We start from the raw sequence: 56,259 nt of genomic DNA on the forward strand, positions 1-56,259 counted from the left end.
CGCCTTCCGGATCAGCTACCCCACGCTAGACCCGGACTGGGACTTCGACTTCGACGACAGCGCCGAACTCGCCACCCGCCTGCCCCGGTTGGCCGCGCTCTACGACCTCTGAACGCGCGGAAGACTTCTGGCAGCTGATCTCCGCCGTGCGTGCCGGCGCCGAGATCTGCTGCAAGGTGGCTGTCCGCACCAACCCGACGAACCGCTGTCGGGTAGCCGCCCTCGTCCTACCCCGACGACCTGCAGCCGTCGTGCCAGAGCGACGAGCACGGGGGCGAAGTGCCGCTACGACAACACTTCCCGCTCCCGACGGCCCTCAGCCGCCACGAGCACACCGAACACCACATGATCCAGCCACTGCGGAACCCTGGGCAGAGACCGGATCTGAGCGTTGTGGCGCCCGAAGACCTCCAGGTCGAGGGCGGCGATCAGCAACCCGGCCACCGCCCCTCCGACCACACCCCGCACCCGCAGCCGTGTGAGCACGAACGCCCAAAACCCCGACACGGCAAGGTGCACGACAACGCCGGCACGAGCACCGCCGCCGACCAACGACCCGGCAGCCCGTGTAGCGCGCAGCAGGTCGTCACGCTTCATCAGAGCGTGCATGGTCGACGGCACGCCGCTCAACACCACCGCGAGGAGGTACCTACGCCCCAACGACGCACGCATCACCGACACCCGCCCAACGACGCACGCATCACCGACACCCGCCCAACGACGCACGCATCAGCGACACCCGCCCAACGACGCACGCATCAGCGGCGCATCCGTCGACGAAGCCTGCATCAACGACGCCCGCACAGCGACGCCTGCACCACCGACGCCTGCATCACTGACGCCGGCACAACGACACCCGCATCACCGACGCCGACGCCGCGACTTCAGGTAGTCGCTCACCACAGCAGCCCCGAGCCCTTCCTCGTCCGCCGACACCACACGCCCGCCACCTCGCCGGGCCACGATGTCGACGAACGCGGCCAGGCGCGGATCGTCGCCCAGCTTGAACACCGAGATCGTCGCCCCGAGCCTGGCGAGCGCGTCGACCTCGTTCAGGGTCTTGGCCAGCGTTCGAGGCAGCGGCGGGTAGTTGAACTCCGCGTCGCCCTCGGGTTCGAGGTGCGCGGTGGGTTCGCCGTCGGTCACGACCAGCACCACGGGCTGGGCGTCGGGATGACGCCGGACGTGGCGGCCCGCCAGCAGCAACGCGTGGTGCAGGTTCGTGCCCTGTTCCCACACGCCTTCCAGCGCCGTCAGCTGACCGATGTCCACGGCCTCGGCATAACGCCCGAACGTCACCAGTTGCAGAGCATCCGTCCGGAATCGGGTGCGCACGAGGTGATGCAGGGCGAGTGCCGTGCGTTTCATCGGCACCCAGCGGCCGTCCTGCACCATCGACCAGGAGGTGTCGACGCACAACGCGACTGCCGCACGTGTGCGGTGTTCGGTCTCGGACACCTCGAGATCGACGACGTCCAGGGACATCGAGCCGGAGCGCAGCACTGAGTTGCGCAGGGTTCGTGGCACGTCCCAGGGTTCGGTGTCGCCGAACTGCCACGGACGGGTCGAGCCGATCAGCTCACCCGCGGCGCCGGCCGAGGTCGTCTCGCGGGCGCCCTGCGACGACCGCAGCTGGTCGACGACGCCGCGCAGCGCTGTTTCTCCCAGGCGCCGCAACGCTTTCGGCGTCAGCTTCACGGAGCCGTCGGGGGCGCGTTCGACGATGTTCTGCGAACGCAGTGCCTTCTCCAGCTCCGCGAGGCGGCGGGCGTCGACCGAGGCCGACTCGCCCAGTTGGCGTTCCAGAGCCTCCAGGTCGATGTCCTCCAGGCGGGCGCCGGGGTACGACTGGGAGAGCTGCTCGGCCAGGGCGTCGAGCTCGGCGAGGTCCGCCATGGCCTGGGCGCCCTCGCCCAGGCCCAGCGGGTCCTGGCCGCGGAAGCGGGCGGACGACGTCCAGTCCTCGCCCGGCCGCAGGCGTTGCAACAGGGAGTCCAGAGTGGACAGAGAGGAGCCGATGCCACCGAAGGCCTGCTGTGACAGCGCGGACAGCTCGGCGCGCTGCTCGTCGGTCATCGAGTTCATCATGCGTTGCGCGGCGGCCGAGCGGGCGGCCAGGGCGTCGATGAGCTCGTCGACGTTGCGGGGCTTCTCCGGGAAGAACTCGCCGTGCTTGCGCATGAAGTCGTCGAACAGGCGCGGTGTGTCCGGGGAGCCGGAGGCGTGTGCCTCCAGCAGCGAGTTGAGGTCGCGAAGCATGCGCTGGATGCGCTCGACGTCGCGTGAGTCCACGTTGGACAGCGCGTCCTTCATGCCCTGGAAGCGCTGGTCCAGCAGTTCGCGGCCGAGCAGGTCACGGATCTGCTGGAACGCCTCGCGCGCCTCCTGCGACCGCCAGTCGTAGTGCGACAGCTCCTGGACCGCGGCGGCGGTGCCCAGTGGCAGGGCGTCGAGCTGGGCCTCGCGGAAGCGCGCGTCGTCGGACGGGTCCGGGAACAGAGCCCGGCGTTCGGCCTCGACGGCGCGGTCGAGCAGCTGCTGGACCTCCTGCAACGTGCCGTCGAGGCGGTGCCGGCGCTGGATCGACGCACGGCGCTGCCACAGGCGTGAGGTCAGGTCGTCGAGGCCGCGGGTGCCGTCGACGCCTCGGCGCAGCAGTTCGCGCAGGGCGGACTGCGGCGAGGCGCCCTCCATGATCTCGCGGCCGAGCTCGTCCACGGCCGCGCGGAGGTCCACCGGGGGCGCCAGCGGATCGGCGCCGCCGCCCCAGCGTCCGTAGCGGTATCTCATCCGTACACCGATCGGTCGTCGTCGGAGGAGTTGTCCTTCGACAGGTGGCGGGTCAGGTAGAGCGACTCCAGAGCCAGTTCGACGGCCGAGGCGATGCGGCCGACGGGGTCCTTCGGGCCCGCTCCCAGGCGCGCCGCGACCTCGTGCAGGATCGGCAACTCCGGCAGCGCGGCCAGCAGGTCGCCGGCGTGCACGCGGTCGCCGGTCGCGACCGGGTGGCCGTCCGAGACGACCTCGGCGAGCGCGCGGAGGTTCAGGCCGGCCAGGCGGGCGCGGGCGGTGTCGGCGATCGAGCGGCGCAGCAGGTGGACGAGGACCTCGTCCTCACGACCGTCCTCCCCCGCCTCGAACTCGAGCTTGCCGCGCAGCACGTCCGGCACCGACTCGAGGTCGATCGGGCGGGCGATGGCCGGGGTCTCGCCGATCAGCGCGGACCGGCGCAGCGCCGACGCCGCCACGGTCTCCGCCGCCGCGACGGCGAACCGGGCCGAGACGCCGGAGCGCTGGTCGATCGACGACGACTCGCGCAGGTGCCGGACGAAGCGGGCGATGATCTCCAGCAGGTGGTCGCCCACCTCGGCCACCAGGTCGGCCTCCTGGCGGACCAGGTCGACCTCGGCGTCGATCTCCAGCGGGTAGTGCGTGCGCACCTCGGCGCCGAAGCGGTCCTTGAGCGGCGTGATGATGCGGCCGCGGTTCGTGTAGTCCTCGGGGTTCGCGGTGGCCACGAGCAGCACGTCCAGCGGCAGCCGCAGCGTGTAGCCGCGGACCTGGATGTCACGCTCCTCCATGACGTTGAGCAGCGACACCTGGATGCGTTCGGCCAGGTCAGGAAGCTCGTTGATGGCGATGATGCCGCGGTGGGCGCGCGGGAGCATGCCGTAGTGGATGGTCTCCGGGTCGCCCAGCGATCGGCCTTCGGCGACCTTCACCGGGTCGACGTCGCCGACCAGGTCACCGACGGACGTGTCGGGTGTCGCGAGCTTCTCGGCGTAGCGCTCGGTGCGGTGCCGCCACACCACCGGCAGGTCGTCGCCGAGTTCGGCGGCCCGGCGCTTCGACTCGGGCGTGATCGGGTCGAGCGGGTGTTCGCCCAGCTCGGAGCCCTCGATGACGGGCGTCCACTCGTCGAGCAGGGAGATCAGGCTGCGCAGCAGGCGCGTCTTGCCCTGCCCGCGCTCGCCGAGCAGGACCACGTCGTGGCCTGCCAGCAACGCGCGTTCGAGCTGAGGGAGCACCGTGCGGTCGAAACCGACGATGCCGGGCCACGGGTTGCGTCCTTCGCGCAGGGCAGCGAGCAGGTTCTCCCTGATCTCGGTCTTGACGCCGCGCGGCAGGTGCCCGGCGGCGCGCAGTTCGCCCGCCGTGCGGGCCAGGTTCTGGGTCACGCGAACGACGCTACGCAACCGAACCTGACCCGTCGACGTGGAGCGACTCCAGCTGCTAGAGCCGGGCGGCGTTCACCGCGTTCAGCAGGATCCGCGACATCTTCGGGTCATGGGCGAGAGCACCGTTGAAACAAAGGGAACTCGCGCTGAACACCCATCCACCGTTCGGCTTGGACATCACGCACATCTGCGCGCCGTGCGGTTGTTCTCCATGAGCGAACTGGACGACGCCGGGCGCTTCCGGGCCCGCGCCGGTCCTGGTGTCGACCTCCCAGCCGCTGGCCGCGAAGTTGTACCCGGTCCTGCCGAACTTGTCGCCGACCTGGAGCCCGGTGCCCTCCAGGAACGGGTGGTCGGCGTCCACGACGTACGGGTACATCTCCATGTAGGAGGTGCTGTCGTACGCGACGCCGAGCACCTCCGACTCCGGCAGCCCCTGATCGCGCCACGTCCAGCGCTCGCCGTTGTCGGGGCGGCGGTGCAACACGAACCCACCCGAGGCGTTGTAGTCGACGCGCTCGTACATGCCGTTGCCACCCGTGTAGATGAGGCGGCCGCCGTTGGCGAGGTACGTCTCCAGCGCCGTTCGCATCTCCGGCGTCCAGTACTCGGGGTGTGTGGCGAGCACGAGCGTCTTGTACTGCGCGAGCCACGACGGGTCGTGCAGGTCGAGGTCCTGGTAGCAGTCGTAGGCGACGTTGTTGTCCGTGAACCACTTCATCAGCAGCAGGTCGCCGTAGAACCGGACGTCGATGAACCCGGGAGCCTCGATGTAGGCGTTCGCGAACGGTCGGCGGATGGAGAACTGACGCCGCCCGTAGGCCGCTTCCCAGGAGTACTGGAAGTGTCCGCCCCAGTGGTTGTAGGCGTTGTGCGTCAGATACGGCAGGAGCAGCGCCACCTTCTCTCGCGGCTGCTTCGGCTTCACCACGAACGGGATGTACTGCCTCATCCCGTACGGGCCTTCGAGCTTCACGACGTGGAACCCGGACTGCCAGTCGTCGGGCACGGTGAACGAGAAAGACGTGGGCCAGCCCGGCCCGTTCGCCCGGTAGCCGGACCTGAGCAGGTGCCGCTGCCCTCGATACGTCTGCGGGGCCCTGACCTGCGTGGCACCGCCCTGCTCGAGCGGGCCGGTCAGCCGCAGCACGCCGGCGGTGAACTGGTCGAAGGTCGTCGAGACCGCGACGTCGAGGGTCTGCCCCGGCGCGACCGACCAGCTGGTGTACCCCTGGAGGTTCGCGGTCCTCGCCACGCTGAAGCCGGTGCCGACCAGCGCGCCCGTGCCGTTGGGCCAGAACACACCGGACGTGTCGATCGTGAGGTGGTTCGCGAGCTTGTACCAGCGGAGCTCGTGGTCGGTCCGGGTGTGGTCCCGGTTGACCCACACGACGTAGACGACGCCGTTTTCGGCGAAGCGTTCGACGCCCGAGCCGAAGTCGAAACCGCTGCCGACGTAGAGGCCGTCGCCGTTGTTCGCCCACGCACCCGGACCGTTGGAGCCGTCGCCCGCGAGGTAGCGGAACCAGTGCAGCACAGCACCATGCCGCACGCCGTAGATGACGCCGTTCAGGTCGGCGAAGAACATGTCGTAGTCGCGCTTCTCGCTCGCGATCTTCTGGCCGACGCCGTCGTTCTCCCACGCGCCGGGGCCGTTCGAACCGTCACCGGCCAGGTAGCGGAACCAGTACATGTCGCCGTGGGCGTCCACCGCGTAGAAGACGCCGTCCCAGCCGCCGAAGACGTACGAGTACTGACCGAAGCCGCGGTGGATGATGTTGTTGGTGCCAGGCGCCCAGTAGCCGTCACCGTTGGCGGGGTTCGTGAGCACCCACTTGTGCCACCACATCGTGCCGTCACCGCACAGGCCGAAGAGCTGACCGTGCTGGTCCGCGAGCACGTTCGTGTGAATCTGCCAGCCGTAGCCGATCTCCCTGCCGTCGCCGCTGGCCCAGTTGTACGTGCCGTTGTCGCGGCCCAGGTGCTTGAACCACTTGATGCGGCCGTCGGCGTAGAGCGTGTAGATGATCCCGTTGCCACCGGGCACGATCTGCAGCAGCCGCTGTTCCGGATCCTCCGCGGCGGCGTGTGCGACCGGCTGCTGACCCGCTGCCAGCGCGACCCCGGCGAGCGCGGCCGCCGTGCCCTTGAGGACGGTCCGGCGCGCGACAGTTCCCTTTTCGTCATCCCCCAGATGCATGGGGCCATCGTGCAGCACAATGCGAGGCGTTATGAGCAACTGTGTTGACTTCAGATGGGCCCCGTCACCCGCGGACTGGCGGGCCAGCCTGCGCGCGATGGTGCCGATGTTCAAGTGGGCGCCGTGGTTCGCGCTCGTGTTCGGGGTGTTCTCGCTCGTGCTGCTCCTCGGCTTCGAGGACACCCTTGTCGTGGCGCTCTTCGGCCTGGCGTGCGCGCTGGTCATCGGCCTCATGGAGCCGATCGCGGTGTGGTGGCGCTTCTCGTCCGACGAGATGATCAGCCGGACCGTGATGGGCAGCGCCGACGCCCGGTCGTTCCGGCTGGCCGTGGGCAACGCGGTCCGCGAGGAGATCGTCTGGGAGGACCTGCCGGGCTGGACCGAGACGCGGCAGGGCTTCGTCCTGGAGACGCTGGACGAGGGCGCGGCGTCGTTTTCCGTACCGCACCGGGCCTTCGCCTCCGATGAGGACGTGACGTCGTTCCGGTCGTTGCTCGAGCAGCACATCGGTCCGGCGAAGTAGCTGTCTCGGATCGGGCACACCGGGTGGGGCTCCCGGGGCCCGGCAACGTAATCTCTTCGGGTGTCCTGTGCGAGTGCCACGCTGGTCGTGTGGACGTCGGGCTGGCTGCACGGTCTAGCCGCCGCCGACGACGTCCTCGACGCCCTGCACCTGTGGGCCGAGCAGCACGAGGTGGTGGCCGACGACGACGGCACCGCCACGGCGCTCGACCTCCCCGGTCCCGACGAAGCCCCGGTGGGCCCCGCCCTGCTGCTGGCCGCCCTGCGGCGCGCGGGCGCGACCTCCGCCCGGCTGGTGCTACCAGTACCGGGCGACGTACGGGGCCTGGGAGGCAAAGGCACCCTCGCGACGTGCGCGCTGCGCTCCGGCGAGGCGCTCGTCGTCCCGTCCGTGCACATCGGGCTGGTGCCGAAGATCGTGGCCGACGGCGTGATGCGCTGGACGGTGTTCGACCTGCCGTCGTCCAACGGCCTGGAGCACATCCCGATCGGCGAGGCGGAACACGGCCTGGGCGCGGCCCTGCGCGAGGCGACGGCGGCCCTGGCCACCCTCGACGTGGCCAAACACCGCCCGAACGTCCGCAAGGAAATCGCCGACCTAGCGGCCGAGAACTCCACCCTCCCGTGGCCCGACGCGATGCCGCCCCGCTCGCTGCGCGTGCTGCAGCGGGCAGCCGAGGTGGCCGCGATCGTCACGGTGGCCAGCTCCGACGCTCCCGGCGGCGCCCTCTCGGCCTCCGCGATGACCGCCCGCACCGAAGCGCTGCGACCGGTCTCCGAAGCCGTGCGCCGCGCACGCTGCGCAGCAGTGGACGAGGCCGTGCGCGTCCTCGCGGACAGCGGCGCCGGCCGCCACTGACACGTCACACGGTCGGGTCATCCGTGGCCAAACATCCCCGGACGACCCGGCCGCGCTGAAAAGCTGCCCGCGTGGCACTCCGCAAGTGGGTGATCACGGCAGGCTTGGCCGTAACGGTCGTCGTCGTGCTCGTCCTTTCTCTCAGCGAACTGCAAGACAGTGATGCCTACGGCAGCATCGCCGCCGCGCTGGTGGCGATCGGCACAGCCTTCACCGGCATCGTCCTGTACCTCTCCCGCGAGCAACGCCCCAGACCGGCCGGCGAGGAAGCCGACGCCCTGGCCGTGGAACTCCTCGAGCAGTGGGAACCGGAGGTCCGGCACCGCCGCGAACGCTTCGGCTCACCACGCCTGATCCCGCTCACCTGGACCGGCACCGCCATCGGCCGCGTGCGCCTGCGCCCTCACGGCCGGCTCGACGGCAACCCGGACACCGCGTCCGCCGAGCTGGCCGACGCCTTCGACCGGCTCCCGTGCCGACGCCTGGTCGTGATCGGCGAACCGGGCTCCGGCAAGACGTTCCTCGGCGTCCTGCTCACCGTGGGCCTGCTGCGCCGCCGCCGGTCCGGCGCCCCGGTCCCCGTCTTCATGTCACTGTCCTCCTGGGACCCGGTGGCCGACGGCCTCGACGACTGGCTCGTCCGCACCCTCGCCGCCACCCACTACAACGGCCGCGAACAGGTCGTGCGCACACTCCTGGCCCACCGCCTGCTCCTGCCCGTGCTCGACGGCCTCGACGAACTCCCCGACCACGCCCGCCGCCGGGCGGTGAACCGTCTCAACCACGTCCTGGAGGGCGATCGCCCCATCGTGCTCACCTGCCGCGTCACCGAGTACGAGGACCTGATCGCAGGCGGCGCCCCGACGCTGCTGCGCGCCCCGGTCGTCCGCATCAGCCCGGTCACCGCGGCCCACGCCTCCGCACACCTGTCGACCTGGCCCGCCATCGCCGAGCACGTCCGCGACCAGCCCGACGGCCCCGTCGCCGCCGCGCTGAGCACGCCGCTGATGCTGTCGGTGTTCACGGCCGCCTACGAGTCGCGCTCTCCGCTCGAACTGCTCGACACCACCAGGTTCGCGAGCAGGCATGCCGTCGAGGACCACCTCGTCGACCTCATGGTCGACACGCTCTACCCCGACGAGAAGCAGCTCCACTGGCTCTCGCACCTCGCCGGTCTCCTGCACCGCCACGGCGACCGCGACTTCCGCTGGTGGCAGCTCGCCCAGCGCACGCTGTCACCGTGGATCGCGCCCGTGCTCGGCCTGCTGGCGGGCGCGATCGCGTCCGTCGTCGCGGCACTGGTCCTCCCGGCCGGCTCGATGATCGACGCCGCGCCGATCGCGGCCGTGTTCGGCGTGGTGATCACGACGGCGTGGCTGGCCGTCGGCGGCCGCACACCCGCGGCGGTGGACGCGGTCCCCGGCGTGCGGGGGTTCGGCAGAGGCGCCCTCACCGGAGCCGCGCTGGTCCTGGTGCCCGGTCTGCCGATGCTGTTGCTCAGCACGCCGTTGACGGACACCACGCAGATGGCGGCGCACCTCGGCGCGTTGCTCGCGCTGTCGCTCATCACCGCGCTCGGGGTCGGCCTGCACGAGGTGCTCGCGGCGCGGACCAGTCGCGTCACCAGGACAGGCCCCGACGAACTCCTGCGGCAGGACCGGCGGTCGGCCTTCTCCTCGGCCGCGGTGACGGGCGTCCTCGTCGGTGCGCTGACGGTCGTCACCTGCACGTTCGCCGCCGCGGTCGGCGGTTATCTCGGCGAGCGGTTCCAGGGGTCCGATTTCCCCGTGATCCTGCACCTGGACCTTCCGCCGTGGGGGACGCACGTGCCGTGGCCCGTGGCTGAGGAACACATCCCCACGATGGTCATCTGCAGCGTGCTGATCCTCGTGTTGTTCGCGGCCGCAGTGCTCGTCACCCGAGCCTGGACGCGTTTCCTGGTGGCACGGACGGCACTCGCGATCACCGGACGACTGCCGTGGCGCCTGATGCGGTTCCTTTCCGAGGCACGGGAACGCGGTCTGTTGCGCGTCGCCGGCAACGGCTACCAGTTCTGGCACGTCCGGCTGCAGGAACGCCTGGTGATGACGACGGCCCGGACCGCCCCCGCACGGCGGGTGCCCAGGGGCGCGGTGGCGGCGGTCGTCGTGGTGCTGCTCACGGCGGTGACGGCGGTGACCTGGGCCGCCGCACCGTCGGGTTGCCCGGCGACGGGGTGGCCCGATGTGGACGAGCGCACGGTCCGCTCGCGCGGGTCCGGCACCGACGTGTGCTTCACGCACGTCCCGCCGGACAGGTGGCACCTGCTGGCCGGCCGCCCTCTGCTCGCCCAGATCGCCCTCAACCAGCCGAAGGCCGTCTCACCGGGAACCGACAGGATCGTCGTCTTCGGCGACCTGAACGACGTCCAGGACCCTCAGTGGGACGAGGTCCTGCGCGGGCTCGTCGCCGCACAGGAGATCCACGGGGACCCGTTGGTCGTCGACCTCGTCCACACCGATTCCGCGTACACGTCGACAACGGACCACAACGATGTCGTGGCGAACTACGCCGCGCGCACCGCCGACTGGCACCACCACAGCTCGGCCATCGTCCTCGACGGCACCAAGTCGACCCTCGACGGCATGGGCCGGGCGGTGATCGGCCTGCAGGACGCTCAGCTGCGCTTGATCCCGCTGATGTACCTGAAACAGATGTTCGGCAGCAACGACGTGAAGGAATCGGTGCTGTCCAAGGAAAAGGTGGCGGACGGCATCTCCGCGCAGGAGTGCGAGTTCCTGCGGGGGCAGCCCGGTGACGTGGACCTGGACCTCACCGGTGTCCCGCCGAGCTACGGCCTGTTCCACTTCATCTCCTCCTGCGCCCGGGCCAGGGTGCTCATCAGCGAGGAGGACGTCGGCGCCCTGCGGCAGTTCTCGTCGAGGCTGCTTCCCATCTCGGTCTACTACCTCGAGCACCGGTCCGAGCTGGCGTGGCACGACTGCCGGGAACGCCTGCACGGTATGGAGACCGCGGTGAAGGCCTGTGCGGCAGCGCTCCTGGCCGCGGACGAGGGCAGGACACGGCTCCTGCCCGCGACCGCGGGGTCCTGACCGTCAGGAGGTGCGGGCCGGCCTCTTGGCCGGCTCGCAGCACAACGGCGCGCAAGGCGCCCCGTTCACGGTGCACCCGGCCACCACGAACGACGACAACTTCCGCACGGGCGCACCGGAAGTGTGCTCAGCCACCAACTCGGTCACGAGCTCGGCGAAGCGAGGATCCCCGTTGGGCGTCGCGGCACGAGCGAACTCCATCCCGAGCTCCAGAGCACGGTCACGAGCCTCGGTGTCGAGGTCCCACACCACTTCGAGGTGGTCGGACACGAACCCGATCGGGCACACGACGACACCGGTGACACCCTTGGCGTGCAAGGCATCGATGTGGTCGACGACGTCCGGCTCGAGCCACGGGATCTGCGGCGGCCCGGACCGTGACTGCCACACGACGTCGTACTCGGTCACGCCCACCTCAGCGGCGACCAGGCGCGAGGCCTCGACGACCTGGCGCGAGTAGCGGTAACCACCCTCTGAGGGCGGCCCTGCGGCCTTGTCCGCGGACACCGGCACCGAGTGCGCGGTGAACACGAGCCGGTACGCACCACTGAGAGAAGCGGCCGCAGCACGCACACCGTCAGCGAAAGCGGACACGAACAGCGGGTGGTCGAAGAACTGGCGCAGCTTCACCAACTCAGGACCATCGGGCACGGCCTGCAGGGCACGCACGATGTCCTCGTCGTACTGGCGGCAAGCGGAGTAGCCGCCGTACGCGCTCGTCGGGAACACCAAAGCCCTCGAAACGCCGTCGGCCTTCATCTGCGCGACGACGTCCTCGGCCATCGGGTGCCAGTTGCGGTTGCCGAAGTAGATCGGCAGCTCGAAGCCACGGGCCTTCACGGCCTCGATGGCTTCCAGGTTCAGGCGGTTGATCGGTGACACGCCGCCGAAGTGCTGGTAGTGAGCTTCGACCTCGTCCAGCCGTTCAGGCGGCACGCCGCGTCCGCGTACCACGTTCTCCAGGAAGGGTCGGACGTCCTCAGGACCTTCTGGGCCGCCGAAAGACAGCCAGAGCAGCGCGTCGAAACTCACCGCTCCATCCAATCAGACGTCCGATCTCCTCACATGACGAACGGATGTGACGTCAGAGACCCAGGAAGTGCACGCCGCCGTCGACGAACACCATCGAGCCCGTGGTGGCCGGGAACCAGTCGGACAGCAGGCCGCAGACGGACTTCGCGACGGGCGTGGGGTCGTCGACGTCCCAGCTCAGCGGAGCCTTCTCGCCCCACATCTTCTCCAGCTCGCCGAAGCCCGGGATGGACTTCGCGGCCATGGTGCGGACCGGGCCGGCGGAGATCAGGTTCACGCGGATGCCGTCCGGGCCGAGGTCGCGCGCCATGTAGCGGTTGATCGACTCGAACGCCGCCTTCGCCGCGCCCATCCAGTTGTAGGCGGGCCACGCCTGGCGGGCGTCGAAGTCGAGGCCTACGACCGACGAGCCGTGCGTCAGCAACGGGCGGGTGGCCTGCACGAGCGCCTTGTACGAGTACGCGGAGACGTGCATCGCCACGGAGACGTCCTCCCACGGCGCGTCCATGAACGGGGCGCCGAGGCAGCTCTGCGGGGCGAAGCCGATGGCGTGCACGACGCCGTCGAGGCCGTCGACGTGCTCACGCACGCGGTCGGCGAGGGTGTCGAGGTGTTCCTGGTTCTGCACGTCGAGCTCGACGACGGGCGCGGGCTTGGGCAGGCGCTGGGCGATGCGCGTCACGAGGCTCATCCGGCCGAACCCGGTCAGCACGACCTCGGCGCCCTGTTCCTGGGCGACGCGTGCGACGTGGAAGGCGATCGACGCGTCGGTGATCACACCGGTGATCAGCAGTCGCTTGCCCTCGAGCAGTCCGGTCACTTGATCCAACCCTTTCGCAGTACGGGAAACCAGTGGTGGAGAGAGCTCAGTGGCCCATGCCGAGGCCGCCGTCGACCGGCAGCACGGCACCGTTGACGTAGCCGGACTCGTTGGCCGCGAGGAACGTGACGGCGCGCGCGATCTCGTCGGCCGCGCCGTACCGGCCGGCCGGGATCTGCTTCAGAGCGGCTTCGCGAACGGCCTCGGGCAGCTCGTTCGTCATGTCCGTGGTGATGAAGCCGGGCGAGACGACGTTCGCGGTGATGTTGCGCGAGCCGAGCTCCAGCGCGATCGACCGCGCCATGCCGACCATGCCCGCCTTGGACGCGGCGTAGTTCACCTGGCCGGCGCCACCGGTCAGGCCCACGACCGACGAGATGAAGACGATGCGGCCGAACTTCTTGCGCAGCATGCCGCGGGACGCGCGCTGGGCGAAGCGGAACGCGCCGGTGAGGTTCGCGTCGACGACCGACGTGAACTGCTCCTCGCTCATGCGCAGCAGCAGCGTGTCCTGCGTGATGCCCGCGTTGCAGACGAGCACCTCGACGGGACCGTGTGCCGCCTCGACCTCGGTGAACGCGGCGTCGATCTCTTCCGAGTTCGTCACGTCGCACTTCACGCCGAGCAGACCTTCGGGAGCGCCGGACCCGCGGTGCGTCACCGCGACCTTGTCGCCCTGCGCCGCGAACGCCTGCGCGATCGCGAGGCCGATGCCGCGGTTGCCTCCGGTGACCAGAACGGACCGACTCACTAGCTCTCCTGAGAATCGCTGCTGGTTGACCGGGTGAGGCTATCGGCTACCGGCAGGTAGTCCGGCATCGGCGGAGCCATGTCACATCCATCCAGGCATGATCGGGTGATGCGGGCCTTTCTCGATCAGCTCCGACGTGACGTGGACGGCGACGTCCTGGACGACCCGGCGAGCCGGGCCCTGTACTCCGCGGACGCGTCGAACTACCGGCACGTGCCACGGGTGGTCGTCCGTCCACGTACGACGGACGCGGTGGTGGCGGCCGTCGGGATCGCAGCCGAGCACCGCGTGCCGATCACCAGCCGTGGCGCGGGAACGTCCATCGCGGGCAACGCGTGCGGCACCGGCCTGGTGATCGACTTCAGCCGCTACCTGACCGCGTTCGAGATCTCCGGCGACCGGGCGTTCGCCCAGCCCGGCGCGGTGCTCGACAGGATCAACGCAAGCGCCGGCGACTACCTGTTCGGCCCCGATCCGTCCACGCACTCGCGCTGCACCATCGGCGGGATGATCGGCAACAACGCGTGCGGCGCGCACTCGGTGAGGTGGGGCAAGACCAGTGAGAACGTCACGAACCTGAGCGTCCTCACCGCCGATGGCCGCACGTTCGACACGACGAACCCGCCCGAGCTCGCGCTGCCGTCGTACGACGCGGCGTGGTTCCCCCAGCTCAGCCGCCGGGTCAGCGGGTACGCGCTGGACGCACCGACACTGACGCAGCAACTCGTCGGCACCGAGGGCACGTGCGTGGTCCTGCTGGGCGCCGAGCTGAAGCTGGTGCGCAGGCCGGAACGCCGCGTTCTGGTCGTGCTCGGCTTCGCGGACACCTACGACGCCGCCGACAGCGTCATGGGCATCGAGGACGCGCTCGCGATCGAGGGTCTGAACGAGGCGCTGGTGCACAGCGTCCGGACCCGCCCCGACCTGCCAGAAGGCCGCAGCTGGCTGTTCGTCGAGGTCGAGGACCACCCCGAACGCGTCGCGCGGATCAGCAAGAACTCGATGATCATCCACGACCCCGCGCAGCAGCGGGCGCTGTGGCGGATCCGCGAGGACGGCGCCGGTCTCGCCACCCGCATGGCCGACGGGAGCGAGGCCTGGTCGGGCTGGGAGGACGCGGCCGTCCCGCCGGAGCGTCTCGGCACCTACCTGCGCGAGTTCGACCAGCTGCTGACCCGGTACGGACGGCGCGGCATCACCTACGGCCACTACGGCGAGGGTTGCCTGCACGTCCGCATCGACTTCGACCTGGCCCACGGCTACCGCGAGTTCCTGCAGGACGCCGCGGACCTGGTCGTCAGCCACGGCGGCAGCCTGTCGGGCGAGCACGGTGACGGCCAGGCGCGGTCCGAGCTGCTCAGCCGGATGTACCCGCCCGCGGCGATCAGGGCGTTCGGTGAGTTCAAGCGCGCCTTCGATCCGGGGAACCTGCTCAACCCGGGCCGGATCGTGGAGCCGCTGAAGCTCGACGACGACCTGCGGATCCTCGTGGCGCCACCGAAGATCCCGACCAGGGCGGAGTTCGCGAGCGACACGCGCCGATGCGTCGGCGTCGGCAAGTGCCTGAACACCCAGGGCGGCGTGATGTGCCCGAGTTACCGCGTCACCAAAGAGGAAAAGCACTCCACGCGAGGCCGTGCGCACCTGCTGTTCGAGATGCTCAACGGTGATGTCGTCAAGGGCGGCTGGAAGTCTCCGGAGGTGGCGGAAGCCCTCGACCTCTGCCTGGGGTGCAAGGGCTGCAAACGCGACTGCCCGGTCGACGTCGACATGGCGAGCTACAAGGCCGAGTTCCTGCACGAGCACTACAAAGGCCGGATCAGGCCACGTGCGCACTACGCCATGGGCTGGCTGCCGACGTGGCTGAAGTACGGGCTGGTCAACAGATTCACCGCGAAACTAGGCCGGTTCGCGGGCATCACGCCGGAGCGCGAACTGCCGCGCCAGACCACCACCCTGGTCCGCCAGCTCCACCCGCTCGGCAAGGGCGATCCGGTGCTGCTGTTCCCCGACACGTTCACGAACTTCTTCGAACCCGGCGTCGGCCTCGACGCCGCGACCGTGCTGGCGCACCTGGGCAACCGGGTCGAGGTGCCGTCCGCGAACGTCTGCTGTGGACTGACGTGGCACTCGACCGGCCAGCTCGCCAAAGCCCGCCGGGTGGTCGAACGCACCGCGCGGGCGTTGCTGCCGTGGACGAGCCAGGGCGTCCCGGTGATCGGCCTGGAGCCGAGCTGCACGGCGTTCCTGCGCGTGGAGGCTCCGAAACTGTCGGACGACCCGGCGGTGCGAGCGCTGGCCAAGGCCACCCGGACGTTCGCCGAGCACGTCGCCCCGAAGCTGCCCGAGGTGGAGGGCAGCCGCGAGGCCGTCGTGCAAACCCACTGCCACCAGTACGCCGAACTGGGTTTCGAGCCGGACCGCGAGGCGATGGAGAAGGCCGGGCTGCGGCCGAAGGTCGTCGAGGGGTGCTGTGGCCTCGCCGGCAACTTCGGCTTCGAACGAGGCCACTACGACGTCTCGATCGCGTGCGCCGAACAGGACCTGCTGCCGGCGTTGCGGGACGCCGAGGACGCGCTGGTGATCGCGGACGGCTTCAGCTGCCGCACGCAGATCCGCCACACCACCGAACGCGAGCCGGTGCACCTGGCCAGCGCGCTCGCGGCACGGCTGGGTGTGATTTACCGCTGACTAACCGGTACCGGCCACGGTGGTGCACATGCTGAAGAGGATTGCCGCCACCGTGCTCGCGGCCGCCGCCATCGCCGTCACGCTCACGGGGACGGCTCAGGCCGAGTACAACCCGAAGTGCACGACCGGCGTGACGCCGATCGGGTCTACGGGCTACATCAAGCTGGGCAAGACGACCATCGCGTCGGTCAAGCAGTTCAAGGGCTGCAACAAGAACTGGGCCTACACCTACGTGTGGGACTCGTGGCTCTCGTCGCACAAGCGCGACTTCTACGTCTACACGGGCGTGTGGACCAAGGAGGGCCAGGCGGCCCGCGACCAGGTCAGCGGCTCGAAGGGCCAGCGCGAGGTGTGGTCGTCCGGCGCGAGCACGCTGAGCGTGTGCACGTTCGCCAAGGGCTCGATCCAGTCGGTCGAGAGCGGTTACTGGGAGAACGCCACCACCGACCTGCGCTGCTAGGGAAGGGCGGAGACTTCTTTACAGTCACTTAAGCGCGTCGACATGCGCGGGCAACGGGCGTTATGACCGATACTGCTCCCATGCGGGTGCTGTTGGTCGAAGACGACGACGGTGTCGCGAACGCCCTGGTGGAGGCACTGCGGGCGAACGGGCACCGGCCTACCCGCGTGCGCAGGGGTGCTGACGCGCTGATCGCCCACCGGGACGCGGACGTGGTGCTGCTCGACCTCGGGCTGCCCGACCAGGACGGCCTGGAGGTGCTGCGCAAGCTCCGCAAGATCGACCCGGTGCCGGTGCTCGTGCTGACGGCACGGGGTGATGAGCGCACGGTTGTCCGAGGGCTCCGGCTCGGCGCGGACGACTACCTGGTCAAGCCGGTGCGGCTGGCCGAACTCCTCGCCCGGATCGACGCGGTGGCGCGCCGGAGCGCGGCGCGGTCGCAGGAACCGGACGAGCTCGTGCGGGTGTCCGACGTGGAGATCGACCTGCAGAGCCGTCAGGTCGTGGTCGGCGGGCGCGAGATCTCGTTGACCACCAAGGAGTTCGACGTGCTCGCGGTGCTGGCGCGCCGGCCGGGCACGGCGGTGAGCAGGCAGCAGTTGATGGACGAGGTGTGGGGCAACGCGTTCGTGGCCGTGTCGCGGACGCTCGACGTGCACCTCACGCAGTTGCGCGCCAAGCTCGACCGGCCGGGGCTGCTGCACACGATCCGCGGTTTCGGCTACCGGCTCGGTGAATAGATGCGGCAACGGCTTCTGTTGGTGCTGCTGCTGTTCTCGCTCTCGGCCGTCACGGCGTTCGCGTTCCCGTTGCTGATGAGCGTGGCCTCCGAACGCACCCAGCAGTTCGTGATCAGCCGCACCGCGGACCTCGACCGCTTCGCCACGCTGCCCGTCGACGTCGTGGTGTCCGAGGCCGAGCGGTACGCCGAGGTCTACGACGAGGAGATCGTGGTCGTCGACGCGTCCGGCACGCCGGTCGTCGAGTCGGGCATGACGGCCGGGGACGTGTCGGCGCAGATCGACGCCGCGTTGCGCAACCAGCCGGCGAAACCCGTGCCGACCGTGATGCCGTGGAGCGGCGGCGACGTGCTGTTCGCCCGGCCCGTCGGCATCGGCACGAAGGTCGCGGGCGCCGTGGTGCTGCGGGCTTCGACGCGGGTGGCCGCGCTGGACGTGGCACGGCGGTGGGCGGTGGTGCTGGCGGGGGCGTTGCTGGCGGCGTGCGCGTGCGTCCTGCTGGCCCTGGTCGTGTCCCGCTGGCTGATCAGGCCGCTCAAGGAACTCGACCGGGGTGTCCGGGCGGTCGCGGAGGGGCAGCGGCGCACACACGTCGCCGACACCGCCGGACCGGCCGAGCTCAGGGCGTTGTCGGAGTCGTTCAACCGCATGTCCGACGCCGTCGCCGAGGCCGCCGACCAGCAACGGCGCCTGATCGCCGACGCCTCGCACCAGCTGCGCAACCCGATGGCGGCGCTCCGGCTCCGGGTCGACATGCTGCCGTCCAACGGCTCGCTGCTCACCGAGGTCGAACGCCTGGAGTCGCTGCTGGACGGTCTCCTGGCGCTGGCCTCCGCCGAGAGCACCGCCACCGAACGTGCCGCGGGCGGCGTCGAACCCGAGCTCGCCGACCTGCAGGTGGTGGCGCACGACCGCGTCGACGCGTGGCGGGCGGCGGCACAGGCCGAGGGCGTCACGATCACCGTCGACGACCGCGCGCCCGGACTCGTGCGGTGCGCGGTGTCGGACCTCGCGCAGGTGCTGGACGTGCTGCTGGACAACGCCATCAAGTACGGCGCCACCGAGGTCGTCGTCGTCTGCGACCGCGCCACGCTGACCGTGCGGGACAACGGACCGGGCTTGTCCAAAAAGGACATCAAGCACGCCACCGAACGGTTCTGGCGCGGCGACGACTCCCGGCGCGGCACGGGCCTGGGCCTGGCGATCGCGGAACGCATCGTCACCGCGCACGACGGAAAGCTGAAGCTGCACACGGACAACGGCCTGGTGGCCACGGTCGAACTGCCGAAGGAGCCGCTGCTGTGAGGCGCCGGACGTTCCTCCTCGGAGCACTCGCCCTCACCGCGTGCGGGACGAGCGAGCCCGACGGCACGATCAGGATCGCCGGTGGTGAGCCCGGCGGTTTCTACAACGACTTCGCCGCCCTGATCTCGCGCCTCGCGCCCGGCCCGTTCGCCATCACCCCGATCCAGACCGGCGGCAGCGCCGACAACCTCCGGCATCTCCGCGAGGGCAAAGCCGACATAGGCCTGTCCCTGAGCGACAGCGCCCACCTGGAACCCGGCCTCGTCGCGCTCGGCCGCGTCTACGAGAACTACCTGCAGCTCGTGGTGCTGAAGGATTCGCCGTACAGAACCGCCGCCGACCTCATCGGCAAACCCGTGTCCCTGGGCGCGGACGGCTCCGGCGCCGCCCTGCAGGGATCCAGGCTCGCGCTGGGCGTGCAGGAGCGGCACTACCCGTTGCGCAACGCCGTCGACGCCCTGAAGTCCGGGGAGATCGCCGCCCTGCTGTGGTCCGGCGGCGTCCCCACCCCGGAACTCGACAAGGCCAGCGGCATCAGGCTTCTCGCGCTCGACGGGTTCCTCCCGCGACTGCGCCAGGACTACGGCAAGGTCTACGAACGCGTGGACGTGCGCATGGGCGTCTACGGCTCCCCCGCCGACGTGCCCACGATCGGCACGCCGAACCTGCTGGTGTGCCGCCCCGACCTGAGCGCCGCGTTCGCCGGAGCCGTCGTGCGGCTGCTCGTGGGCAGGGCCGCCGAGCTCGTGCCGGAGCAGGCGCTCGGCACCCAGTACCTCGACGTGCGCAGTCTCATCGACACGGGCAAAGTGCCGTTGCACCCTGGTGCGGCAGCGGAATACCGGAGGCTTCACGGATGATCAGCACGATGGCGTCGGTCTCGCTGGACGGGTTCTTCGAAGGCCCCGATCACGACATCGACTGGCACCACATGAACGACGAGTTGCACTCCCACATCAACGCCGAACTGGCGAAGTTCGACACGTTCGTCGACGGCCGCCGCAACCACGAGCTGATGCTCGCCGCGTGGCCGCACGCCGAGGACCACCCCGAGTGGCCGCAGGCGATGCGCGACTTCGCCCCGATCTGGCGCGACACGCGCAAGATCGTCTACTCGCGCACGAAGCGGTTCACCGACTGGAACACCGAGACCCGCACCGAGGTCGATCCGGACGAGATCCGCGCGCTCGCGGGCGACACCATGGTCGGCGGGAACGAGCTGCTGCAGACGTTCCTCGAACACGACCTGGTCGACGAGATCCGGCTCTACGTCAACCCGATCGCGATCGGCGCGGGCACGCCGTTCTTCCGCAAGCCGAACGCCCTGGCGCTCAAGGGCACCAGGGCGTTCGGCAACGGAGTCGTGCTGCTCACCTACGGCAGGCGCTGACCCAGCAGCAGAGCGGCGGCGGCCGCGAACATCGCCGTCATCGTGCCGAGCAACAGCCACGGCTTCGACGCGTCCGCCTGCTTCTTCTCGTACCCGATCTGCTCGCCGAGCGTGTCGTAGACGCGCTTCAGCTCCTCGGCCGAGGCGGCCTTGAAGAACTCGCCGCCGGAGATCTTCGCGATCTCCTTCATCGAGTCGTCGTCGACGGGCACGGACTGCTGCCTGCCCTCGATGTCGACCACGCCGTCCTCGGTGCCGAACGAGATCGTGGAGATCGGGATCCCGGCCTTCTTCGCGTCCTCGGCCGCGTCGAACGCCTTGCGGGTGCCCACGGTCTCCTTGCCGTCCGTCATCAGCACGATGCGGGCGGGCGGAGGGCCCTCGGCGCCGCCGACGACCTTGCCGAACGAGTCGATCGACGCCATCGCGGCCACCAGCGCGTCACCGGTCGCGGTCGACTGGGCGAGCTTGAGCCCGTCGATCGACTGCGTCACGGCGGGACGGTCGGTGGTCGGCGCGACCAGCACGGTCGCGGAGCCGGCGAACGAGATCAGGCCGAGGTTGATGCCCGGCGTGAGACCTTCGGCGAACGACTTGGCGGCCACCTGCGCGGCCTCCAGCCTGGACGGCTTCACGTCCGTGGCCTTCATCGACAGCGACACGTCGACCACCAGCATCACGGTCGCCCGGTTGCGCGGGACCCGCTGCTCGGACGTCGGACCGGCCAGCGCGACCGTCAGCAACGCGAGCGCGGCCAGCAGGAACGCCGCCGGGACGTGCCGCGACCAGCGTTCCCGCTTGGGCGCGACCTTCTCCAGCAGCTCCAGGTTCGTGAACCGCAGCACCCTCTTGCGGCGGATCCGTTGCGCCACCACGTATCCGGCGGCGAGCAGCCCGACGGCGAGCAGCAGCAGGAACCACCACGGGGCGACGAAGTTCGAGAAGCTCATGCGACACCCCCAGACCAGCGGCGCTTGCGCGCCACCACGAAACGAACCGTGTCCGCGATCCAGTCCGAGTCGGTCCGCAGCACCAGGTGCCCGGCGCCCGCGCGGCGCAGCCCGGCCGCCACCTCGCCCCGGTGTTCCGCCGCTGCGGCGTTGAACTCCTTGCGCAGCAACGCGGACGCGGTCACCTCGCGCTGCCGCCCGCTCTCCGGGTCGGACAGCACGACGGTGCCGACGTCGGGCAGGTCGACGTCACGCGGGTCGACGATCTCGATGGCCACGATGTCGTGGCGCGCGGACAGGGCCCGCAGCGGCCGTTGCCACTCCATGCCGCCGAGGAAGTCGGAGACCACAACGATCAGGCCACGACGGCGCGGTGGCCGGCGCAGTTGTTCGAGCAGCTCGGCCAGGTCGCCGCGGGTGCCCTCGGGCGCCCGGTCGATCTCGGCGATCTTGCGGATCATGCCGCGCGCGTGCGCCAGGCCTCCGCGCGCCGGGACGCGGACGCTTTCCGCGCCCGTCGACACCGCGGCGCCGATCCGGTTGCCACCGCCGCGCGTCAGGTGCGCGACCGCGGCCGTCGCGGCGATGGCCAGGTCGCGCTTCTCGCAGGCGGCGGTGCCGAAGTCGAGCGACGGCGACAGGTCGATCGCCATCCACGTCTCCAGCTCGCGGTCGGCGACCGTTTCGCGGATGTGCGGGATCGTCGTGCGGGCCGTGACCGCCCAGTCCATCCGGCGCACGTCGTCGCCGGGCTGGTAGGTGCGCGCCTCGCCCGGTTCGGTGCCCGGCCCCGGCACGAGGCCGAGGTGGTTGCCCTGCAGCAGACCGTCGAGACGGCGCCGGACGTCGAGCTCCAGCATGCGCAGCGCGGCTTCCATCCGGACACCGCGCAGCACCGGCGGCGCCCAGGACGGACGCTCTTCTTCCTTGTCCTTGCTCACGGCCTACCAGCCGGAACCGGCTGCTGCGGACGGGCCGACACCTGCGGCAGCGGCACGATCTGGAGCACGCGGGTGATGATGTGGTCGATCGGCACGCCGTCGGCCAGCGCGTCGTAGGAGAGCACCAAGCGGTGGCGCAGCACGTCCGGGACGACGTCCACGACGTCCTGCGGCAGCACGTAGTCACGGCCACGGACCAGAGCGAGCCCACGCGCGGCGGCGATGATGCCGAGTGACGCACGCGGCGAGGCACCGTAGGCGACCCAGCCGGCGACGTCGGTGAGGCCGTGCTCGCCGGGCGCGCGGGTCGCGATCACCAGGCGCACCACGTAGTCGACGAGCGCGTGGTGGACGAAGACGCGGGACGCGACGCCCTGCAGGCGCACCAGTTCCTCGGGCGAGAGGACCTGGCTCGGCGTGGGCGCCTCGACGCCCATCCGGTAGACGATCTCGCGCTCTTCCTCGGCGGTCGGGTACTCGACCTGGATCTTGAACAGGAAGCGGTCGCGCTGCGCCTCGGGCAGCGGGTACACGCCCTCGTTCTCGATCGGGTTCTGCGTCGCCAGCACGAGGAACGGGTTCGGCATCGGGAACGTGCGGCCACCGATGGACACGTGCCGCTCGGCCATGACCTCGAGCATCGCGGACTGCACCTTGGCGGGCGCGCGGTTGATCTCGTCGGCGAGCACGAAGTTCGCGACGACGGGACCGAGCTCGACGTCGAACGTCTCGGTGGACTGGCGGTAGATGCGGGTGCCGAGGATGTCGGCGGGCACCAGGTCGGGCGTGAACTGCACGCGGGAGAACGAACCTCCCACGACGCGGGCGAACGTCTCGACGGCGAGCGTCTTCGCGACGCCCGGCACACCTTCGAGCAGCAGATGGCCCTTGGCCAGCAGACCCACGAGCATCCGCTCGACGAGCCGGTCCTGGCCGACGATGACCCGCTTCACCTCGAACACGGTGCGTTCGAGCAGCTGGGCGTCACGAGCCGGGGTGACGGGCGCCGATGCGTTCGGCGTTGCCTCGGCGGCGGGCTCGGTCACGTGCGGGCCTCCATGCGGAACAGGGTTTACCGATCGTTGACAGTCTTACTCCCCGCCTGTTCAACCGCTGTGAAGGGTGTCCAGGTCGGCGGGTGTGTCGACGTCTCTCGCCTCACCGGGCAAAGCGGACACTTCGACGGGATCGAGCTTCAGGAGGGTCCTGCGCAGCGGCAGGTTCCGGGGATCCCCCGGCAGTGCTTCACGCAGCTCAGCCGCGTTCCAGCAGCCGATCAGCCACTGCACGCGGTCGTCCTTGAGCACGGCGTTGCGACCGGCTTGCCTGAGGCGGGCGATGGTGTCCTTCGTGAGACCGGGCTGGTCGACGGCGAGCACGACAACCCACTCCTCGGCGACCTTCGCCAGCCCTGCGGCCAGACCGGCGAGCGGACCTCCGCCGGGCGGCTCCTCCCGCGCCCAGACGACACCGGGCAGGTCTTTCTCCGGCCCCACAACGACTTTCTGGCTCGCGTCGTCCACTACGGACAGCACGTGGTCGAGCAGCGTCGCGTCCCGATAGGACAGCGCGGCCTTGTCGACGCCACCGAGCCGCTCGCCCTTGCCGCCGGTGAGGATGATCACCGCGTACGTCACTGCCTGCCTCCGATGTGCGCCGAGACGCCTTCCAGGAACAGGTGCAGGCCGAAGTCGAACTCGGCAGCCATGTCGTCGGCGTCGAGCAGGTCGTCCACGTCGAAGACACCGGACGCGACGATCTTCGCGAGCGCGGGCATCCTGCGCGGGTCGACGACCTCGCGCAGTCGCTGCCCGTACTCGCGGCTGAACTGGGCCGGGTCCTTCTCGAAGCCCTGCGTCAGCGCGACGCTCAACCACGCCTCGCCGTGCACGAACGTCATCAGGCTCATCACCACGCCGACCTTCTCCCCCGGCTCCAGCGGGGTGCCGTCGAGCGCCCCCAGCGCGCTGTCGAACCAGAGCAGGCTCTTGGGACCGCTCGGCGGGCCGTTCAGGGGGATCTGCAAGAACCACGGGCGCTTGCGAATGCCCGCGAGCAGCGCCTTCGCCCAGACCTCGAACTGAGCGCGCCACTCGCCGTCCGGCAGCGAGGGCGGGTCTTCGAACGCGGCGTCGGCCATCAACTGGAGCAGCTCGTCCTTGCTCTTCACGTGGCGGTAGAGCGCCATCGTGGCGTTGCCCATCTCCTGCGCCACTCGTGCCATCGACACGGCGGCGAGGCCCTCGGCGTCCGCGATCGCGATGGCGGCTCGCGTGATGTCGGCGGCGTCGATGGTCGGCTTGCGCCCCCTTTTCATACCCCCTAGTCAAACAGATGCGTATGCCATACGCTAATCCAGGTTTTGCGTATGAGGTACGCATAAAAGGGGGTTCGATGATCGTCGAGACAGAGGGTCTGACGAAGAGATACGGCTCCACGACCGTGCTCAGCGGCCTGGACCTGAAGGCCGCGGAGGGGTCGGTGCTCGCGCTGCTCGGCCCGAACGGCGCCGGGAAGACCACCACGATCCGCATCCTGAGCACGCTGACCAGGCCCGATGGCGGCGCGGCGCGGGTGTGCGGGTTCGACGTGGCGCGGTCGGGCGCCGACGTGCGCGGCGTGATCAGCCTGACCGGGCAGTACGCGGCGGTGGACGAGGAGCAGACCGGGCGCGAGAACCTGTTCATGATCGCCCGGTTGCACCGTTTCGCCAGGCCGGCGGCCCGCGCGCGAGCCGTCGAACTGCTGGAGCGGTTCGGCCTGACCGACGCGGCGGACCGGCGGGTGCGCACCTACTCGGGCGGCATGCGCCGACGCCTGGACCTCGCGATGAGCCTGGTGGCCCGGCCGCGACTGCTGTTCCTGGACGAGCCGACCACCGGCCTCGACCCGGTCAGCCGCACGACGATGTGGGACGCGATCGGCGACCTGGTGCGCGACGGCGTGACGATCTTCCTCACCACCCAGTACCTGGAGGAGGCCGACCGCCTGGCCGACCGGATCGTGGTGCTGCACAACGGCGGCGTCGTCGCGGACGGCACCCCGGACGCGTTGAAGAACTCGGTCGGAGGCACCCGGCTCGACCTCGTGTTCTCCTGCGCCGAGGATGCTTTCAGAGCACGGGACGTGGCCGGCGGGGTGGTGGACGGGCCGACGTTGAGCGTGCCGTCCGACGGCAGCGCGGTCCACCTGCACCGCGTGCTGGACGATCTGCTGGCGGCACGTGTGGGCGTGCTGCGGGTGTCCGCGCACCGCCCGACCCTGGACGACGTCTTCACCTCGTTGACGGCGGTGGCCGCATGACCGCCTCGGTGACGATGATCGGTCGCAGCATCCGGCTGAGCCGCCGCAACTTCGACCTCGTGATCATGGCGATCGTGTTGCCGGTGCTGATGATGGCGTTGTTCGTGTACGTGTTCGGCGGCGCGATCAGCACCTCAGTGCAGTCCTATGTGGACTACGTGGTGCCGGGCATCCTCGTGCTGTGCACGGGGTACGGCGCCACGTCCACCGCGATGTCCGTGACCGACGACGTGCAGAAGGGCGTGCTCGACCGGTTCCGCTCCCTGCCGATCCGCGGGTTCTCCGTGCTGACCGGCCACGTCGTCGCCTCGGTCGCGCGCAACGCCCTGGCGACGTTCGCGGTGGTGCTCGTGGCTCTGCTGATGGGCTTCCGGCCGTCGGGCACGGTCGTCGAGTGGGTGCTCGCGATGGGCCTGCTCCTGCTCTACGTGCTGGCCCTGTCGTGGCTCGCGGCGGGGTTCGGCGTGATCGCGCGGACCGTCGAGTCCGCCAGCCTGCTCGGGTTCTTCATGCTGTTCATCCCGTACCTGAGCAGCGCGTTCGTGCCGGTGGCGACGATGCCGTCCTGGCTGCGCGCGATCAGCGAGCACCAGCCGATCACACCGGTGATCGAGTCCGTGCGGGCCCTGCTGAACGGTCAGCCGGTCACCTCGGGCTGGCTCGCGCTGGCCTGGTCGGGCGGTCTGCTGGTGGTGGCGTTCGGCTGGGCGACCTGGTTGTTCGGGCGGATCAGCCGTCGCTGAGGTGCGCGGCGTCGAGGCGGGTGAGCTCGTCCCCGGTCAGGACCAGCTCGCCCGCCTCGACGTTCTGCCGCAGGTGTGCCGGATCGCCAGTGCCGGGGATGACGAGCACGTGCGGTCCGCGCGCGAGCGTCCACGCCAGCCGGACCTGCGCGGGCGAGGCGTCGTGGACGTGCGCGATCTCGGTGACGACGTCGTCCTCGGCCGAAGTCCCGGCCTCCTGGTTCGCGCCGGCGAGCGCGAAGAACGGCACGAACGCGATCCCCCGCTCCCCGCAGACGCCGAGGAAGTCGTCTTGCTCGGGGTGGTGGCCCAGGCCGTAGGAGTTCTGCACGCACACGACCTCGGCGACCCGTTGCGCCTGGTCGAGGTGGTGCGGCTTGACGTTGGACAGCCCGAGGTGCCGGACCAGCCCGGCCTGCTGGAGCCGCGCCAGTTCCTCGAAGTGCGCCGTGACGTCGTCGAGTCCGCTGATGCGCAGGTTCACCACGTCGAGGTGGTCGCGCCCGAGCTGGCGCAGGTTCTCCTCGACCTGGCCCCGGAGCTGCCGCGGCGTCGCGAGCGGCAGCCACTCCCCCTGCGGCGTGCGGCCGGGCCCGATCTTCGTGACGATCACCAGGTCGTCCGGGTACGGCGCGAGCGCGCTGTTGATCAGCTCGTTGGCCGACCGCGTGGCGGAGAAGTAGAAGGCGGCCGTGTCCACGTGGTTGACGCCGAGCTCGACGGCCCGGCGCAGCACCTCGATCGCCTGCCCGCGATCCCGCGGCTCCGCGCGGGGGTCGAACGCCGTCCCCCGCTGCGGCAGGCGCATCGCGCCGAAGCCGATCCGGTTCACGGTGAGGTCACCCAGTCGCCACGTCATTGCGCCCACTGTGCCAGCCTTGCCTCCGTGGGAGTGTTCACGCTGGACGAAGCACGGACCGAGCTGGCGACGCTGCTGCCGGTGCTCGACGAGATCGTGCGCCTGCGCGCCGACGCCGCCGAACTGGCCGTGGGCGGGTCGTCGCTGGGCGGGCTGCCGGAGTTCAAGGCGGCGCAGGCCCGGCTGGACGAGCTGATGGAGGCCGTGCAGAAGACGGGGGCGGAGCTGAAGGGCTTCGCGCCGTTGCTCGTGGACTTCCCTAGCGAGAGGGAGGGGGTTCCAGTCCTGTTGTGCTGGTTGGAGGGTGACCGGTCGTTGAACTGGTACCACCGGGCTGACCTGGGGTTCGCGGGCCGACGCCCGCTGTGATCTTCCCACGGTGACCGGATCCGTCCGCTCCTCGGCCGGGTCGTGCCTGTCCCGCCGCCGCGAACCCCGCGAGGCTTGCGGTCATGAAGCGAGCATTGATCGTCGTCGACGTGCAGGAGTCGTTCCGCCAGCGCGCCAACTGGGCCGAGGTGTCCAACCCCGACGTGGTCGGCAAGGTCAACCAGTTGGTCGACATGACCCGCGACGCCGGTGACCTCGTGGTGTGGGTGCTGCACTCCGAGCCCGGTTCCGGCGACGTGTTCGACCCCGCGCTGGGGCACGTGCGGCTGATCGACGGGCTGAAGCCGCTCGACGACGAACCCGTGCTGACCAAGACCGCGCACAACGCGTTCACCACGACGAACCTGCAGCAGACGCTGACCACGCGGGGTGTGCGGGAGCTGCTGATCAGCGGTATCCGGACCGAGCAGTGCTGCGAGACGACCACGCGGGTGGGGTCGGACCTCGGGTTCGACATGACGTTCGTGACGGACGCGACCGCGACCATGCCGCTGCCGCACTGGCGGACCGGGAAGGTGCTCGGGGTCGAGGAGATCGTCGAACGCACGGAGTACGTGCTGGCGGGCCGGTTCGCGCGGATCTCGGATGTCGCTACGCTGACCGGATCGTGACCAGAGTCGTCTTCCTGCTCGTTCCTGGAGTGCACCTGCTCGACCTCGCGGGGCCGGCGCAGGTGTTCTCCAGCGCCGCCGATCTCGTGGACGGGTACGCGTTGTCCTACGTGGGCGACGCGGAGACCGTGCTCAGTCATCAGGGCGTGCCGCTCGGTGCGTCGCGTGAGTTGCCCTCTCTCGATGCCGACGATCTCGTGTTCGTGCCGGGGTGGCGGTCGCCGAAGATCGTGGGGACCGGGCACTTGAGCGAACGGGCGTTGGCCTGGTTGCGCGCGCACCACGGCAGCGGTGGCACGGTGGCGAGTGTGTGTGCCGGCGCGGATGCGTTGGGGCGCGCGGGTTTGCTCGACGGACGGCGGTGCACCACGCATCACGAACTGCAGGAAGAGCTCGCACGGCGCTACCCGGCCGCACACGTCGTGCGCGACGTGTTGTTCGTGGAGGACAACAGGGTCGTGACGTCTGCGGGCATCGCGAGCGGTATCGACCTTGCGTTGCATCTCGTCGCCGTACGTCATGGGCCCGTTGTCGCCGCCGCGATCGCACGCACGATGGTCATCTACGCGCGCAGGAACGGCGACGACCAGCAAGCCAGCGTGCTGATGCGGCATCGGTCGCACATCAACGAGACCGTGCACCGCATTCAGGACGTGATCGAGTCACGGCTCGCCGACCGCCTCTCGCTCTCGGAACTGGCCATTCATGCCGGTTGCAGCGAACGGACGGTGACGCGGTTGTTCGGCCGTGCGACGGGCATGACGCCGTTGAGGTACCAGCAGGCGTTGCGAGTCGAACGGGCCGAACACCTCATCGGCCAGGGCGCCACGGTGGAGGCGGCGGCGCGCAACGTCGGGTTCGAGGACGCCCGGATGTTGCGTCGTCTGCGTTCGCGCTGAGCCGCACGCGTGCGGCCGTCCACTGCCGACGGAACACCCTTGCACCCCATCGGAAGCGGCCTAAGCTGAGCCGGGTGACGACTCTGGCGAACCGCCCCAGCACCGCGTTGCTCGTGATCGACGTGCAGAACGGCGTGGTCGACCACGCCCACAACCGCGACGAGGTCGTCGCCAACGTGGCCGCCCTCGTCGACAAGGCGCGCGCGGCCGGCGTCGACGTCGTGTGGGTGCAGCACAGCAACGCGGAGTTCATGCCCAAGGAGTCCGACGGCTGGCAGTTCGTGCCCGAGCTGAAGGTCGCCGAGGGCGAATCCGTGGTGCACAAGACCTACGCCGACTCGTTCGAGGCGACGGACCTCGAGGAGGTGCTGGCGGGCAAGGGGATCGGCAGCCTCGTGGTGTCCGGCGCGCAGACCGACGAGTGCATCCGCTCGACCCTGCACGGCGCCGTCGTGCGCGGCTACGACGCCCTTCTGGTCAGCGACGCGCACACGACCGAGGACCAGTCGGAGTGGGGCGCTCCCACCCCGGACAAGGTCATCGCGCACACGAACCTCTACTGGGAGAACCACACCGCGCCGGGCCGCAGCGCGGGCGTCGTGAAGACGGAGGACGCGTTCAAGCCCGCGTGACGAGGTGCCTGCTGGGCGTGTAGTCGATCTTCCAGTCCTCGTACACGCCGCACAGCCCGCATCCCAGGCACCGCAGGCCGACGGTCAGCCAGCGCACCTCGCCGTCCGGCAGGCACGACGATCCGAGCGCGGCGGCGAACTCCTCGCCGCCGCACGTGCACGCGCACTCCTCCGCGTCGTCGGCGTCCCAGTGCTCGTCGGAGTCACCGATGAACTCCGCGAGACCGCACCCGAGGCAGGTGCGGCGCATCGCCTGGTCCTCGGTCAGCTGCACCGTGAACGCCCTGCCGCCACACCCGCCGCACACGGACTCGACGACGTGCGTGACCTCGTACCCGTCCTCCTGGTACGCCCGGATCGCCTCGTCGAGCGTCATCCGGCGAGCCGGTTGATCTCGTCGCTGCGCAGGATCCGCGCCGCCGGCGCCCCCTTGGCCAGCGCCACCATCGCGCGCCCGAGCAGGTCGGTGGTCGTGACGTACTTCGGCGCCACCTTCCGCAGCACCGGGAACAGCCACGAGGACCACGAGTAGACGTACCGGTAGATCCGGGTGCGCGACGTGATCCCGTGCCGTGGCTGGATGAATCCGGGCCGCACCACGAACACCGGCCGGTCCAGCGCCAGCAGCTCGTTCTCCGTGCGTCCCTTCACCCGCGCCCACATCGTCTTGCTGTCAGCGCCCGCGCCCTCGCCGGACACGTACACATAGGTGCCGCCCACGACCCGTGCGGCCTCCAGGGCGTAGTCGTGCGTCACCGGCGTGTACTCGGCCTCGGTCAGACCCGCGGACGTGACACCCATGCAGTAGAGGCACGCGTCGGCGTCGGCCAGTTCCGAGGCGACCGGCGCCAGATCGCCGAAGTCGGGGTGCACGACGTGTCGCAGCTTGGGATCGCTCGCGCTCGACGGCGAACGTCCCACGGTCACGACGGAGTCCACCGCGGGATCGAGCAGGCATTCGCGCAACGCGCCCTGACCGACCATTCCGGACGCACCGAAAATCACTACCTTCACGCCGTCAAGCTAGTCGCCAGCGCCGCGGCGACGCGCTCGCCGTCCCCCGTCGCCAGCAGGTCCAGCAACGCGCCCCGCAGCAACGCCAGCTCACGCGTGCGTGCCGCCAGTCCCGCAGCGGTGTCACGCACGTCCTCGGGCTGAGCCGCGCGCAACACCTCCAGCCAGTCCTCCACTGTCGCACGCGCGAAGCCCGCCCACGGCCCGTCAGGCTCCACGAGAGAGCGCGCGTACGCCTCCAGCCACAAGGTCAGCAACGGCCGGTGAGCGGGCGCGGACAACCACTCCCACAGCCGCGCGACCACCCCTGGCCCGGCGCCGATGTCGGCGAGCAACGCCAGCTCGTCAACACGTGCCCGCGCCAGCAACGCCTTGACCAGGCCTTCCTTGCTGCCGAACAGGTAGAGCAGCACACGCGTGCTCGACCCGATGGCCGCCGCCAGCGGCCGCAGCGAGACAGCGACCAGGCCGTGGGTGAGCACGTACCGGTAGGCGGCTTCGAGCAGTTCGGTCTCCCGGGCGGACGGCATGGCGCTAGTGTCGCACTACTGAAACACTCGTGTCAGTGGAGGAGACCCATGCTGATCCGCCCACTCGGCCACCCCGGCGACCTGGGCTGGGTGGTCCAGGCGCACGGCGAGCTCTACGCGTCCGAACTCGCCTGGGACACCTCGTTCGAAGCGCTCGTGGCCAAGATCGTCGGCGATTACGCGGTGGACCACGACCCCGCGAGAGAGGGCGCGTGGATCGCCGACCTCGACGGCCAACGCGTCGGATGTGTGTTGTGCGTTCGTGAGGACGACACGACAGCGAAGTTGCGCGTGCTGCTCGTGCATCCGGACGCGCGTGGCCACGGCGCGGGCAACAAGCTCGTCAGCACGTGCATCGAGTTCGCGCAGAAGGCGGGCTACGAACGCATGGTGCTGTGGACGGTCGACGGCCTCGCGTCAGCCCGGAAGATCTACGAGGCGCACGGCTTCACGCTCGAAGAGGAGACCCCGCAACACAGTTTCGGCCACGACGTGACCGGCCAGCTCTGGGCACGCGACCTGCGGATTTCATGATCGCCGAAGAGTCCCGCAATCGCGCGCTGCCACCTTCTCCCCAGCACCACCTGAGAGAGGGGAACAAGCATGAAGGTTGTCACCACCGCGGTCATCGGCGTTCTCGCCGCGGCGTTCGCCGGCACCCTGGCCATGGGCACCGCGCAGGCCGCGCCGGGGCAGTACCGCATCGAGGTCCGCACCTGCAACGTGGACAAGGCGGGCACTGACTCCCGCGTCGAGGTGCGCCTGAACGGCACGACCTCGTCCGGCTGGATCAACCTCGACAACCCGGGCGACGACCGCGAGCGCGGCAAGACCGACGTCTACGACTTCACGCTGTCCGAGGTCGGTCCGCTCACGTCGTTCGACATCGCGTTCGACAACAAGGGCGACAGCTCGCACTGGTGCCTGGAGGAGGTCGTCGTCCGCGGTCCTCAGGGCGTGACGATCCACCCGCACCACAACTGGCTGCGCAGCGCCACCACGAAGGCGAACCCGCTCCGTCTCGGCGCCGCCTGAGTGGACGGTGGCCCGCTCACGGGCGGGCCACCAGTCCTCGCTGATGTCCTGCGGAACTCACAGCATGCGAGTGACGTACGGCATGATGCCGCCGTACCGCACCGGCGAGATGCGCACCACGGCACCGGAATGCGGCGCTTCCACCATCATCCCGCCGCCCAGGTACAACGCCACGTGCGTGCCGCCGCCCGGTCCCCAGAAGATCATGTCGCCGGGGGCCATCTGCGACAACGGCACCTTGCGGCCGGAGTTGTACTGGTAGCCGCTGTAGTGCGGCAGGTACACGCCGACCGCGGCGAAGGCGTACATCATCAGGCCCGAGCAGTCGAAGCCGATCTTGCGCCAGTCGCCGTACGAGTCGGCGACACCGCCGTCGCGCACGCCGTACGTCGGGCCGTAGTGGTTGCCGCCACCCCACGCGTAGATGACACCGCGCTGCGCCAGCGCCCGGTTGATCACCGTCTGCACGCGGTTGCCGGACGGCGCGGGCGCCGACGCGGCCGGCCGGGGTGCCTGGGGCCTCGGTGCGGACTGGGCGGCCTGAGCTGCGGCTGCCGCGGCGGCGCGACGGGCGTTCTCCTCGTCCTCGCGCCTCTTCGCCTCGGTCCACTGGTCGTACTGCTGGCGTTGCGCTTCGAGTCCGTTGACCGCGCCGCGCGCGGAGGCGAGCTCACGTTCGACGGCGTCCTTGTTGGACTGCAGTTCCTGGGTGGCGGCTGCCTGCGAGGAGTGCGCGTCGACGGCCACCTGCTGGGCCTGCTCGGCGACCTTCTTGGCCTCGTCGGCGGCCGCCTGCTTGGTCTCGGCCTTCTTGAGCGCGGCACGGGCGGCGGAGTCGAGGTTGGCCGCGGTGCCCTGATCGCGGGTGACCTGGTCGAGCCGGTTCAGGCTGGACGCCGACACCGCCTCCAGCATCTGGGCGCGGGCCAGCAGGTCCTCGGGCGACTTGGCGCCGATGTACGCGGAGAACGACCCGACCGTGGTGCCCTGCGCGTAGGAGGCCGCCGCGAACTCGTCGAGCTCCAGGCGGCTCTTCTCCACGGCGGCTGAGGCCGCGTCGGCCTCGACCCTCGCGTTGGTGGCGTCACGACGGGCGGCCTCGGCCTCGGAGATCGCGGTCTCCAGGTCGACACGGGCCTTGTTGGCGAGCTCGCGCTTGTACGAGACGTCGTCGAGCAGCTCCTGCAGGCGTGACTCGGCCTGCGTGAGCCGCCCGGTCAGCTCGCCCACGCGCGCTGCCTTCGCGTCCGCTTCCGCTCGTGACGCCGAGATCTCCGCGTCGCTGGGGTTCGGCGGCGGAGGCGGCACGGCGGCGGCCGTTCCAGTGAGGACGGCCGTCATCAACACCGCGACGACGGCGGAGAGTCGTGTCAGCACGGGACATCACCTCCGACCGCATTAGACCAATCAGACGCATCCGGCGCATCAGGAACTAACGCACCGTCAACCACTCGTGTCACAGTGGAACACGGGCGGTGGTCCTTTTGGGACGATCGGAGTCCGGCGTGTCGCCGGTATGGACTAGTCGGCTCTTCTAGTTCACGCCGCGGTCCCGGCCTGCCCAGTAGGGCTCGCGGAGCTTGAACTTCTGGATCTTGCCGGTCGCCGTGCGCGGGATCGAGTCGCGGAACTCGATCGACGTCGGCGCCTTGTAGCCGGCGAGCCGCTCCTTGCAGTGCTTGATCAGCTCGGCCTCGGTGGCCTCACCGGAGAGCACCACGAGCGCCTTGATCGTTTCACCCCACTTCTCGTGGGGCACGCCGATGACCGCGACCTCGGCGACCGCCGGGTGCGAGAACAGGCAGTCCTCGACCTCGATGGACGAGACGTTCTCGCCGCCGGTGATGATCACGTCCTTCTTGCGGTCCGAGATGGTCAGGTGGCCGTCCTCGTCGAAGAAGCCGCCGTCACCGGTGTGGAACCAGCCGTCCTCGATGGCGTCCGCGGTGGACTCCGGGTTGTCCCAGTAGCCCTCCATCACGACGTTCGAGCGGGCCATCACCTCGCCGTTCTCGGAGATCCGCAGCTGCGCGCCCAACGCCGGCGCGCCCGCCCGTGACTGCTTCTTCGCCTTCTCCTCACCCTGCGGCCCTGGCTGGGCACGGTTGAAGGTGAGCAGCGGCGCCGTCTCGGTCAGGCCGTAGATCTGCAGGAACTCCCACCCGAGCTCTTCGGTGACACGCTGGATCGTGCGCGAGGGCGGCGGCGCACCAGCGCACACGATCCGTACGGTGTCACGGCCGGGGATTTCGCCGTCCCACGTCTGCGCGGCGTCCAGCACGGCGTTCCACACCGCCGGTGCACCGCACATGAGCGTGACGCCGTGGTCACGCACACGGCGCAGGATCTCGGCGCCGTCGACCTTGCGCAGCACCACCTGTGGCACACCGAGGCCCGCGAGCCCGAAGGGCATTCCCCAGCCGTTGCAGTGGAACATCGGCAGCACGTGCATGTACACGTCGCCCTCCCACGCACGTGTGTGCATGGCGAACGTGACCGCGTTGAGCCAGATGTTGCGGTGCGTCAGTTGCACGCCCTTGGGCCGCGCAGTCGTTCCGGACGTGTAGTTGATCGTGGCCGTCGCGTCCTCCGAGGGCGCGCTCCACGGCCGTGGCTCCACATCGAACCGGAGCAGCGACTCCGACTCCTCGCCGAGCGTGAACCGGTGGCGTGCCACGACGTCGTCCAGTTCCAGCTCGGGGTCGACGAACAACGCCGTGGCGCCGCTGTGTTCGACGATGTACTTCACCTCGTCGGGGCGCAGGCGGAAGTTCACCGGCACGCAGATCCGCCCACTGCCGGGCAGCGCGTGCAGCAGTTCCAGCATCCGCGCGGAGTTGTGGCTGACGACGGCGACCCGTTCGCCCTCGCCGACGCCGAGTGCGTCGAACCCGGCCTGCCACGCGCGCACGCGGGTCATCATCTCCGCGTACGTCGTCGTCGCGACCGGCTTCGCGGGCTGGTCCGGTTCGTCGATGGTCGCCGTCGTCGCCGCGAACGCGAACGACGCCCGGTCCAGGAAGTCCGTGGTGATCAGCGGTACGCGCATGGGCCCGACCCTACGACCAGGTGCTCGGATCTCCCCAGGACGAGAATCGGCCTCCCCCGGATGGAGGAACGGAGCTGAGGTCCGGAAGCACGTCTCCAACAGGTTCGTGCAGTACAACGGCGGCCACGGAGTCGTACGGCGTCGGTTCGGCGTTGCAGATGATGACCTGCGCACCGGCCTTGGCCGCCAACGGCACGAGGCCTGCCGCGGGCTGCACCGCCAACGATGTTCCCGCCACCAGCAGCACGTCGCAATCCAGGGCGGCGAGCCGGGCGCGCCGCAGCACCTCGGCGTCGAGGTGCTGCCCGAACGAGATCGTGGCGGACTTGAGGATTCCCCCGCACCGCTGGCAGTCCGGCTCCTCCTCGCCCTCGGCCACGCGCTTCAACGCGTCGCGCATGGGGCCCGTGGCACCGCATCCGAGGCACACGGTGGTGTGCAGGGTGCCGTGCAGTTCCAGCACCCGATGGGGATCGGAGCCCGCCTTCTGGTGCAGGCCGTCGATGTTCTGCGTGATGACGGTGCGCAACCGGCCGGACCGTTCCAGTTCCACGAGGGCCTTGTGCGCGGCGTTCGGCTTGGCCGTCCACACGGGACTGCCGAGTTTCGTCTGCCAGGAGAGCCTGCGCAGCCCGGGATCGGCGAGGTAGTCCTCCAGCGACGACCCGCGCCCGGCGTCCGCGTCACGGGTCCACAACCCGTCGGGGCCGCGGAAGTCGGGGATGCCCGAATCCGTGGAGACCCCGGCCCCCGTCAGCACCGTGATCCGGTGAGCGGACGCGACCAGCTCTCGTGCCGCTGTGCACGCCTGGGAGGCCATCGGTTCACACTAGACGGGTGCGCAGCGCTGTGGGAGCCGCGATCGCGGCAGTGGGCTTGGTCACGACCATCGCCGGGACTTTCCTTCCCTGGCTCAAATCAGGATCGACCACGAGAGACAGTTACGAAGTGCTCTCGCTCCGTGATCTCGCCGGGTTGGACGGGGTGGCGGGCACCGTCGTGACGTCGGTCTGGGTCGGATTGACGCCTCTCGCGATGGTCACGATCGCGCTGTACGTGGTCCGATTTCCACGAATTGCCGCGTGCGTTGGCATTCTCTTTGGCACGATCGGGGGAACCGTGGCCCTAGTTGCCACAGTCCAAGGGGGAAGCAAGGGCTCGTTGGTCGGAATCTCCACCTCCGGACCAGTCACGACCCTTGCCGGTGCCGTACTGACGATCGTGGGGGCGATCACGGTGCTCACCTCGACCAGGCGCAGCGCAGTGAGAACCTCAGGAGGGAACCCGTGAGCTACCCAGGTGGTGGCGGCGGCCAGTGGCAGCCGCAGAACAACCCGTACGGGCAGCAGCCCCAGCAGGGCGGCTACCAGCAGCAGCCCCAGCAGCCGGGTGGCTACCCGCAGCAGCCGGGCGGTCACCCCCAGCAGGGCGGATACCCCCAGCAGGGTGGATACCCGCAGACCGGGCCGCAGGGGTTCCCCCAGCAGGGATTCCCGCAGACGGGTCCGCAGGGCTTCCCGCAGCAGGGCTTCGACCAGCAGCCCTACGGCTACGCGCCGATGGGAGGCGAGCCGCCCAAGAAGAAGCGCACGGGCCTGGTCGTCACGGCCGTGGTCGCCGTGTTGCTGCTGATCGGCGGCGGTGTCACGTTCTTCGCGCTGCAGAAGGCCGACCCCGGTTCGAACGCGGGCCAGGACAACCCGGCCGTCGCGGCGAAGAACCTGGTCGAGCAGCTCGGCAGCGGTGACGTCGTCGGCATCATGGCCTCGCTCGCGCCCGCCGAGGCCGCGTTGTCGAAGGACTACATGGAGTCGATGACGAAGGAGATGAAGCGTCTCGAGATCCTGAAGCCCGACGCCGACCCGAACAAGCTGACGGGCGTCGAGTTCAAGAGCGAGAACATCAAGTTCGACGAGGCCGCGGCCGAGAAGATCAACGACCACCTCACCATCAACAAGCTGGTCGAGGGCAAGATCACGATCACCTCGGACGCCTCGAAGGTCCCGCTCACCGACAAGCTCGTCGAGGCGCTCGGTGACGACCTGAACCTGACGTCGTCGAAGTCCGAGACCCTCGACATCACCGCCGAGGTGAAGAAGCGCGGCACGCCGATCGGCATCGCGTCGATCAAGGTGGGCGACAAGTGGTACCCGAGCGCCTTCTACACGATCGCGAACGCGGTCCTGGAGGAGGACAAGAAGAAGTGGCCCGCGCAGGGCATCGCGCCGCAGGGCGCGAGCTCGGCCGAGGACGCCGCGAAGCAGATGGTGAACGCCGCGCTCGACGCCGACCTGACGAAGGTCATCGCGCTGCTGCCGCCCGACGAGGCCGGTGTGCTGCAGGACCTCGGCCCGTTGCTGCTGAAGGAGGCCGGCACGCAGAAGCCGACCGGCGCCAAGCTCAACGCGCTGGAGACCGACGTCAAGGACGTCACCGGCGGCAAGCAGGTCACGGTCAAGAAGCTGTCGGTCACCGCCGAGGGCGAGACGGTGACGATCACCCGCGAGGGTGACTGCTACGCGGCCGAGGTGCCCGGCCAGGGCAACCAGAAGCTGTGCGCGGACGAGATCACGCAGCTCCTGCAGCAGCAGGGCGGCAAGAAGATCCCCGCCGAGGCCGTCGAGATCATCGGCCGGGTGGCCGGGTCGATCATGAAGACCGGTGTCGGCGTCGTCTCCACCGAGGTCGACGGCAAGTGGTACGTCAGCCCGGTCCGCTCCTACTACGAGCTGGCCCTGACGCTGTTCCGCGGCTTCGAGCCGAAGGACGTCGACGCGCTGATCGAGCTGCTCAAGAAGTAGGTTCCCGCAGGTCGCACGAGGCCCTGTCACCCGCAACAGCGCGGTGACAGGGCCTTGGCAGTTCCGGGGGCGAGTGTTGCCCCCATGGACACCCAGGTTCTGATCATCGGCGCCGGCCCGACCGGACTCACCCTCGCCCTCGACCTCGCCCGCCGCGGCGTCCCGTTCCGGATCGTCGACGCCTCGCCCGCGCCGTTCGCCGGGTCGCGCGGCAAGGGCCTGCAGCCCCGCAGCATGGAGGTCTTCCACGACCTGGGCGTGATCGAGCAGGTGCTGGCGGCCGGCCGGCTCGATCTGACGATGCGCGCCTACAACGGCCGCGAGGTGGTGCGGGAGTGGGACGTGCACGAGGGCCGCCACCCCACCGCCGAGCGACCGTACGCGCGCACGATGCTCATCGCGCAGTTCCGGGTCGAGCAGATCCTGCGCGCGGCGCTCCCCCGGCCCGTCGAGTACGGGATGCCGCTGACCTCGTTCACGCAAGATGACTCGGGTGTCACGGCGGTGGTCGGCCCGGAGACGGTGCGCGCCAAGTACCTCGTCGGTTGTGATGGCGGAAAGTCGTTCGTGCGCAAGGAACTCGGCGTGTCGTTCGTCGGCGAGACCCACGAGGACATGCGGATGCTCGTCGGCGACCTGCGGATCTCGGGCCTCGACCGCGACCACTGGCACCAGTGGGGTGGCCGCGCCGACAGGTGGCTCGCTCTGTGCCCGTTGCCCGACACTGACCTCTTCCAGTTCCAGGCGACCGGCGACGGCGAACCGTCGCTGGAGCTGTACCGGGAGATCGTCCGCGAACGCACCGGCCGCGACGACGTCGTCGTGCACGACGCGACGTGGATGTCGTTGTACCGCATGAACGTCCGCATGGTGGACAGGTTCCGCGCCGGCCGGGTGTTCCTCGCGGGCGACGCGGCGCACGTCCACTCCCCCGCCGGGGCGCAGGGCATGAACACCGGCATCCAGGACGCCTACAACCTGGGCTGGAAGCTCGCGATGGAGACGTTGCTCGACACCTACGAGTCGGAGCGCAAGCCCGTCGCGGAGTGGTTGCTGGGCATGACGACCGCGATCATGACGTCCGGCACCCCGTTCGAGAAGCGCGACGACGAAACGTTGCAGCTCTCGCTCTCGTACCGCACCGAGGACGGGCCGGGTCTGCGGGCCGGCGACCGCATGCCCGACGGCGTCACCGAGCAGGGCCGGATCTTCGACCTGCTGCGCGGCCCCGACTTCGTGACGCTCGACTTCCCCGACGGCCCGGTGCTGGTGCGCCCGGACGGCTACGTCGCCGCGATCGGCAGGTCAGCGATCGACGCCTACTTCGGCGCGAACCCGGTCACGCAGCTGCACCACCGCCGGGTCGCTGCTCGGACCGCCGCGTAGCCGTTCCGCCTCGTCCAGGGCCTCCCTCGCACGGCGGGGGTCGCCCTGGGCCGCCAGCCAGTCCGCGTACTGCTCCAGCACGAGCGCGCGTGCGGGCCCGTCCGCGCTCTGCTCGACGGTCGCCAGCGCCTTCCGGTGCTCCGCGCCCGCCTCGTCCAGCCTGCCAAGTCGCGTCAGCGCCAGCCCGAGCGCGGCGTGGACGGTCGCCCGGAACTGACTGGACGGAACGCCCGCGGCCGTGTCGAGCGCGGCCCGGTACAACGCCACGGCCTCCTCGAAGTCGCCGCTGAAGTACGCCACCTCACCGTGCGCCTGCGCGATCCGCCCCTGGTCGAGATCGACCTGCGACGCGGCCATCCGCGCCAGTTCGTCGCGTGCCCCGGCGAGGTCACCGATCCGAATCTTGATGCGCGCCGTCTGCACCAGCACCGACATCGGCACGAGCATCGCCTCCGGCTCCCCGAGCTGCTCCGCGACCTCCCGGGCCTCCGACACCGCCCGGAACCCCTCGGCGAACGCACCGCGGTTCACGAGCACCATGACCAGGCACGACAGCCCGAACACCACGGCCCACCGATCACCGACCGCCCGGAACCGCTCCAACGCCCGCCGGTACTCGGCCTCGGCCCTCGGCGCCGCCCCGTCGCTGAACTCCCCGGCCACCACACCGCGGATCAGCGACGAGAACGCCCGCATCCACTCGTCGGACGACCTCTCCAGCTGCTCGGCGAGCCGATCGAGCCGCCCACCCAGCTCGGCCTCGCCCCACACCCGACCACTGGTCAGCATCAACGCGCACAGAGCCGTGGGAACGTCCTCGTCCCACAACCGCTCCGCCGCGACCATGGCGTCCGGCGTGCCGAGCGACAGGAGCACCTCCGACAGCGGATCGTCCGGCGTCAACGGCGCCCACCGCCGGATCTCCTCGAACCGCTTGGTCATCACCAGCCAGTGCCACGTGCGCGCGCCCATCATCCGCCGCGCAATCCCGGCGTCGTGCCCGACCGCCCACGCCTGCGCCGCGTCGAGGTTGGCCCGCTCCACGTCGAAGACCGCGAGCGCCTCCAACTGCCGCGGCCCGCGCAACAACGGCTCGTTCCGCTCGGCCAGCTCCACGTAGTAGGCGGCGTGCGCGGCGGGATCGGTCTGGTTCTGGTCCGCGGCGTACTCGCGCACCGTCTCCAGCAGGCGGTAGCGCTCGCCTGTGCGGACGACCAGCGACTTCTCGACGAGGGCGGCCAGCAGGTCCTCGGTGTCCCAGAGGTCCTGATCTTGTCGGACCTGCTGAGTACGGTGAGATGTAGGGGTTCCCAGCTCGGGGGTACCCCTGCGTGAGCCTGCCTCGCCCGGATTCTCGGCGTGGGACGCGCGCACGGGTGCGGTGGAAGTCTCCGAATCCCCGGCCTGAGACGCACGCACGGGTGCGGCGGCCGTCCCCGAATCCCCGGCCTGGACACCAGGGGCCGAAGAATCCCTCTCGACGCCTTCCGGCCACCGCTGCACGCCTTGCGACGCAAGCGCTCCCGCCTCGGGCACCCCCCGGCGCGAGCCCGCCTCGCCAGCAAGCGCTCCCGCCTCGGGCACACCCCGGTGCGAACCCTCCCCGCACACGAAGTGCACCGCCGCCGCAGTCGCCCCGCCCGCGAACACCGCCAGCCGCGCCAGCAGCACCCGCTCGGCGTCGTCCAGCAGCTCCCAGCTCCAGTCGATCACCGCCCGCAGCGTCCGGTGCCGTGCCGGCCCGGTCCGCGCGCCGCGGTCGAGCAGCCGCAGCCGGCTGTCCACTCGCGACTCCAGCTGTGCCGCCGACAGCGACCGCGCCCGTGCCGCCGCGAGTTCCAGCGCCAGCGGAATCCCGTCCAGCGCGGCACAGACCCGCCGCGCCACGTCGGGATCGAACACCGATCCGACCCGCGCCGAGAACAACCGGACGGCGTGGTCGAGGTCCAGCGGCGCCACCGGGCACACGACCTCGCCCGGGATCCCCAACGGCTCGCGCGACGTCGCCAGCACGCGCGCGTCCGGCGCCTCGGCCAGCAGCCGTTCGCACAGGGCAGCGGCCGCGTCCACGACGTGCTCGCAGTTGTCGAGCACCACCAGCGACGACCCGAGGCGCGAGAACAGAGGCGCTGCCAACGGGTTCGGGCCCAGGGCAGCGTCCAGCGCCGCAAGTGGTTCGGCCGTCGAGTCCAGCTCGACGAACCACGCTTGCGGTACGGAGGCGGCATGCGTCAGCGCGAGACGTGTCTTGCCCACGCCGCCGAACCCGGTCAGCGTCACCAACCGGTTGTCGCGCAACAACGAGGCCAGCGCGACCAGGTCCGCGTCACGCCCGACGAACGACCCGACCGGAGCCGGCAGATTCCCGCGCGCGACGCGTTCGCGCAGCACCGTCAGGTGGGCGGCAGCCAGCGCCTCACCGGGGTCGACGCCCAGTTCGTCCGCCAGAGCCGTGCGAACGCGCGCGAACACCGCCAGCGCGTCCGACCGCCGTCCGGCGGCGTTCAGCGCCAGCATCAGCCGGGCCTGCACGTCCTCGCGCAACGGGTGCGCGGCCGCCAGCGCCTCCAGCCCCGCGAGGTCGTCGCGCAGCAACGCCAGCCGCACGGCCTCGTCCACCGCGAACGGTGCCTCCTCGAACGCCGCACCACGCCACAGCGAGGCGTCCCGCGTCCGCGCGAAGGCCTCGACGTCGGTCGACGCCTCCAGCCGGTATCCCGACGCGTGCGACGAGACCACGGCGGCACCGAGCACCCGCCGCAGCCGCGACACGAGCGACTGCAACGCCGCGACGCCGTCCACCGGCGGCTCGTCCGGCCACAGGTCCGCGATCAGCCGGTCCGGCGCGACGACGGATCCAGGTTCCATCGCCAGCCTGATCAGCAACCACCGCAGCCGCTTGCCGCGCACCTCGACCGGTGCGCCGTCCGCGGCCACGACCCGCAGCGGGCCGAGCACGTCGACCCGCATCAGGCCCGCCGCACCCCAGCCACCACCGCGGCGGCCACGAGCACGACGCCGACCGCCACCGTCCCCAGCAAGGACAGCGACACCCGGTTGTGCCCCAGCGCGTCCAGCACCCACCCGAGCGGGGTGGACCGGCCGAGCGGATACGTCAGCACCACCACCGAGAACACCGCCAGCACGGTGCGCCCGATGGAGTCGAAGACAGGGCGGGCGAACAGCAGGCCCACACCGACGCCGAGCAACGCACACCCAGTATGCGCCGCGAGTCCGACAAGAAAATCGCCGAGCGTGTACGGGTGCGGGTTCGTCACCACCGGCCACACCGCCGCCAGCAACGCCATCGCCAGCGCGAACAGCACCGAGACCAGCGCCGCCGCGGTCAGCACCCGCGACCAGCCACCGGCGGCCACCACGGTGATCTCGCGCCGCACCACGTCCTCGGACGTCGCCACCACGACGGCCATCCACGCCGCGATCGGGTAGAGCAACGCCGACGAGCCCGAGTACGCCTCCAGCGGCTGCCCGGCGTCGGACGAGAACAACATCCCCATCACGCCGAGGAACACCAGCAGCGGCGCCAGATACCGTTGCCCGCGAAAGACGTCGGCCGCGAGGTACCGGACGAGGGAGATCACCGCACACCCCGCACCGAACACCCGAGCCGCAACGCCTCCGCCAGCACCTGATCGCTGCTTTCCGGCTCCACGACCACCCGCACCGACGACCCGCGAGCCTGCACGGATCGCACGCCCTCCAACGCTTCCAACGCGTCGAGCGCCGCGACCCGGCTGAGATCGATCGTCACGTGCCCTCCGGCGAGGTCGACGCGCGTGGCCGACGCGAGGTGTCCCTCGTGATCGGACACCAGCGCCGTCCGTCCCTCCAGCAACGACACCAGCTCTTCGGAGGCCGTGGCGTCGAGACCGGTCCACGGTTCGTCGAGCACCAGCACGTCCGAAGCCAGGAAAGCCTGTGCCAGCGCGACTTTCTGCGCATTGCCCTTGGACAGCTCGGACATCGGCGCCGTCATCGAGCCGACGAAACCCAGCCTTTCCAGCACATCCCCCGCGCCGACCTCGCGAATCCGGCCCATGTGCGCCAAATACGCCGAAGCGGACATCTTCACGTCCGACGGAAACCGCTCGGGTACATAACCGACCGACGCAGGCCGCGAGACACGTCCGGACGTCGGCTTCAGCACCCCGGCGGCGATCTTGAGCAACGTCGACTTGCCGGTGCCGTTCGCGCCGGTCAGCACGGTCAGGCCGGACACCTCCAGGGTGAGATCGCGCAGCACCCACGGCCCGCGCCCGTACCGCTTCGAAACCTTGTCGAGGAGCACCACGCCAAGATAACCACCCATGACACCGCTTCCGCTCGCTTTGGCGTGCATCTGGCTGGGCATGGTGCTGGCGATCTCGATCGAGGCACCGCTGAAGTTCCGTGCGCCCGGCATCACGCTGCCGCTGGGACTCGGCATCGGCCGGCTCGTGTTCCGCGCCCTGAACTCGGCGGAGATCGTGCTCGCGGCCGCCACCGCGATCACGTTCGCGCTCGTGCCGCGCCCGGCGGCCGCGACCGCGTTGCTGATCGCGCTCGCCGTGACGCTGGCCGTGCAGGTGACGGTGCTGCGGCCCCGCCTCGAAACCAGGGCCGAGGTCATCATCGCGGGCGAGACACCGCCGAAGTCCCGCACGCACGTCGTCTACATCGCACTGGAAGGCGTCAAGGTGCTGATGCTGATCGCGTTCGCGATCATCCTGCTGTGATCAGCTCGGCCAGGTGAGCGGGCCGCGCCAGGAACGGCGAGTGCGAACCCGGCAACACCAGCGCGCCGTGCGCCCTGAGCCGGTCCGCGAACGGCGCCGGGAAGGCCACGTCGTCCGCGCACACGATCGACGTCGTGGACACGGTCTGCCAGGCCGCCGCCGTCACCTGGTCCTCGAACGACCGGGCGCTCTGCGGCCGCAACCGCCCGGCCGCCCACGACGCCAAGTCGTCCGGCAGGTCGGCGAACAGCAGGTCGCGGGCGGGTTCGGGCACGTCCAGCAGCGTCGTGCCCGGCTCGTACCAGGGCCCGCCCAGCGGGGAGACCACGGACTCGCCGGGCTCCAGCAGGTGCGCGGCCAGGTAGACGAGACGATCAGCGGCCTGGGCGGCCTCACCGACCGGGACGCCGGCGTACGAGTGGGCCAGCACGGTCACCCGTCCGGTCAGCGCGGCGATCGCCTCCCGCACCACCTCGGCGTCCTCGCGCACCCCGGCGGCCGGGGATCCCGAAGCGCTCGGCAGGTCGACCACCGACGGCGTCCAGCCGCGCGCCTCCAGTTCGGGAACGAGCAGGTCCCAGCACCAAGCGCCGTGCCACGCGCCGTGCACGAGCAACAGGTTCCCGCGGTCCATCACGATCTCCTTCATCCGTTTGGACCTACGCTAACCACGCAAGATCAGCAGCCACCGTCGTCAGAGTCCGCCGTTGTGTCGGGAGAGTCCGTGCTCGTGCAGATCCTGTCGGCGCTGAGCGTGAACTGGGCCGTCGCCACTCCCCTGCACGCGGGCGGACGGTGGGCGATGCACTTCGTCGGACGGCTGGACCTGCGAGTGGAGGTCGTGGTCCAGGGCCGTGTGCACGTCACGGTGGCAGGGCAGGGCTTCTGGGCCGAGCAGGGCGACTGCTACGTCATCGCGGGACGACGGCCGTACCGCATCGCCGCGAACCCGGACACACCGTCGGTGTTCGCCGCTCCCTACTACGAGGACGCGCACGGCACACCGCGCGACAAGGCGGAGATCGGCGAAGGCCACGACACGACGTTGCTCGGCGCCGGCTTCACCTGTGCACCGGAGGACGCCCGGCTCCTCGGCGTCCTGCCGCCCGTGATCCACGTACGCGCCGGCGCGGCCGGGGCGACCATCGAGCTCATCAGGAGCGAGATCGACGGCGGCGGGCTGATCCTCGACCGCCTCTGCCAGGTTCTCCTGCTCCAGGTCCTGCGCGACCACACGACGGACGAGGACCCGCAGCTCGAACGGGCGCTGAAGGCCATGCACGACGATCTGCGGCACCCGTGGACGATCAGTGAGCTGGCGGGCGTCGCGGCGATGTCGCGGTCGACGTTCTTCCTGCGCTTCAGGGAGTCCACGGGCATGACACCGCTCGACCACCTGTTCCACCTGCGCATGCGGCACGCCGCCCACGCGCTGCGGGACACCACCGGCACCGTCGGTTCGATCGCCACCGCCTCCGGCTATCGCACCGAAAGCGCGTTCGGCGCCGCGTTCAAGAGGTTCACGGGGCGCACACCCGGCGAGTACAGGAACGGGGTAGTGACTTAGGGCAACCTGGCTTGAACCGGCTTACAGGACAAGCGTACTGTTTGGGGTCGAGGGGCAGCCGTCGACCGCTTGAGGAAGACTTGTCCCATCCCGAACTGACCACCGCGCTGTCACCAGTTATGGAGTTGCACGTGACTGCACCAGCTAGCAAGGACAGCTTCGGCGCCCGCGGCACGCTCAACGTCGGCGACGCCTCGTACGAGGTGTTCCGGCTGAGCGCCGTGGAGGGCGCCGAGCGTCTTCCGTTCAGCCTGAAGATCCTGCTGGAGAACCTGCTGCGGACCGAGGACGGCGCGAACATCACCGCCGACCACGTGCGCGCTCTCGCCAACTGGGACCCGGCCGCCGAGCCCAGCACCGAGATCCAGTTCACGCCGGCCCGCGTCGTGATGCAGGACTTCACCGGTGTCCCCTGTGTCGTCGACCTCGCCACCATGCGCGAGGCCGTCACCCAGCTCGGCGGCGACGCCGAGAAGGTGAACCCGCTCGCGCCCGCCGAGCTCGTGATCGACCACTCGGTCATCGCCGACATCTTCGGCCGCCCGGACGCGTTCGAGCTGAACGTCGACCTGGAGTACGAGCGCAACCGCGAGCGCTACCAGTTCCTGCGCTGGGGCCAGACCGCGTTCGACGAGTTCAAGGTCGTCCCGCCCGGCACCGGCATCGTGCACCAGGTCAACATCGAGCACCTGGCCCGCGTCGTCATGGTCCGCAACGGCCAGGCGTACCCGGACACGCTGGTCGGCACCGACTCGCACACCACGATGGTCAACGGCATCGGCGTGCTGGGCTGGGGAGTCGGCGGCATCGAGGCCGAGGCCGCGATGCTCGGCCAGCCGGTCTCCATGCTGATCCCGCGGGTCGTGGGCTTCAAGCTCTCCGGTGAGCTGCCCCCCGGCGCCACCGCGACCGACCTCGTGCTCACGATCACCGAGATGCTGCGCAAGCAGGGTGTCGTCGGCAAGTTCGTCGAGTTCTACGGCGAGGGCGTCAGCGCCGTGCCGCTGGCGAACCGCGCCACGATCGGCAACATGTCGCCGGAGTTCGGCTCCACGGTCGGCATCTTCCCGATCGACGGCGAGACCATCGACTACCTGCGCCTGACCGGCCGTTCCGAGGAGCAGATCGCGCTCGTCGAGGCCTACGCCAAGGAGCAGGGCCTCTGGCACGACGCGTCCCGCGAGCCGGTGTTCTCCGAGACGCTGGAGCTCGACCTGGCGACGGTCGTCCCGTCCATCGCCGGCCCGAAGCGCCCGCAGGACCGCATCGAGCTGACGAACTCCAAGGAAGCGTTCCGGCAGGCCCTGGGCGCCTATGTCGCGCACACCGACTCCCCGGCGCTGTCCGGCGTGGACGAGGCCGTCGACGAGACGTTCCCGGCCAGCGACCCGGTCGCCGTGCACGAGGGCGAGAACGGCTCCGGCACGCCGAAGGTCTTCCAGTCCGCCGCCGAAGGTGCCACCGGCCGCGTCTCGAACCCGATCAAGGTCACCCTCGACGGCAACGAGTTCGAGCTGGACCACGGCGCCGTCGCGATCGCCGCGATCACGTCGTGCACCAACACCTCGAACCCGTCCGTGATGCTCGGCGCGGCCCTGCTCGCGAAGAAGGCCGTCGAGCGCGGCCTCGAGCGCAAGCCGTGGGTCAAGACGACCCTGGCGCCGGGCTCGAAGGTCGTCATGGACTACTACGAGCGCGCCGGCCTCATGCCGTACCTGGAGAAGCTCGGCTTCCACCTGGTCGGCTACGGCTGCACCACCTGCATCGGCAACTCGGGCCCGCTGCAGGAGGAGATCTCGGCGGGCGTGCAGGAAGGCGACCTCGCGGTCGTCTCGGTGCTCTCCGGCAACCGCAACTTCGAGGGCCGGATCAACCCGGACATCAAGATGAACTACCTCGCGTCGCCGCCGCTCGTCGTGGCGTACGCGCTGGCCGGTTCGATGGACAAGGACATCACCACCGAGCCCCTCGGCTTCGACACCGACGGCAAGCCGGTGTACCTCTCCGAGATCTGGCCGACGCCGGCCGAGATCGCCGAGGTCATCTCGACCTCGATCTCCGCGGAGGGCTTCACCAAGGGCTACAAGAACGTGTTCTCCGGTGACGAGCGCTGGCAGTCGCTGCCGACGCCGACCGGCAACACGTTCGAGTGGGACAGCGAGTCCACCTACGTGCGCAAGCCCCCGTACTTCGAGGGCATGGAGATGGAGCCGAAGCCGGTCACCGACATCGCGGGCGCTCGCGTCCTCGCGCTGCTGGGCGACTCGGTCACCACGGACCACATCTCCCCCGCCGGTTCGATCAAGGCCGACTCGCCCGCGGGCAAGTACCTGACCGAGCACGGCGTGGAGCGCAAGGACTTCAACTCCTACGGCTCCCGTCGTGGCAACCACGAGGTGATGATCCGCGGCACGTTCGCGAACATCCGCCTGCGCAACCTGCTGCTCGACGACGTCCAGGGCGGCTTCACCCGCGACTTCCTGGCCGACGGCGCCCCGCAGACCACCATCTACGACGCCTCGGTGTCGTACGCGGAGGCGGGCGTCCCGCTCGTCGTGCTGGCGGGCAAGGAGTACGGCTCCGGTTCGTCGCGCGACTGGGCGGCCAAGGGCACCTCGCTGCTCGGCGTCCGCGCCGTCATCGCCGAGTCCTACGAGCGCATCCACCGCTCGAACCTGATCGGCATGGGCGTCGTGCCGCTGCAGTTCCCGCAGGGCGACACCGCGTCGTCGCTGGGCCTGGACGGCACCGAGACGTTCGACTTCACCGGTCTCACGGAGCTCAACAACGGCATCACGCCGTCCACGGTGCACGTCGTCGCCACGAAGACGGACGGCTCGAAGGTCGAGTTCGACGCGGTCGTCCGCATCGACACGCCCGGTGAGGCCGACTACTACCGCAACGGCGGCATCATGCAGTACGTGCTGCGCAAGATGGTCCGCAGCTAGTCAGTTCTGACGAAAGGGCCGTCCACCGCTGCGTGGGCGGCCCTTTCGCCGTCAATGCACTCGTAACGGTCAGCGGGCGCCTCGCGATGCCAAGTCACCCTGATCATTGCGGAGACCCTCATGAGCTTGACCGTGCTCGGCGACCTGAACTGGTTGGCCGTCGTCGTCGCCACGATCGCGTACTTCGCGCTGGGCATGGTGTGGTACGCGGAGTACGCCTTCGGCAGGGCCTGGCAACGCGCGTCCGGGCAGGACCTGAGCCCGCCGGAGAACACCAGCGCGGCCGTCTACGCCATCCCGCTGCTCACGTGCTTCGTCATCACGCTCGCGACCGCGATGATCGGCAACGCCTCAGGCACCGACAACATCATGGAAGGCATCCTGCTGGGGCTCGTCGTCGGCGTCGGCATCGCTCTGCCCGTCAGAATGGTGACGGGTTCCTACGACATGACGAAGCCCGCCCCGGTCACCTTCGCGGCCATCGGAGCGGGCTATCACGTCGTCGGACTCACCCTCGCGGGCGCGATCCTCGGTCAGTGGACTTAGATCCGTGCTGCCTTGTGCAGTTCACGCAACGCGCGCACGGACGACACGGCGTACTCACGATCCACGGCCTGCACGGCCATCACCGAGATGTACTCGTCCTCCGGCAGCTCCAGCCGGGCCCACGCGGCACCGTCCGGGAAGCTGACCGACAGCACGTCGTTCCAGTCGAAGTGGTGCGACGTCACGACGTTGCGCACGTCGACACCCGTGGCGTCGGCCGTGACGCGCGGACGCGTCAGCAGCAGCACACCGCCCGCCAGCAGGAAGCCCAGAAAGATCATGGCGACCTGGTCGGACGTCCGGAAGATCACGCCGGTCGGCGTGTTGCCGAGCAGCAGGCCCACGACCGTGAACACCACGACGAGGCCGACCGCGCACGCCCACGCGACGCGCCGGATCTTCTTGGGACGCAGGACGATCGCTTCCGCCGTCATCATTCGAAACCCCGCTCGGTCCAGGGCTGGCGCAGGCCGCGCAGCACCAGTGCCGTGTCGATGGCGGCGACGGTCGCCTCGTACCCCTTGTCCTCCACCGACTCCGGCAGCCCGGCGCGGGCCAGGGCCTGCTCCTCGGTGTTGGTCGTCAGCACGCCGTTGCCCACCGGTGTGGACTCGTCGAGCGCGACGCGCGTGAGGCCGTCCGTCACCGAGTCGCACACGTACTCGAAGTGCGGGGTGCCACCGCGGATGACCACGCCGAGCGCGACCACCGCGTCGTGGTGACGCGCCAGTTCCTGCACCACAACGGGAAGCTCGATCGCCCCCGCCACGCGCACGACGGTCGTGTCGACGCAGCCGGCGTCCTGCGCGGCCTGCAGGGCACGCGAGACGAGCTGGTCGGTGATCTTGGTGTGCCACCGCGTCGCCGCGATGGCGACGCTCAGGCCCTTGCCGTCGAGCGTGGTCTGCTCCGGACGGCCCTCGCCGCTCATTCCTTGTCCTCCGTTGCGGAAACAACGGCCTCGTACTGCTCGAGCTGAGACAGTTCGTGGCCCATGCGGTCACGCTTGGTGCGCAGGTACCGCAGGTTCTCCGGGTTCGGGGAGATCGGCAGCGGTACCCGGTCGAGCACCCGCAGACCGTATCCGGCCTCCAGTCCGACGCGCTTGGCCGGGTTGTTCGTCAGCAGCCGCATGGACTTGATGCCGAGCTCCACGAGGATCTGCGCCCCCGTGCCGTAGTCACGCGCGTCGGCGGGCAGGCCCTGCACGAGGTTCGCGTCCACGGTGTCCGCGCCCTGGTCCTGCAGCTGGTACGCCTGCAGCTTGTGCATCAGGCCGATGCCGCGGCCCTCATGACCGCGCATGTACAGCACGACACCACGGCCTTGCGCCGCAACGGCTTCCAGCGCCGCGTCGAGCTGCGGGCCGCAGTCGCAGCGCAACGAGCCGAGCACGTCGCCGGTGAGGCACTCGGAGTGCACGCGCACCAGCACGTCCTCACCGTCGCCGATCTCGCCGTACACCATCGCGACGTGCTCGATGCCGTCGAGCAGGCTGTCGTAGCCGTACGCGGTGAACACGCCGTGCGCGGTCGGGATGCGGGCCTCGGCGGCGCGCACGACCTGGGTCTCGACCCGGCGGCGGTACGCGATGAGGTCGGCGATCGTGATCAGCGCGAGGTCGTGGTCGGCCGCGAAGACCTCCAGCTCGTCGCGGCGCGCCATGTCGCCCTCGTCCTTCTGCGACACGATCTCGCAGAGCACGCCGGCGGGCGAGAGCCCGGCCAGCCGCGACAGGTCGACGGCGGCCTCGGTGTGACCCGGACGGCGCAGCACGCCACCGGCCTTGGCGCGCAGCGGAACGACGTGGCCGGGACGGTTGAAGTCGCTGGCCTTCGCGGTCGGGTCGGCGAGCAACCGGATCGTGCGGGCGCGGTCCGCGGCCGAGATGCCGGTGCTGACGCCCTCACGCGCGTCGACCGTGACCGTGTAGGCGGTGCCGCGCGCGTCCTGGTTCGTGTGGAACATCGGCGGCAGGTCGAGGCGCTCGCAGTCGGCCTCGGTCAGCGGCACGCAGATGTACCCGGACGTGTAGCGGACCATGAACGCGATCAGCTCGGGCGTCGCCTTCTCGGCGGCGAAGATCAGGTCGCCCTCGTTCTCCCTGTCCTCGTCGTCGACGACGACCACGGGCCGTCCGGCGGCGATGTCCTTGATCGCGCGCTCGATGTCGGCGAAGTCGGTGCTCACTGGGCCTCCTCGCCCGCGATGGCCCGCAGGTGCGGGATCGCCAGTCGTTCAACGTACTTCGCCAGCACGTCGACCTCCAGGTTCACCAGGTCGCCGGGCAGACGTCGCCCGAGCGTGGTGAGGTCAAGGGTCGTCGGGATGAGGCTCACGGTGAACTGGTCCTCGGAGACGGTCACGACCGTCAGCGAGACACCGTCGACCGTGATGGAGCCCTTCTCCACGACGTAACGGGAGAGGCTGGGCGGGAGTCCGATGTGGACCATCTCCCAGTGCTCCGCCTTCTCCCGCGCGAGAATCGAGCCGGTGCCGTCGACGTGGCCCTGCACGATGTGGCCGCCGAGGCGCTGGCCGACCGCGGCCGCGCGCTCCAGGTTGACCCGGTCGCCCGCGGCGACCTTGGCGAGACTGCTGCGGTTGAGGGTCTCGCGCATCACGTCGGCGGTGAACGCGCCGTCCTCCACCTCCACGACGGTGAGACAGACGCCGTTCACCGCGATGGAGTCGCCGTGCTTCGCGTCGCTGGTGACGATCGGCCCGGCGATGCGGATCCGTGCCGCGTCCGGCAGGTCCTCCGTCGCTACGACGTGGCCGAGTTCCTCGACGATCCCGGTGAACACCGCTCCTCCTAAGTGCGCGGAACCGCGCTGATCCGCAAGTCCGGTCCGCTCATGGTGACGTCTTCCACGGTCAGCCTCACAGCGTCCGTGATGGTTGACACGCCCGCGTCCAGCACCGCCGCGGGACCGTTCCCGAGCAGCGCCGGCGCGATGTAGGCGAGCACGCGGTCGACCCTGCCGGCGCGCCAGAACGCACCGGCGAGCGTCGGGCCGCCTTCCAGCAGCACGTCGACCACACCCCGTTCGGCGAGCGCCTTCAGGACGTCGTCCGGCTCGTGCGTGCGCAGGTGCAGCGCGGTGTGCTGGAGCTTCGCCCCGACCGGCAGGTCGCTCGTGCCCACGACCACGGGCAACGGCTGGCGTGGCAGCGGCATTCCCTCGGCGTCCCTGGCCGTCAGCGCCGGGTCGTCCAGCCTCACCGTGTTCATGCCGACGACGATCGCGTCGAGCTTGGCGCGCAGGTCGTGGACCTCCTTGCGGGAGGTCTCCGAACTGATCCACTGGCTGGTGCCGTCGCTCGCCGCGATCCGGCCGTCGAGCGAGGCCGCGTACTTCCACGTGACGTGCGGACGGCCCGTGCGCGCGTGGTGCAGCCACGCCCTGAGGGGGCCTCGGCTGACTTCCTGCTCCAGCAGGCCGCTCTCGACCGTGATGCCGGCGTCTTCGAGGACCTTCGCACCGCCCGCGGCCCTCGGGTTCGGGTCGCTCAGAGCGTGGAAGACGCGCTTGATGCCGGCTTCTCGCAACGCTTCGGTGCACGGCGGCGTACGGCCGTAGTGCGAACACGGCTCGAGGGTGACCACGGCCGTGCCGCCTCGTGCCTTCGCACCGGCGGCTTTGAGCGCCATGACCTCGGCGTGTGGCCCACCGACGGGCTGCGTGCCGCCGAAGCCGACCGCGTCGCCGTTCTCGTCGAGGATGACGCACCCGACCGGCGGGTTGGGGCTGGTTGTCCCCCGCACCCGCTCGCTCTCCGCGATGGCGAGCACCATCGCGTCCTCGGGGGTCACGTGGTCCTGGTTCCCTGGGCGCCGGCTGCCTGCGCGCGCAACGCCTCGACCGCCTTGCCCGGGTCGGCGGCGTCGTACACGGCGGATCCGGCGACGAAGCAGTCCACCCCTGCCTGCGCGGCCTGTTCGATCGTGTCGGCGTTGATGCCGCCGTCGATCTCGAGGACCAGCTTGAGGTGCCCGGTGTCGACCAGGTGGCGGGCCTGGCGGACCTTGTCCAGCACGCCGGCCATGAAGCTCTGCCCGCCGAAGCCCGGCTCGACCGACATGACCAGCAGCGTGTCGTAGTGCTTGAGGACCTCGACGTACGGCTCCAGCGGGGTGCCGGGCTTGATGCTCAGGCCGGCCTTGGACCCGGCGGCCCTGAGGTTCTTGGCCAGCGCGACCGGGTCGTTCGCCGCCTCGACGTGCACGGTCACGTTGTACGCGCCCGCCTCCGCGTAGCCGATGGCCCAGCGGTCCGGGTCCTCGATCATGAGGTGGCAGTCGATCGGGATGTCGGTGACCTTGAGCAGCGACTTCACCACGGGCAGGCCGAGCGTCAGGTTCGGCACGAAGTGGTTGTCCATGACGTCGACGTGGATCCAGTCCGACGTGGGCACCGCGGCGAGCTCGTCGGCGAGGCGCGCGAAGTCGGCGGACAGGATGCTGGGGGCGATCATCGGCGTGTGGACCACAAGGGTGAAGTCTAGGTGTCCAGCAGGTCGAGCAGCGTGCCGGGAGCCACGTCTGAGACCACGACGACACCCGCATTGGTGAGCGTCGTGACGTGCGTCTCCCACATCGGGTGGCGGCGCTTGTCCGCGTTGGCCTGGGGCATGACGACGACCCGGCAGTCCTCGACACCGATGGCCTCGTTCAACGCCGTCAGCGCCTGGTTGTCGCCGATGCCCAGGGCCAGCTTGGCCACGGAGTTCGCGCTGGCGGGGGCGAAGACGAACGCGTCCGGCGTCGGGTAGGGCTTGGGCTGGCTCGGCATCCTCGGTTCCCAGCGGATCGGGAGGTCGGTCAGCGCCTGGAGCTCGTCGAGCTCGCCCGCCTCCTCGAACCACGGGACCACGGCGGGCGTGAAGGTGATGGCCAGCCGCCACCCCCGTCGCACGGCCGGCTCGGCCAGTTCCGTGCGGAACCAGGTCTCGACGCCGCCGCAGCCGGAGGCGACCAATCCGAGCAATCCACGCGTGGTCACCACTGCGATGTTAGGCGGTCATTTCTGGCGGTCACCGCCGATAACGTCCCCACCGCGGGTGATCACCCGCACACTGAGGGGAGCAGGATGCGCAACTGGAACCGGTGGCTCACCGCCACCGCGATGACGGCCGCCCTGGTGGCGGCCACCGCCTCACCCGCGATCGCGGAACCGCCTCAGCGCACCGTGCCGTTGGCGCTGAAGTCGTTCTCGGACATCGTCGTCGACCCGACGCTGGGGCACGTGTTCGTGAGCAGCAAGGCCGACCACGCCGTCGCCGTCACGGACCTGTCGGGCAACGCGGTCACCAAGCTGTCCAACCTGCCCGGCGCCACGGGTCTGGCGCTGAGCCCGGACGGGGAGACGGTCTTCGTCGCGCTGTCCCAGCAGGGCGCGATCGCCGCGCTGGACACGCTCACGCTGACCGAGCGGGCTCGCCATCCGGTCGGCGAGGTGTGCCCGTCCGACCTCGCGATCACCAACGGCCGTCTGTACTTCAGCTACGGCTGCGACACCTGGGGCGGCGGGATCGGCCGCGTCTCGCTCAACGGCGCGGACGCCCGGACGGGCCTCGTGACCGGGCACTACAGCCCGCAGCAGCTCGCGACGTCGCCCGCCAGGCCCGGTCTGCTGGCGGCGGGCCAGCCGAGCCTGTCGCCCTCGGAGCTCGTGGTCCTGCGCGAGCAGGGTGACGGACTGGCCGTCCAGGCGTCCCGCGAGGCGGGCAGCAACCTCGCCGACGTCGAGTTCTCCCAGGACGGCGGCCAGGTCCACGTCGCGGGCGGGGCGCCGTACCAGATCCAGTCGTACACGAGCGACACCCTCGCGGTGCGCGGCAGCTACAACACCGGCCCCTACCCGGTGGCGGTGGCGACGAGCCCTGACTCGGGTGCCCTCGCGGCAGGGGTCAACAGCGACACGTCCGTGCGGCTCTACCCGGCGGGCTCGCTCGACGAGTCCCGTTCGTACGAGGCGCCGTACCTGTACCAGGCGAGCCTCGCATGGGGTCCCGGCGGCCGCTGGGTCTACGCGGTGGGCAACCGGTTCGGCCAGCCCGCGCAGTTGCACGTGCTGAAGGCCTGACGTGCGTGGCCGGGCGTGCTGCGGCTCGCCCGGCCACGGGTCCTGCCGTCACTCGAACCGGTGAACCCGGACGCGGTTGTGCCCCGATGAGGCCGACGGGGCCCGAACCTGTCGGACCCCGTCGCTAGCGTCCTTCACGAGCGCTCAAACAGGGCGTCGCAGCACCGCGCAGAACATCGCGTCGGTGCCGTGCAGATGGGGCCAGAGCTGAACGTGCGGTCCTTCCCCGAGGTCCGGAACTCCTGGGAAGAGCTCCCGCGTGTCCAGCACTTCGGCCCCGGTGCGCTTCGCGACGTCCGTCACCACCCCTACGGTCTCCGAGAGATGAGGTGAGCACACGACATAAGCCACCACGCCGCCAGGGCGCACCAGCTTCAGCGCCTCGGTCAGCAGCTCGCGTTGCAGCTTCGTGAGCGTGCCGACGTCGGCGGGCTGGCGCCTCCACCGCGCCTCCGGGCGTCGGCGCAGCGCACCGAGACCGGTGCAGGGCGCATCGACCAGCACGCGGTCGAACGCCCCTTCCAGGAAGCCGGTCTCGAGGCCGTCGGCCACCTCCACGGTGACCGGCAGGCCTGAGGTGAGCTTGCGCACGAGCTCCGCGCGGTGGGGCGCCTTCTCGACGGCGACCAGTTCGCCGCCCTCGATGCCGACCAGTGCGGCCAGCAGGGCGGCCTTGCCACCGGGGCCCGCGCAGAGGTCCAGCCAGCGGTCGTCCGTGCCCCCGTTGTCGCCGCCTTCCAGCGGCGCCCGCGTCAGGGCCAGCGCGCACAGCTGACTGCCCTCGTCCTGCACGTGGGCGAGGCGTTCCCGGACGGGCTCGAGATCGCCCGGGTCGCCCGCGCCGGGCTCCAGGTGCACGCCGTAGGGCGAGTAGGGCGCCACGTCGCCGCCGGTGATGGCGGCGAGCTCGTCGGCGCTCACCTCGCCGGGGCGTGCCACCAGGTGTACGGCCGGACGCGCGTCGTCGGCCTCGAGGGCCTGCCTCAGCGGTTCCTCGCGGCTGCCGAGGGACTCCGCGAACGCCTGCGCGATCCAGCGCGGGTGGGCGTGGGTGAAGGCCAGGTTGCCGATCGGGTCGGTGTCCGGGTCGGGTGCGAGCTCGTCGACCCACGCGGCCTCGTCCTGCTCGGACACCCGGCGCAGGACGGCGTTGACGAAGCCGGCGACGCCGGACCCGAGCTCGGCCCGCA

57 protein-coding genes (2 of these 57 running past the window's edge) are annotated in these 56,259 nt (G+C 70.1%); 26 read left to right on the top strand and 31 right to left on the bottom strand.

Annotation, left to right across the window (positions count from 1 at the left end; translation table 11 throughout):
* Positions 1–112: the 3' end of a DUF4240 domain-containing protein gene (locus PV646_RS31430; protein ID WP_500345928.1), read on the top strand. The gene continues 425 nt to the left of window position 1, outside the view; 112 of the gene's 537 nt are visible here — the last part of the coding sequence; the start codon falls outside the window, past its left edge; the stop codon is at positions 110–112.
* 173 nt (positions 113–285) lie between these two features.
* Here PV646_RS31430 and PV646_RS31435 read toward each other — a convergent pair whose 3' ends face one another.
* The 4 genes from PV646_RS31435 to PV646_RS31450 form a co-directional block, all read right to left on the bottom strand.
* Positions 286–672: a hypothetical protein gene (locus PV646_RS31435; protein ID WP_500345929.1), complete on the bottom strand. Its 387-nt coding sequence runs from the start codon at positions 670–672 to the stop codon at positions 286–288.
* 189 nt (positions 673–861) lie between these two features.
* Entirely contained in the window at positions 862–2,790 is a 1,929-nt protein-coding gene (locus PV646_RS31440; protein ID WP_500345930.1) for a vWA domain-containing protein, read from the bottom strand.
* Positions 2,787–4,178: a sigma 54-interacting transcriptional regulator gene (locus PV646_RS31445; protein ID WP_500345931.1), complete on the bottom strand. Its 1,392-nt coding sequence runs from the start codon at positions 4,176–4,178 to the stop codon at positions 2,787–2,789. Before PV646_RS31445 ends, PV646_RS31440 begins: the two co-directional genes overlap by 4 nt.
* Before the next feature lie 55 nt (positions 4,179–4,233).
* Positions 4,234–6,378, bottom strand: a complete 2,145-nt coding sequence (locus tag PV646_RS31450) for a N,N-dimethylformamidase beta subunit family domain-containing protein (protein ID WP_500345932.1) — start codon at positions 6,376–6,378, stop codon at positions 4,234–4,236.
* 31 nt (positions 6,379–6,409) lie between these two features.
* Between PV646_RS31450 and PV646_RS31455 the strand changes: the two genes are divergently transcribed.
* The 3 genes from PV646_RS31455 (at position 6,410) to PV646_RS31465 (ending at position 10,851) form a co-directional block, all read left to right on the top strand.
* Positions 6,410–6,901: a hypothetical protein gene (locus tag PV646_RS31455; RefSeq protein WP_500345933.1), complete on the top strand. Its 492-nt coding sequence runs from the start codon at positions 6,410–6,412 to the stop codon at positions 6,899–6,901.
* A 60-nt stretch (positions 6,902–6,961) separates the two neighbouring features.
* Positions 6,962–7,759 (top strand): Rv1486c family protein, encoded by a 798-nt coding sequence (locus PV646_RS31460; RefSeq protein WP_500345934.1) that lies wholly within the window; start codon positions 6,962–6,964, stop codon positions 7,757–7,759.
* Between the two features lie 71 nt (positions 7,760–7,830).
* A complete protein-coding gene (locus PV646_RS31465) occupies positions 7,831–10,851 on the top strand; it encodes an NACHT domain-containing protein (RefSeq protein ID WP_500345935.1) in 3,021 nt (1,006 codons plus the stop codon).
* Positions 10,852–10,854: 3 nt separating this feature from the next.
* On the opposite strand, the gene PV646_RS31470 is transcribed toward PV646_RS31465, so the two are convergent.
* Genes PV646_RS31470 through fabG form a run of 3 tightly spaced genes read right to left on the bottom strand, consistent with a single transcriptional unit; the run spans position 10,855 to position 13,454 of the window.
* Entirely contained in the window at positions 10,855–11,883 is a 1,029-nt protein-coding gene (locus PV646_RS31470) for a ferrochelatase (protein ID WP_500345936.1), read from the bottom strand.
* Between the two features lie 52 nt (positions 11,884–11,935).
* Positions 11,936–12,703, bottom strand: a complete 768-nt coding sequence (gene fabI / locus PV646_RS31475; RefSeq protein ID WP_189156736.1) for an enoyl-ACP reductase FabI — start codon at positions 12,701–12,703, stop codon at positions 11,936–11,938.
* 46 nt (positions 12,704–12,749) lie between these two features.
* Positions 12,750–13,454 (bottom strand): beta-ketoacyl-ACP reductase, encoded by a 705-nt coding sequence (gene fabG / locus PV646_RS31480; RefSeq protein ID WP_189156737.1) that lies wholly within the window; start codon positions 13,452–13,454, stop codon positions 12,750–12,752.
* Positions 13,455–13,562: 108 nt separating this feature from the next.
* Here fabG and PV646_RS31485 point away from each other — a divergent pair, with 108 nt between their 5' ends.
* From PV646_RS31485 to PV646_RS31510, 6 genes are all read left to right on the top strand, one after another.
* Positions 13,563–16,145: an FAD-binding and (Fe-S)-binding domain-containing protein gene (locus tag PV646_RS31485; RefSeq protein WP_500345937.1), complete on the top strand. Its 2,583-nt coding sequence runs from the start codon at positions 13,563–13,565 to the stop codon at positions 16,143–16,145.
* A 28-nt stretch (positions 16,146–16,173) separates the two neighbouring features.
* The gene (locus PV646_RS31490; RefSeq protein ID WP_500345938.1) at positions 16,174–16,605 is read left to right on the top strand and encodes a hypothetical protein; all 432 of its coding nucleotides are present in this window, start codon (positions 16,174–16,176) and stop codon (positions 16,603–16,605) included.
* Between the two features lie 80 nt (positions 16,606–16,685).
* A complete protein-coding gene (locus tag PV646_RS31495) occupies positions 16,686–17,345 on the top strand; it encodes a response regulator transcription factor (RefSeq protein ID WP_452251086.1) in 660 nt (219 codons plus the stop codon).
* On the top strand, positions 17,346–18,650 hold the full coding sequence (locus tag PV646_RS31500) for a sensor histidine kinase (protein ID WP_500345939.1): 1,305 nt from the start codon (positions 17,346–17,348) through the stop codon (positions 18,648–18,650).
* Positions 18,647–19,510, top strand: coding sequence for a TAXI family TRAP transporter solute-binding subunit (locus PV646_RS31505; protein WP_500345940.1), 864 nt, complete (start codon positions 18,647–18,649; stop codon positions 19,508–19,510). The genes PV646_RS31500 and PV646_RS31505 overlap by 4 nt, the downstream gene beginning before the upstream one ends.
* Positions 19,507–20,040, top strand: coding sequence for a dihydrofolate reductase family protein (locus PV646_RS31510; protein ID WP_500345941.1), 534 nt, complete (start codon positions 19,507–19,509; stop codon positions 20,038–20,040). The genes PV646_RS31505 and PV646_RS31510 overlap by 4 nt, the downstream gene beginning before the upstream one ends.
* Here the strand turns inward: PV646_RS31510 and PV646_RS31515 are convergent.
* The 5 genes from PV646_RS31515 to PV646_RS31535 are packed head-to-tail and all read right to left on the bottom strand — an operon-like array spanning position 20,025 to position 24,248.
* Positions 20,025–20,990 carry a VWA domain-containing protein gene (locus tag PV646_RS31515; RefSeq protein WP_500345942.1) on the bottom strand — a complete coding sequence of 322 codons (966 nt, stop codon included), beginning with the start codon at positions 20,988–20,990 and terminating at the stop codon, positions 20,025–20,027. The two genes, PV646_RS31510 and PV646_RS31515, sit on opposite strands and share 16 nt — an antisense overlap.
* Positions 20,987–21,931: a DUF58 domain-containing protein gene (locus PV646_RS31520; protein WP_500345943.1), complete on the bottom strand. Its 945-nt coding sequence runs from the start codon at positions 21,929–21,931 to the stop codon at positions 20,987–20,989. The genes PV646_RS31515 and PV646_RS31520 overlap by 4 nt, the downstream gene beginning before the upstream one ends.
* Positions 21,928–22,977: an AAA family ATPase gene (locus tag PV646_RS31525; protein ID WP_030481847.1), complete on the bottom strand. Its 1,050-nt coding sequence runs from the start codon at positions 22,975–22,977 to the stop codon at positions 21,928–21,930. Before PV646_RS31525 ends, PV646_RS31520 begins: the two co-directional genes overlap by 4 nt.
* 60 nt (positions 22,978–23,037) lie before the next feature.
* Positions 23,038–23,568, bottom strand: a complete 531-nt coding sequence (mobA, locus tag PV646_RS31530; RefSeq protein WP_500345944.1) for a molybdenum cofactor guanylyltransferase — start codon at positions 23,566–23,568, stop codon at positions 23,038–23,040.
* Positions 23,565–24,248, bottom strand: a complete 684-nt coding sequence (locus PV646_RS31535) for a TetR/AcrR family transcriptional regulator (RefSeq protein WP_500345945.1) — start codon at positions 24,246–24,248, stop codon at positions 23,565–23,567. The genes mobA and PV646_RS31535 overlap by 4 nt, the downstream gene beginning before the upstream one ends.
* Positions 24,249–24,325: 77 nt before the next feature.
* Here PV646_RS31535 and PV646_RS31540 point away from each other — a divergent pair, with 77 nt between their 5' ends.
* Positions 24,326–25,234: an ATP-binding cassette domain-containing protein gene (locus tag PV646_RS31540; RefSeq protein WP_500345946.1), complete on the top strand. Its 909-nt coding sequence runs from the start codon at positions 24,326–24,328 to the stop codon at positions 25,232–25,234.
* The gene (locus PV646_RS31545; RefSeq protein ID WP_500345947.1) at positions 25,231–25,977 is read left to right on the top strand and encodes an ABC transporter permease; all 747 of its coding nucleotides are present in this window, start codon (positions 25,231–25,233) and stop codon (positions 25,975–25,977) included. Before PV646_RS31540 ends, PV646_RS31545 begins: the two co-directional genes overlap by 4 nt.
* Here the strand turns inward: PV646_RS31545 and PV646_RS31550 are convergent.
* Positions 25,964–26,836, bottom strand: a complete 873-nt coding sequence (locus PV646_RS31550) for an oxidoreductase (protein ID WP_500345948.1) — start codon at positions 26,834–26,836, stop codon at positions 25,964–25,966. The two genes, PV646_RS31545 and PV646_RS31550, sit on opposite strands and share 14 nt — an antisense overlap.
* 27 nt (positions 26,837–26,863) lie before the next feature.
* On the opposite strand from PV646_RS31550, the gene PV646_RS31555 reads away from it, so the two are divergent.
* From PV646_RS31555 to PV646_RS31570, 4 genes are all read left to right on the top strand, one after another.
* Complete coding sequence (locus PV646_RS31555; protein ID WP_500345949.1) at positions 26,864–27,205, top strand: DUF2203 domain-containing protein; 342 nt, start codon at positions 26,864–26,866, stop codon at positions 27,203–27,205.
* 83 nt (positions 27,206–27,288) lie between these two features.
* Complete coding sequence (locus PV646_RS31560; RefSeq protein WP_500345950.1) at positions 27,289–27,837, top strand: cysteine hydrolase family protein; 549 nt, start codon at positions 27,289–27,291, stop codon at positions 27,835–27,837.
* Positions 27,834–28,736: a GlxA family transcriptional regulator gene (locus tag PV646_RS31565; RefSeq protein ID WP_500345951.1), complete on the top strand. Its 903-nt coding sequence runs from the start codon at positions 27,834–27,836 to the stop codon at positions 28,734–28,736. Before PV646_RS31560 ends, PV646_RS31565 begins: the two co-directional genes overlap by 4 nt.
* 74 nt (positions 28,737–28,810) lie before the next feature.
* Positions 28,811–29,368, top strand: coding sequence for a cysteine hydrolase family protein (locus PV646_RS31570; RefSeq protein ID WP_500345952.1), 558 nt, complete (start codon positions 28,811–28,813; stop codon positions 29,366–29,368).
* On the opposite strand, the gene PV646_RS31575 is transcribed toward PV646_RS31570, so the two are convergent.
* The 3 genes from PV646_RS31575 to PV646_RS31585 are packed head-to-tail and all read right to left on the bottom strand — an operon-like array spanning position 29,355 to position 30,912.
* The gene (locus PV646_RS31575; RefSeq protein WP_500345953.1) at positions 29,355–29,744 is read right to left on the bottom strand and encodes a hypothetical protein; all 390 of its coding nucleotides are present in this window, start codon (positions 29,742–29,744) and stop codon (positions 29,355–29,357) included. The genes PV646_RS31570 and PV646_RS31575 overlap by 14 nt on opposite strands.
* Positions 29,741–30,382 (bottom strand): Rossmann-fold NAD(P)-binding domain-containing protein, encoded by a 642-nt coding sequence (locus PV646_RS31580; protein WP_500345954.1) that lies wholly within the window; start codon positions 30,380–30,382, stop codon positions 29,741–29,743. The genes PV646_RS31575 and PV646_RS31580 overlap by 4 nt, the downstream gene beginning before the upstream one ends.
* Positions 30,379–30,912: a TetR/AcrR family transcriptional regulator gene (locus tag PV646_RS31585; protein ID WP_500345955.1), complete on the bottom strand. Its 534-nt coding sequence runs from the start codon at positions 30,910–30,912 to the stop codon at positions 30,379–30,381. The genes PV646_RS31580 and PV646_RS31585 overlap by 4 nt, the downstream gene beginning before the upstream one ends.
* A gap of 48 nt (positions 30,913–30,960) precedes the next feature.
* On the opposite strand from PV646_RS31585, the gene PV646_RS31590 reads away from it, so the two are divergent.
* Together PV646_RS31590 and PV646_RS31595 are read left to right on the top strand one after the other, a co-directional pair.
* Complete coding sequence (locus PV646_RS31590) at positions 30,961–31,446, top strand: GNAT family N-acetyltransferase (protein WP_500345956.1); 486 nt, start codon at positions 30,961–30,963, stop codon at positions 31,444–31,446.
* A gap of 69 nt (positions 31,447–31,515) precedes the next feature.
* A complete protein-coding gene (locus PV646_RS31595) occupies positions 31,516–31,947 on the top strand; it encodes a PLAT/LH2 domain-containing protein (RefSeq protein WP_500345957.1) in 432 nt (143 codons plus the stop codon).
* 57 nt (positions 31,948–32,004) lie between these two features.
* On the opposite strand, the gene PV646_RS31600 is transcribed toward PV646_RS31595, so the two are convergent.
* The 3 genes from PV646_RS31600 to PV646_RS31610 form a co-directional block, all read right to left on the bottom strand.
* Positions 32,005–33,324, bottom strand: a complete 1,320-nt coding sequence (locus PV646_RS31600) for an NlpC/P60 family protein (protein ID WP_500345958.1) — start codon at positions 33,322–33,324, stop codon at positions 32,005–32,007.
* Positions 33,325–33,481: 157 nt separating this feature from the next.
* A complete protein-coding gene (locus tag PV646_RS31605; RefSeq protein ID WP_500345959.1) occupies positions 33,482–34,996 on the bottom strand; it encodes a class I adenylate-forming enzyme family protein in 1,515 nt (504 codons plus the stop codon).
* Between the two features lie 10 nt (positions 34,997–35,006).
* Entirely contained in the window at positions 35,007–35,816 is an 810-nt protein-coding gene (locus PV646_RS31610) for an SIR2 family NAD-dependent protein deacylase (protein ID WP_500345960.1), read from the bottom strand.
* 17 nt (positions 35,817–35,833) lie between these two features.
* Between PV646_RS31610 and PV646_RS31615 the strand changes: the two genes are divergently transcribed.
* The 3 genes from PV646_RS31615 (at position 35,834) to PV646_RS31625 (ending at position 39,183) form a co-directional block, all read left to right on the top strand.
* Entirely contained in the window at positions 35,834–36,286 is a 453-nt protein-coding gene (locus PV646_RS31615; protein ID WP_452251062.1) for a hypothetical protein, read from the top strand.
* Positions 36,283–37,797, top strand: coding sequence for a hypothetical protein (locus PV646_RS31620; RefSeq protein WP_500345961.1), 1,515 nt, complete (start codon positions 36,283–36,285; stop codon positions 37,795–37,797). The genes PV646_RS31615 and PV646_RS31620 overlap by 4 nt, the downstream gene beginning before the upstream one ends.
* Before the next feature lie 84 nt (positions 37,798–37,881).
* Entirely contained in the window at positions 37,882–39,183 is a 1,302-nt protein-coding gene (locus tag PV646_RS31625; protein WP_500345962.1) for an FAD-dependent monooxygenase, read from the top strand.
* On the opposite strand, the gene PV646_RS31630 is transcribed toward PV646_RS31625, so the two are convergent.
* Genes PV646_RS31630 through PV646_RS31640 form a run of 3 tightly spaced genes read right to left on the bottom strand, consistent with a single transcriptional unit; the run spans position 39,103 to position 43,513 of the window.
* On the bottom strand, positions 39,103–42,153 hold the full coding sequence (locus tag PV646_RS31630; protein WP_500345963.1) for an AfsR/SARP family transcriptional regulator: 3,051 nt from the start codon (positions 42,151–42,153) through the stop codon (positions 39,103–39,105). The two genes, PV646_RS31625 and PV646_RS31630, sit on opposite strands and share 81 nt — an antisense overlap.
* A complete protein-coding gene (locus PV646_RS31635; RefSeq protein ID WP_500345964.1) occupies positions 42,153–42,785 on the bottom strand; it encodes a hypothetical protein in 633 nt (210 codons plus the stop codon). Before PV646_RS31635 ends, PV646_RS31630 begins: the two co-directional genes overlap by 1 nt.
* Positions 42,782–43,513, bottom strand: coding sequence for an ATP-binding cassette domain-containing protein (locus PV646_RS31640; protein WP_500345965.1), 732 nt, complete (start codon positions 43,511–43,513; stop codon positions 42,782–42,784). The genes PV646_RS31635 and PV646_RS31640 overlap by 4 nt, the downstream gene beginning before the upstream one ends.
* On the opposite strand from PV646_RS31640, the gene PV646_RS31645 reads away from it, so the two are divergent.
* Positions 43,512–43,919, top strand: coding sequence for a hypothetical protein (locus PV646_RS31645; protein ID WP_500345966.1), 408 nt, complete (start codon positions 43,512–43,514; stop codon positions 43,917–43,919). The genes PV646_RS31640 and PV646_RS31645 overlap by 2 nt on opposite strands.
* Here the strand turns inward: PV646_RS31645 and PV646_RS31650 are convergent.
* On the bottom strand, positions 43,906–44,568 hold the full coding sequence (locus PV646_RS31650; RefSeq protein ID WP_500345967.1) for an alpha/beta fold hydrolase: 663 nt from the start codon (positions 44,566–44,568) through the stop codon (positions 43,906–43,908). The genes PV646_RS31645 and PV646_RS31650 overlap by 14 nt on opposite strands.
* A 75-nt stretch (positions 44,569–44,643) precedes the next feature.
* On the opposite strand from PV646_RS31650, the gene PV646_RS31655 reads away from it, so the two are divergent.
* The 3 genes from PV646_RS31655 to PV646_RS31665 all read left to right on the top strand — a co-directional run bounded on the left by PV646_RS31655 (position 44,644) and on the right by PV646_RS31665 (position 48,980).
* A complete protein-coding gene (locus PV646_RS31655; protein WP_500345968.1) occupies positions 44,644–45,486 on the top strand; it encodes a cupin domain-containing protein in 843 nt (280 codons plus the stop codon).
* Positions 45,487–45,617: 131 nt separating this feature from the next.
* On the top strand, positions 45,618–48,434 hold the full coding sequence (locus PV646_RS31660; RefSeq protein ID WP_500345969.1) for an aconitate hydratase: 2,817 nt from the start codon (positions 45,618–45,620) through the stop codon (positions 48,432–48,434).
* 120 nt (positions 48,435–48,554) lie between these two features.
* Positions 48,555–48,980 carry a DUF1761 domain-containing protein gene (locus PV646_RS31665; protein ID WP_500345970.1) on the top strand — a complete coding sequence of 142 codons (426 nt, stop codon included), beginning with the start codon at positions 48,555–48,557 and terminating at the stop codon, positions 48,978–48,980.
* Here PV646_RS31665 and PV646_RS31670 read toward each other — a convergent pair.
* The 7 genes from PV646_RS31670 to PV646_RS31700 are packed head-to-tail and all read right to left on the bottom strand — an operon-like array spanning position 48,977 to position 53,986.
* Positions 48,977–49,414, bottom strand: a complete 438-nt coding sequence (locus PV646_RS31670) for a PH domain-containing protein (RefSeq protein WP_500345971.1) — start codon at positions 49,412–49,414, stop codon at positions 48,977–48,979. The genes PV646_RS31665 and PV646_RS31670 overlap by 4 nt on opposite strands.
* Positions 49,414–49,911: a 6,7-dimethyl-8-ribityllumazine synthase gene (gene ribH, locus PV646_RS31675; RefSeq protein ID WP_500345972.1), complete on the bottom strand. Its 498-nt coding sequence runs from the start codon at positions 49,909–49,911 to the stop codon at positions 49,414–49,416. Before ribH ends, PV646_RS31670 begins: the two co-directional genes overlap by 1 nt.
* Complete coding sequence (locus tag PV646_RS31680; RefSeq protein ID WP_500345973.1) at positions 49,908–51,170, bottom strand: bifunctional 3,4-dihydroxy-2-butanone-4-phosphate synthase/GTP cyclohydrolase II; 1,263 nt, start codon at positions 51,168–51,170, stop codon at positions 49,908–49,910. Before PV646_RS31680 ends, ribH begins: the two co-directional genes overlap by 4 nt.
* Positions 51,167–51,787 (bottom strand): riboflavin synthase, encoded by a 621-nt coding sequence (locus PV646_RS31685; RefSeq protein ID WP_452251048.1) that lies wholly within the window; start codon positions 51,785–51,787, stop codon positions 51,167–51,169. Before PV646_RS31685 ends, PV646_RS31680 begins: the two co-directional genes overlap by 4 nt.
* Positions 51,788–51,795: 8 nt before the next feature.
* Positions 51,796–52,779, bottom strand: coding sequence for a bifunctional diaminohydroxyphosphoribosylaminopyrimidine deaminase/5-amino-6-(5-phosphoribosylamino)uracil reductase RibD (gene ribD, locus PV646_RS31690; protein WP_500346505.1), 984 nt, complete (start codon positions 52,777–52,779; stop codon positions 51,796–51,798).
* 14 nt (positions 52,780–52,793) lie between these two features.
* A complete protein-coding gene (rpe, locus tag PV646_RS31695; protein WP_500345974.1) occupies positions 52,794–53,459 on the bottom strand; it encodes a ribulose-phosphate 3-epimerase in 666 nt (221 codons plus the stop codon).
* 26 nt (positions 53,460–53,485) lie between these two features.
* Positions 53,486–53,986 carry a flavoprotein gene (locus tag PV646_RS31700; RefSeq protein ID WP_500345975.1) on the bottom strand — a complete coding sequence of 167 codons (501 nt, stop codon included), beginning with the start codon at positions 53,984–53,986 and terminating at the stop codon, positions 53,486–53,488.
* Positions 53,987–54,073: 87 nt separating this feature from the next.
* On the opposite strand from PV646_RS31700, the gene PV646_RS31705 reads away from it, so the two are divergent.
* On the top strand, positions 54,074–55,069 hold the full coding sequence (locus PV646_RS31705) for a hypothetical protein (protein WP_500345976.1): 996 nt from the start codon (positions 54,074–54,076) through the stop codon (positions 55,067–55,069).
* A 144-nt stretch (positions 55,070–55,213) separates the two neighbouring features.
* On the opposite strand, the gene PV646_RS31710 is transcribed toward PV646_RS31705, so the two are convergent.
* Positions 55,214–56,259, bottom strand: the 3' portion of a protein-coding gene (locus PV646_RS31710) for an RsmB/NOP family class I SAM-dependent RNA methyltransferase (protein WP_500345977.1). Its footprint extends 406 nt past the window's final position; the window shows 1,046 of its 1,452 coding nt (coding positions 407–1,452); the start codon falls outside the window, past its right edge; the stop codon is at positions 55,214–55,216.

Origin of the sequence: Streptomyces sp. ID05-26A, from assembly GCF_033794685.1 — a bacterium.
Taxonomy (GTDB): domain Bacteria; phylum Actinomycetota; class Actinomycetes; order Mycobacteriales; family Pseudonocardiaceae; genus Lentzea.

Excerpts from the sequence above, each read along its gene's own strand:
- PV646_RS31590 (WP_500345956.1), top strand. The coding sequence starts at position 30,961 with ATGCTGATCCGCCCACTCGGCCACCCCGGCGACCTGGGCTGGGTGGTC.
- PV646_RS31560 (WP_500345950.1), top strand. The coding sequence starts at position 27,289 with ATGAAGCGAGCATTGATCGTCGTCGACGTGCAGGAGTCGTTCCGCCAG.
- PV646_RS31605 (WP_500345959.1), bottom strand. The coding sequence starts at position 34,996 with ATGCGCGTACCGCTGATCACCACGGACTTCCTGGACCGGGCGTCGTTC.
- PV646_RS31630 (WP_500345963.1), bottom strand. The coding sequence starts at position 42,153 with ATGCGGGTCGACGTGCTCGGCCCGCTGCGGGTCGTGGCCGCGGACGGC.
- PV646_RS31535 (WP_500345945.1), bottom strand. The coding sequence starts at position 24,248 with ATGAAAAGGGGGCGCAAGCCGACCATCGACGCCGCCGACATCACGCGA.
- PV646_RS31645 (WP_500345966.1), top strand. The coding sequence starts at position 43,512 with ATGACACCGCTTCCGCTCGCTTTGGCGTGCATCTGGCTGGGCATGGTG.
- ribD (WP_500346505.1), bottom strand. The coding sequence starts at position 52,779 with ATGGTGCTCGCCATCGCGGAGAGCGAGCGGGTGCGGGGGACAACCAGC.
- PV646_RS31495 (WP_452251086.1), top strand. The coding sequence starts at position 16,686 with ATGCGGGTGCTGTTGGTCGAAGACGACGACGGTGTCGCGAACGCCCTG.
- PV646_RS31550 (WP_500345948.1), bottom strand. The coding sequence starts at position 26,836 with ATGACGTGGCGACTGGGTGACCTCACCGTGAACCGGATCGGCTTCGGC.
- PV646_RS31435 (WP_500345929.1), bottom strand. The coding sequence starts at position 672 with ATGCGTGCGTCGTTGGGGCGTAGGTACCTCCTCGCGGTGGTGTTGAGC.
- PV646_RS31670 (WP_500345971.1), bottom strand. The coding sequence starts at position 49,414 with ATGACGGCGGAAGCGATCGTCCTGCGTCCCAAGAAGATCCGGCGCGTC.
- PV646_RS31515 (WP_500345942.1), bottom strand. The coding sequence starts at position 20,990 with ATGAGCTTCTCGAACTTCGTCGCCCCGTGGTGGTTCCTGCTGCTGCTC.
- PV646_RS31500 (WP_500345939.1), top strand. The coding sequence starts at position 17,346 with ATGCGGCAACGGCTTCTGTTGGTGCTGCTGCTGTTCTCGCTCTCGGCC.
- PV646_RS31540 (WP_500345946.1), top strand. The coding sequence starts at position 24,326 with ATGATCGTCGAGACAGAGGGTCTGACGAAGAGATACGGCTCCACGACC.
- PV646_RS31490 (WP_500345938.1), top strand. The coding sequence starts at position 16,174 with ATGCTGAAGAGGATTGCCGCCACCGTGCTCGCGGCCGCCGCCATCGCC.
- PV646_RS31545 (WP_500345947.1), top strand. The coding sequence starts at position 25,231 with ATGACCGCCTCGGTGACGATGATCGGTCGCAGCATCCGGCTGAGCCGC.
- PV646_RS31665 (WP_500345970.1), top strand. The coding sequence starts at position 48,555 with ATGAGCTTGACCGTGCTCGGCGACCTGAACTGGTTGGCCGTCGTCGTC.
- PV646_RS31595 (WP_500345957.1), top strand. The coding sequence starts at position 31,516 with ATGAAGGTTGTCACCACCGCGGTCATCGGCGTTCTCGCCGCGGCGTTC.
- PV646_RS31705 (WP_500345976.1), top strand. The coding sequence starts at position 54,074 with ATGCGCAACTGGAACCGGTGGCTCACCGCCACCGCGATGACGGCCGCC.
- PV646_RS31450 (WP_500345932.1), bottom strand. The coding sequence starts at position 6,378 with ATGCATCTGGGGGATGACGAAAAGGGAACTGTCGCGCGCCGGACCGTC.
- PV646_RS31640 (WP_500345965.1), bottom strand. The coding sequence starts at position 43,513 with ATGGGTGGTTATCTTGGCGTGGTGCTCCTCGACAAGGTTTCGAAGCGG.
- PV646_RS31650 (WP_500345967.1), bottom strand. The coding sequence starts at position 44,568 with ATGAAGGAGATCGTGATGGACCGCGGGAACCTGTTGCTCGTGCACGGC.
- PV646_RS31510 (WP_500345941.1), top strand. The coding sequence starts at position 19,507 with ATGATCAGCACGATGGCGTCGGTCTCGCTGGACGGGTTCTTCGAAGGC.
- ribH (WP_500345972.1), bottom strand. The coding sequence starts at position 49,911 with ATGAGCGGCGAGGGCCGTCCGGAGCAGACCACGCTCGACGGCAAGGGC.
- PV646_RS31610 (WP_500345960.1), bottom strand. The coding sequence starts at position 35,816 with ATGGCCTCCCAGGCGTGCACAGCGGCACGAGAGCTGGTCGCGTCCGCT.
- PV646_RS31585 (WP_500345955.1), bottom strand. The coding sequence starts at position 30,912 with ATGCCGTCCGCCCGGGAGACCGAACTGCTCGAAGCCGCCTACCGGTAC.
- PV646_RS31625 (WP_500345962.1), top strand. The coding sequence starts at position 37,882 with ATGGACACCCAGGTTCTGATCATCGGCGCCGGCCCGACCGGACTCACC.
- rpe (WP_500345974.1), bottom strand. The coding sequence starts at position 53,459 with ATGATCGCCCCCAGCATCCTGTCCGCCGACTTCGCGCGCCTCGCCGAC.
- PV646_RS31575 (WP_500345953.1), bottom strand. The coding sequence starts at position 29,744 with ATGACGCTCGACGAGGCGATCCGGGCGTACCAGGAGGACGGGTACGAG.
- PV646_RS31440 (WP_500345930.1), bottom strand. The coding sequence starts at position 2,790 with ATGAGATACCGCTACGGACGCTGGGGCGGCGGCGCCGATCCGCTGGCG.
- PV646_RS31455 (WP_500345933.1), top strand. The coding sequence starts at position 6,410 with ATGAGCAACTGTGTTGACTTCAGATGGGCCCCGTCACCCGCGGACTGG.
- PV646_RS31485 (WP_500345937.1), top strand. The coding sequence starts at position 13,563 with ATGCGGGCCTTTCTCGATCAGCTCCGACGTGACGTGGACGGCGACGTC.